The 57671-nt window shown below is 59.4% G+C and carries 45 protein-coding genes and 3 pseudogenes (2 of these 48 running past the window's edge); 15 read left to right on the top strand and 33 right to left on the bottom strand.

All coding sequences use genetic code 11. The annotated features are described in order from the left end of the window. The 4 genes from BK660_RS24780 to hemE all read left to right on the top strand — a co-directional run. Positions 1 to 1409, top strand: partial view of an SPOR domain-containing protein gene (locus tag BK660_RS24780; protein ID WP_123435505.1) — the 3' portion only. Its footprint begins 184 nt before the window's first position; the window shows 1409 of its 1593 coding nt (coding positions 185-1593); its start codon lies off the left edge, out of view; it ends in the stop codon at positions 1407 to 1409. Between the two features lie 351 nt (positions 1410 to 1760). Next, entirely contained in the window at positions 1761 to 6206 is a 4446-nt protein-coding gene (gene gltB / locus BK660_RS24790) for a glutamate synthase large subunit (protein WP_123435506.1), read from the top strand. A 33-nt stretch (positions 6207 to 6239) separates the two neighbouring features. Then, positions 6240 to 7658, top strand: a complete 1419-nt coding sequence (locus BK660_RS24795; RefSeq protein ID WP_123435507.1) for an FAD-dependent oxidoreductase — start codon at positions 6240 to 6242, stop codon at positions 7656 to 7658. Positions 7659 to 7895: 237 nt separating this feature from the next. Beyond that, positions 7896 to 8963 (top strand): uroporphyrinogen decarboxylase, encoded by a 1068-nt coding sequence (gene hemE / locus BK660_RS24805; RefSeq protein WP_123435509.1) that lies wholly within the window; start codon positions 7896 to 7898, stop codon positions 8961 to 8963. Between the two features lie 173 nt (positions 8964 to 9136). Here the strand turns inward: hemE and BK660_RS24810 are convergent, their stop codons facing one another. Further along, the gene (locus BK660_RS24810; protein ID WP_123435510.1) at positions 9137 to 10411 is read right to left on the bottom strand and encodes an MFS transporter; all 1275 of its coding nucleotides are present in this window, start codon (positions 10409 to 10411) and stop codon (positions 9137 to 9139) included. A gap of 118 nt (positions 10412 to 10529) precedes the next feature. Between BK660_RS24810 and BK660_RS24815 the strand changes: the two genes are divergently transcribed. Then, complete coding sequence (locus BK660_RS24815; protein WP_123435511.1) at positions 10530 to 11429, top strand: LysR family transcriptional regulator; 900 nt, start codon at positions 10530 to 10532, stop codon at positions 11427 to 11429. Between the two features lie 515 nt (positions 11430 to 11944). Here the strand turns inward: BK660_RS24815 and BK660_RS24825 are convergent. Then, complete coding sequence (locus BK660_RS24825) at positions 11945 to 12886, bottom strand: lipid II-degrading bacteriocin (RefSeq protein ID WP_123435513.1); 942 nt, start codon at positions 12884 to 12886, stop codon at positions 11945 to 11947. Positions 12887 to 13496: 610 nt separating this feature from the next. Here BK660_RS24825 and BK660_RS24830 point away from each other — a divergent pair. Continuing rightward, on the top strand, positions 13497 to 13940 hold the full coding sequence (locus tag BK660_RS24830; RefSeq protein ID WP_123435514.1) for a DUF2846 domain-containing protein: 444 nt from the start codon (positions 13497 to 13499) through the stop codon (positions 13938 to 13940). Between the two features lie 84 nt (positions 13941 to 14024). Here BK660_RS24830 and BK660_RS24835 read toward each other — a convergent pair whose 3' ends face one another. Together BK660_RS24835 and BK660_RS24840 are read right to left on the bottom strand one after the other, a co-directional pair. Next, entirely contained in the window at positions 14025 to 14312 is a 288-nt protein-coding gene (locus BK660_RS24835) for a hypothetical protein (protein ID WP_123435515.1), read from the bottom strand. A gap of 37 nt (positions 14313 to 14349) precedes the next feature. Then, complete coding sequence (locus BK660_RS24840) at positions 14350 to 14733, bottom strand: DUF6124 family protein (protein WP_123435516.1); 384 nt, start codon at positions 14731 to 14733, stop codon at positions 14350 to 14352. Positions 14734 to 15113: 380 nt separating this feature from the next. Between BK660_RS24840 and BK660_RS24845 the strand changes: the two genes are divergently transcribed. Both BK660_RS24845 and BK660_RS24850 read left to right on the top strand, forming a co-directional pair. Next, entirely contained in the window at positions 15114 to 15710 is a 597-nt protein-coding gene (locus tag BK660_RS24845) for a helix-turn-helix transcriptional regulator (protein ID WP_123435517.1), read from the top strand. Further along, positions 15703 to 16566 carry a queuosine precursor transporter gene (locus BK660_RS24850; protein ID WP_123435518.1) on the top strand — a complete coding sequence of 288 codons (864 nt, stop codon included), beginning with the start codon at positions 15703 to 15705 and terminating at the stop codon, positions 16564 to 16566. The genes BK660_RS24845 and BK660_RS24850 overlap by 8 nt, the downstream gene beginning before the upstream one ends. Positions 16567 to 16606: 40 nt before the next feature. Here the strand turns inward: BK660_RS24850 and queC are convergent, their stop codons facing one another. The 21 genes from queC to BK660_RS24955 form a co-directional block, all read right to left on the bottom strand. After that, positions 16607 to 17308: a 7-cyano-7-deazaguanine synthase QueC gene (gene queC, locus BK660_RS24855; protein ID WP_123435519.1), complete on the bottom strand. Its 702-nt coding sequence runs from the start codon at positions 17306 to 17308 to the stop codon at positions 16607 to 16609. Positions 17309 to 17468: 160 nt separating this feature from the next. Next, entirely contained in the window at positions 17469 to 18260 is a 792-nt protein-coding gene (locus tag BK660_RS24860; RefSeq protein ID WP_123435520.1) for a hypothetical protein, read from the bottom strand. Positions 18261 to 18286: 26 nt separating this feature from the next. Beyond that, on the bottom strand, positions 18287 to 19513 hold the full coding sequence (locus BK660_RS24865; RefSeq protein WP_123435521.1) for a beta-ketoacyl-ACP synthase: 1227 nt from the start codon (positions 19511 to 19513) through the stop codon (positions 18287 to 18289). Beyond that, a complete protein-coding gene (gene fabG / locus BK660_RS24870) occupies positions 19513 to 20241 on the bottom strand; it encodes a 3-oxoacyl-ACP reductase FabG (RefSeq protein ID WP_123435522.1) in 729 nt (242 codons plus the stop codon). Before fabG ends, BK660_RS24865 begins: the two co-directional genes overlap by 1 nt. Then, positions 20238 to 20699, bottom strand: a complete 462-nt coding sequence (locus BK660_RS24875) for a hotdog family protein (protein ID WP_123435523.1) — start codon at positions 20697 to 20699, stop codon at positions 20238 to 20240. Before BK660_RS24875 ends, fabG begins: the two co-directional genes overlap by 4 nt. Next, a complete protein-coding gene (locus BK660_RS24880) occupies positions 20696 to 21892 on the bottom strand; it encodes a beta-ketoacyl-[acyl-carrier-protein] synthase family protein (RefSeq protein ID WP_123435524.1) in 1197 nt (398 codons plus the stop codon). The genes BK660_RS24875 and BK660_RS24880 overlap by 4 nt, the downstream gene beginning before the upstream one ends. Beyond that, positions 21889 to 22371, bottom strand: coding sequence for a hypothetical protein (locus BK660_RS24885; protein WP_123435525.1), 483 nt, complete (start codon positions 22369 to 22371; stop codon positions 21889 to 21891). Before BK660_RS24885 ends, BK660_RS24880 begins: the two co-directional genes overlap by 4 nt. A gap of 49 nt (positions 22372 to 22420) precedes the next feature. Further along, positions 22421 to 23668 carry an NAD(P)/FAD-dependent oxidoreductase gene (locus BK660_RS24890; RefSeq protein ID WP_123435526.1) on the bottom strand — a complete coding sequence of 416 codons (1248 nt, stop codon included), beginning with the start codon at positions 23666 to 23668 and terminating at the stop codon, positions 22421 to 22423. Further along, a complete protein-coding gene (locus BK660_RS24895; protein ID WP_123435527.1) occupies positions 23655 to 24815 on the bottom strand; it encodes a sodium:proton antiporter in 1161 nt (386 codons plus the stop codon). The genes BK660_RS24890 and BK660_RS24895 overlap by 14 nt, the downstream gene beginning before the upstream one ends. Next, complete coding sequence (locus BK660_RS24900; protein WP_123435528.1) at positions 24812 to 27154, bottom strand: MMPL family transporter; 2343 nt, start codon at positions 27152 to 27154, stop codon at positions 24812 to 24814. Before BK660_RS24900 ends, BK660_RS24895 begins: the two co-directional genes overlap by 4 nt. Then, the gene (locus BK660_RS24905) at positions 27138 to 27740 is read right to left on the bottom strand and encodes an outer membrane lipoprotein carrier protein LolA (RefSeq protein WP_123435529.1); all 603 of its coding nucleotides are present in this window, start codon (positions 27738 to 27740) and stop codon (positions 27138 to 27140) included. The genes BK660_RS24900 and BK660_RS24905 overlap by 17 nt, the downstream gene beginning before the upstream one ends. Continuing rightward, positions 27737 to 28162 (bottom strand): acyl-CoA thioesterase, encoded by a 426-nt coding sequence (locus tag BK660_RS24910; protein ID WP_123435530.1) that lies wholly within the window; start codon positions 28160 to 28162, stop codon positions 27737 to 27739. Before BK660_RS24910 ends, BK660_RS24905 begins: the two co-directional genes overlap by 4 nt. Beyond that, positions 28155 to 29699: an HAL/PAL/TAL family ammonia-lyase gene (locus tag BK660_RS24915; RefSeq protein ID WP_123435531.1), complete on the bottom strand. Its 1545-nt coding sequence runs from the start codon at positions 29697 to 29699 to the stop codon at positions 28155 to 28157. Before BK660_RS24915 ends, BK660_RS24910 begins: the two co-directional genes overlap by 8 nt. After that, on the bottom strand, positions 29680 to 30627 hold the full coding sequence (locus BK660_RS24920; RefSeq protein ID WP_123435532.1) for an LpxL/LpxP family acyltransferase: 948 nt from the start codon (positions 30625 to 30627) through the stop codon (positions 29680 to 29682). Before BK660_RS24920 ends, BK660_RS24915 begins: the two co-directional genes overlap by 20 nt. Next, positions 30624 to 31358: a glycosyltransferase family 2 protein gene (locus BK660_RS24925; protein WP_123435533.1), complete on the bottom strand. Its 735-nt coding sequence runs from the start codon at positions 31356 to 31358 to the stop codon at positions 30624 to 30626. Before BK660_RS24925 ends, BK660_RS24920 begins: the two co-directional genes overlap by 4 nt. Before the next feature lie 170 nt (positions 31359 to 31528). Next, on the bottom strand, positions 31529 to 33211 hold the full coding sequence (locus BK660_RS24930; RefSeq protein ID WP_123435534.1) for an acyl-CoA synthetase family protein: 1683 nt from the start codon (positions 33209 to 33211) through the stop codon (positions 31529 to 31531). After that, positions 33208 to 33753 (bottom strand): COG4648 family protein, encoded by a 546-nt coding sequence (locus BK660_RS24935; RefSeq protein WP_123435535.1) that lies wholly within the window; start codon positions 33751 to 33753, stop codon positions 33208 to 33210. The genes BK660_RS24930 and BK660_RS24935 overlap by 4 nt, the downstream gene beginning before the upstream one ends. Then, complete coding sequence (locus BK660_RS24940) at positions 33750 to 34004, bottom strand: acyl carrier protein (RefSeq protein ID WP_007947135.1); 255 nt, start codon at positions 34002 to 34004, stop codon at positions 33750 to 33752. The genes BK660_RS24935 and BK660_RS24940 overlap by 4 nt, the downstream gene beginning before the upstream one ends. Positions 34005 to 34013: 9 nt before the next feature. Further along, the gene (locus tag BK660_RS24945; protein ID WP_123435536.1) at positions 34014 to 34274 is read right to left on the bottom strand and encodes a phosphopantetheine-binding protein; all 261 of its coding nucleotides are present in this window, start codon (positions 34272 to 34274) and stop codon (positions 34014 to 34016) included. Continuing rightward, positions 34255 to 35064, bottom strand: coding sequence for a lysophospholipid acyltransferase family protein (locus tag BK660_RS24950; protein ID WP_123435537.1), 810 nt, complete (start codon positions 35062 to 35064; stop codon positions 34255 to 34257). Before BK660_RS24950 ends, BK660_RS24945 begins: the two co-directional genes overlap by 20 nt. Beyond that, entirely contained in the window at positions 35040 to 35765 is a 726-nt protein-coding gene (locus tag BK660_RS24955) for a beta-ketoacyl synthase chain length factor (RefSeq protein WP_123435538.1), read from the bottom strand. The genes BK660_RS24950 and BK660_RS24955 overlap by 25 nt, the downstream gene beginning before the upstream one ends. Positions 35766 to 36120: 355 nt before the next feature. Between BK660_RS24955 and BK660_RS24960 the strand changes: the two genes are divergently transcribed. Continuing rightward, a complete protein-coding gene (locus BK660_RS24960; RefSeq protein WP_123435539.1) occupies positions 36121 to 36891 on the top strand; it encodes a ParA family protein in 771 nt (256 codons plus the stop codon). A 132-nt stretch (positions 36892 to 37023) separates the two neighbouring features. Here the strand turns inward: BK660_RS24960 and trxC are convergent, their stop codons facing one another. From trxC to BK660_RS33700, 6 genes and pseudogenes are all read right to left on the bottom strand, one after another. Beyond that, positions 37024 to 37458, bottom strand: coding sequence for a thioredoxin TrxC (trxC, locus tag BK660_RS24965; protein ID WP_123435540.1), 435 nt, complete (start codon positions 37456 to 37458; stop codon positions 37024 to 37026). Between the two features lie 122 nt (positions 37459 to 37580). Further along, positions 37581 to 39044, bottom strand: a complete 1464-nt coding sequence (gene selO, locus BK660_RS24970; RefSeq protein WP_123435541.1) for a protein adenylyltransferase SelO — start codon at positions 39042 to 39044, stop codon at positions 37581 to 37583. 48 nt (positions 39045 to 39092) lie between these two features. After that, complete coding sequence (gene mscK / locus BK660_RS24975) at positions 39093 to 42443, bottom strand: mechanosensitive channel MscK (protein ID WP_123435542.1); 3351 nt, start codon at positions 42441 to 42443, stop codon at positions 39093 to 39095. A gap of 34 nt (positions 42444 to 42477) precedes the next feature. Next, positions 42478 to 44220, bottom strand: coding sequence for a potassium/proton antiporter (locus tag BK660_RS24980; protein ID WP_123435543.1), 1743 nt, complete (start codon positions 44218 to 44220; stop codon positions 42478 to 42480). 351 nt (positions 44221 to 44571) lie between these two features. Then, the gene (locus BK660_RS33695; RefSeq protein ID WP_404942955.1) at positions 44572 to 45444 is read right to left on the bottom strand and encodes a methyl-accepting chemotaxis protein; all 873 of its coding nucleotides are present in this window, start codon (positions 45442 to 45444) and stop codon (positions 44572 to 44574) included. Beyond that, positions 45427 to 46263: pseudogene (locus tag BK660_RS33700) on the bottom strand (MCP four helix bundle domain-containing protein); the annotation flags it as partial. The gene BK660_RS33695 and the pseudogene BK660_RS33700, both read right to left, overlap by 18 nt. A 210-nt stretch (positions 46264 to 46473) precedes the next feature. Between BK660_RS33700 and BK660_RS24990 the strand changes: the two are divergent. From BK660_RS24990 to BK660_RS33710, 4 genes and pseudogenes are all read left to right on the top strand, one after another. After that, positions 46474 to 46704: a hypothetical protein gene (locus BK660_RS24990; protein ID WP_007947124.1), complete on the top strand. Its 231-nt coding sequence runs from the start codon at positions 46474 to 46476 to the stop codon at positions 46702 to 46704. Continuing rightward, positions 46701 to 47003 carry a cell division protein ZapA gene (locus BK660_RS24995; protein ID WP_123435544.1) on the top strand — a complete coding sequence of 101 codons (303 nt, stop codon included), beginning with the start codon at positions 46701 to 46703 and terminating at the stop codon, positions 47001 to 47003. Before BK660_RS24990 ends, BK660_RS24995 begins: the two co-directional genes overlap by 4 nt. A gap of 146 nt (positions 47004 to 47149) precedes the next feature. Continuing rightward, positions 47150 to 48178 (top strand): annotated as a pseudogene (locus tag BK660_RS33705) (HAMP domain-containing protein); the annotation flags it as partial. 132 nt (positions 48179 to 48310) lie between these two features. After that, on the top strand, positions 48311 to 49042 hold the full coding sequence (locus BK660_RS33710; protein WP_404942956.1) for a methyl-accepting chemotaxis protein: 732 nt from the start codon (positions 48311 to 48313) through the stop codon (positions 49040 to 49042). Positions 49043 to 49185: 143 nt separating this feature from the next. Here BK660_RS33710 and BK660_RS25005 read toward each other — a convergent pair whose 3' ends face one another. Next, on the bottom strand, positions 49186 to 50988 hold the full coding sequence (locus BK660_RS25005) for an acyl-CoA dehydrogenase (protein WP_123435546.1): 1803 nt from the start codon (positions 50986 to 50988) through the stop codon (positions 49186 to 49188). A gap of 245 nt (positions 50989 to 51233) precedes the next feature. Beyond that, complete coding sequence (putA, locus tag BK660_RS25010) at positions 51234 to 55184, bottom strand: trifunctional transcriptional regulator/proline dehydrogenase/L-glutamate gamma-semialdehyde dehydrogenase (RefSeq protein WP_123435547.1); 3951 nt, start codon at positions 55182 to 55184, stop codon at positions 51234 to 51236. A 463-nt stretch (positions 55185 to 55647) separates the two neighbouring features. On the opposite strand from putA, the gene putP reads away from it, so the two are divergent. Continuing rightward, positions 55648 to 57132: a sodium/proline symporter PutP gene (putP, locus tag BK660_RS25015; protein WP_123435548.1), complete on the top strand. Its 1485-nt coding sequence runs from the start codon at positions 55648 to 55650 to the stop codon at positions 57130 to 57132. A 408-nt stretch (positions 57133 to 57540) separates the two neighbouring features. After that, a pseudogene (locus BK660_RS25020) lies at positions 57541 to 57671 on the top strand (type VI secretion system Vgr family protein); its annotated part runs 1879 nt beyond the window's last position; the annotation flags it as partial.

Below are 57671 nucleotides of genomic sequence, written 5' to 3' on the forward strand. Positions count from 1 at the left end.
GCAAGACCCTGTTGCGCCAGGCCCTGGTAGCCAGCACCAACAAGCAGTCGGTGCAGAGCGTGGTGGTATCCGCTCGCGGCGCGGGCGATTCGGCCGGCATCTTGCGCCAGGTCGCTCAATCGCTGAACGTCGAACAGGCGGAGATCGGCGCGATTCTGGCGCAAGTGGTGCAACTCGCGTTGACCGGTCAGGAAGTCTATTTGCTGGTGGATGACGCCGAGCAGCTCGACGAGTCCGCGCTGGAAGCCCTGATGGCGCTGGCGGCTGGCGCACCGGAAGGTCGCCCGCACGTGTTCCTGTTTGGCGAGTCGTCACTGATCGCTCAGCTTGAGGCGCTGAGCCTTGAGGAAGAGCGCTTCCACGTGATCGAACTGCAGCCTTACACCGAAGAAGAAACCCGCGAATATCTGGATCAGCGCCTCGAAGGCGCCGGTCGGGGTATCGAACTTTTCACCGCGGATCAGATCTCTGATATTCACGAAAGCTCCGACGGATGGCCTGGCAACATCAATCAGGTCGCCCGCGATGCAATGATCGAAGCCATGATTGCCAGCCGCTCAGCGGTGAAGCGTCCAAGTATGGGGTTTAACATGCCGAAGAAACACGTATTGGCGATTTCCGCCGTAGTCGTGGTCGCGGTAGCCGCCGCCTGGTTGATGCCGGGTCGCAGCAAAGCACCGACCACCGGCGCACCTGCCAATGAACAGGCACAACTGCCGCTCGGCCAGGGTTCGCCACAGCCTAACGGCGGTGCACCTTCCGTCGAGTTCGCCGGTAACTCGCAGCCGATGCCATTGCCGCTGGTCGGCAACTCGCAACCGGTCATGCGCGGTCCGTTAGCTGAAGCGGCCGGTGGCATCACCGAGGGCGACGATGGCGTGCCGGTCGAGGGTTCCAGCGCGACACCGCCAACCGTGACCACTGTCGCACCGCCAGCGGGCATTCAGCCAGGTCCTGCGCCGACGCCGGCCGCTAAACCGGTTCCAGCACCGACTCAGGTCGCAACGGCCAAGCCAGCCCCGGCTGCGCCTGCCGTGAAGCCGGCTCCAGCGCCAGCCAAGCCAGCCGTTGTGGCCACCGCCAAGCCTGCCGAGAAGCCAGCACCTGCCGCCAAGGCCGCTGGTGGCACCTGGTACGCCGGTCAGCCGACCAGCAACTACGTGGTGCAGATCCTCGGCACCAGCTCTGAAACGACTGCGCAAAACTTCGTGAAAGAGCAGGGCGGCGAGTACCGTTATTTCAAGAAAGTCCTCAACGGCAAGCCGCTTTACGTCATCACCTACGGTAACTTCGCCAACCGCGATGCAGCCGTTACCGCCATCAAGGCCTTGCCAGCGAAGGTTCAGGCTGGTAAACCTTGGCCTCGCACTGTCGCCAGCGTCCAACAGGAACTGGCAACAACTCGCTGAAGATTCGGCGGCCTTACCCAGGCCGCCTCTCCCGGCACCTCAAAATTTCTACAAGCGCATGCCGTCTCCCAAGACCGCGTGCCTTGTGGTGTCTGCGTCACAGTAGTCTTTGAGTCGTTGCAGTCAAAATTAAAAAAAGTTTTGACTAGCACAGCAGATCGCTTTAAACCTTTCACAAATGCGACATAGATTTGCGACATTTCGTCGTCAAATTTGTGAGCGTAAGTGTCGGTGTGTACAATGACCTCCCTTTTGCTCCCGCAAAGCTGACGAACGTTCGGCGTGGATGGCAAGTGGTTGAATTGAAAAGAAATTTGCCTCGACAAGAGGCAGCCTGGTGAGAAAGTGTCTATGAAAGCAGGTCTGTACCAACCAGATGAATTCAAGGATAACTGCGGTTTCGGCCTGATAGCCCACATGCAGGGCGAGCCCAGTCATACCCTTTTGCAAACGGCCATTGAGGCCCTGACCTGCATGACCCACCGCGGTGGGATTAATGCCGACGGCAAGACCGGTGACGGTTGCGGTCTGCTGATTCAAAAGCCGGACGTGTTCCTGCGTGCCATCGCCCAGGAAACGTTCGGCGTCGCACTGCCCAAGCAATATGCCGTGGGCATGGTCTTCTTCAACCAGGACCCGGTGAAAGCCGAAGCTGCTCGCGAGAACATGAACCGCGAGATCCTGGCGGCCGGCCTGACCCTCGTCGGCTGGCGCAAAGTGCCGATCGACACCAGCGTGCTCGGCCGCCTGGCCCTTGAGCGCCTGCCGCAGATCGAACAAGTGTTCATCGGCGGTGAAGGCCTGAGCGACCAAGACATGGCCGTCAAACTGTTCACGTCCCGTCGTCGCTCGTCCGTGTCCAACGCCGCCGATGCCGACCACTACGTCTGCAGCTTTTCGCACAAGACCATCATTTATAAAGGCCTGATGATGCCGGCGGATTTGACCGCCTTCTATCCAGACCTGAGCGATGAGCGCCTGCAAACGTCGATTTGCGTGTTCCACCAGCGCTTCTCCACCAACACCCTGCCGAAATGGCCGCTGGCTCAACCGTTCCGCTTCCTGGCGCACAACGGCGAGATCAATACCATCACCGGCAACCGCAACTGGGCCGTGGCCCGTCGCACCAAGTTCACCAACGATCTGATGGACCTGGAAGAACTCGGCCCGCTGGTCAACCGCGTCGGTTCCGACTCCTCCAGCATGGACAACATGCTCGAGCTGATGGTCACCGGTGGCATCGACCTGTTCCGCGGCGTGCGGATGATCATTCCGCCTGCGTGGCAGAACGTCGAAACCATGGACCCGGACCTGCGTGCGTTCTACGAATACAACTCGATGCACATGGAGCCGTGGGACGGCCCGGCCGGCGTGGTAATGACCGACGGTCGCTACGCGGTGTGCCTGCTCGACCGTAACGGTCTGCGTCCGGCGCGTTGGGTCACGACCAAAAACGGTTTCATCACCCTGGCCTCGGAAATCGGTGTCTGGAACTACCAGCCTGAAGACGTGATCGCCAAGGGCCGCGTTGGCCCGGGCCAGATCTTTGCCGTGGACACCGAAACCGGCCAGATCCTCGACACCGATGCGATCGACAACCGCTTGAAGTCCCGTCATCCGTACAAGCAATGGCTGCGCAAGAATGCCCTGCGCATCCAGGCGACCATGGAAGACAACGACCACGGTTCGGCGTTCTACGACGTCGATCAGCTCAAGCAATACATGAAGATGTACCAGGTCACTTTCGAAGAACGTGATCAGGTGCTGCGTCCGCTCGGTGAGCAAGGCTACGAAGCCGTGGGCTCGATGGGCGACGATACGCCGATGGCCGTACTGTCCCAGCGCGTGCGCACGCCGTACGACTATTTCCGTCAGCAGTTCGCGCAGGTCACCAACCCGCCGATCGACCCGCTGCGTGAAGCCATCGTCATGTCGCTGGAGATCTGCCTCGGTGCCGAGCGCAACATCTTCCAGGAATCGCCGGAACACGCCTCGCGCGTGATCCTCAGCTCGCCGGTCATTTCCCCGGCCAAGTGGCGGTCGCTGATGAACCTCGATCGTCCGGGCTTCGAGCGCGCGATCATCGATCTGAACTACGACGAAAGCGTCGGCCTCGAAGCGGCGATCCGCAACGTTGCCGATCAGGCGGAAGAAGCCGTGCGCGCCGGTCGTACCCAAGTCGTGTTGAGTGACCGTCACATTGCCCCGGGCAAATTGCCGATCCACGCTTCGCTCGCCACCGGCGCGGTGCACCACCGCCTGACCGAAAAAGGCCTGCGTTGCGACTCCAACATCCTCGTGGAAACCGCGACCGCTCGCGACCCGCATCACTTTGCCGTGTTGATCGGTTTTGGCGCCTCCGCCGTTTATCCGTTCCTGGCTTACGAAGTGCTGGGCGACCTGATCCGTACCGGTGAAGTGCTGGGCGACCTCTATGAGGTGTTCAAGAACTACCGCAAAGGCATCACCAAAGGCCTGCTGAAGATTCTGTCGAAGATGGGTATTTCGACCATCACCTCCTATCGCGGAGCACAACTGTTCGAAGCGATCGGCCTGTCCGAAGAAGTGTGCGAGCTGAGCTTCCGTGGTGTGCCGAGCCGCATCAAGGGCGCGCGTTTCGTCGACATCGAAGCCGAGCAGAAAGCACTCGCCGCTGAAGCCTGGAGCCCGCGCAAGCCGATCCAGCAAGGCGGCCTGCTGAAGTTCGTCCACGGTGGCGAATATCACGCCTACAACCCGGACGTGGTCAACACCCTGCAAGCCGCTGTGCAGCAGGGCGACTACAGCAAGTTCAAGGAATACACGGCGCTGGTGGACAACCGTCCGGTGTCGATGATCCGCGACATGTTCAAGGTCAAAACCCTCGACACGCCGCTGGACATCAGCGAGATCGAACCGCTGGAATCGGTGCTCAAGCGCTTTGACTCCGCCGGTATCTCGCTGGGCGCCCTGTCGCCGGAAGCTCACGAAGCCCTGGCCGAAGCCATGAACCGCCTCGGCGCGCGTTCCAACTCCGGCGAAGGCGGCGAAGACCCGGCGCGTTACGGCACCATCAAAAGCTCAAAAATCAAGCAAGTCGCGACTGGCCGTTTCGGTGTGACCCCGGAATACCTGGTCAACGCTGAAGTGCTGCAGATCAAAGTCGCTCAGGGCGCCAAGCCCGGCGAAGGTGGTCAGCTGCCAGGTGGCAAGGTCAACGGTCTGATCGCCAAGCTGCGTTACGCAGTGCCGGGCGTGACCCTGATTTCGCCACCCCCGCACCACGACATCTATTCGATCGAAGACTTGTCGCAGCTGATTTTCGACCTGAAACAAGTCAACCCGAAGGCGCTGGTCTCGGTGAAACTCGTAGCAGAAGCGGGCGTCGGCACCATCGCCGCCGGTGTGGCCAAGGCCTATGCGGACTTGATCACCATCTCCGGCTACGACGGCGGCACCGGTGCATCGCCGCTGACCTCGATCAAATACGCGGGCGCGCCGTGGGAACTCGGCCTGGCCGAAACCCACCAGACCCTGCGCGGCAACGACCTGCGCGGCAAAGTGCGGGTACAAACCGACGGCGGCCTGAAAACCGGCCTCGACGTGATCAAGGCTGCCATTCTCGGCGCTGAGAGCTTCGGCTTCGGCACCGCGCCAATGATCGCCCTGGGCTGCAAATACCTGCGTATCTGCCACCTGAACAACTGCGCCACCGGCGTCGCGACTCAGAACGAGAAGCTGCGCAAGGATCACTACATCGGGACCGTCGACATGGTGGTGAATTTCTTCACCTACGTCGCCGAAGAAACCCGTGAGTGGCTGGCCAAGCTGGGCGTGCGCTCCCTCGAAGAGTTGATCGGTCGTACCGATCTGCTGGAAGTCCTCGAAGGCCAGACCGCCAAGCAGCAACACCTGGACCTGACGCCGTTGCTGGGCAGCGATCACATCCCGGCAGACAAGCCTCAATTCTGCCAGGTGGACCGCAACCCACCGTTCGACAAAGGCCTGCTGGCCGAGAAAATGGTCGACCTGGCCACCTCGGCCATCAACGACATGAGCGGCGCCGATTTCGCCCTGGACATCTGCAACTGCGACCGTTCGATCGGCGCACGGATCTCCGGTGAAATCGCGCGCAAGCACGGTAACCAAGGCATGGCGAACGCGCCGATCACCTTCCGCTTCAAAGGGACGGCCGGTCAGAGCTTCGGTGTGTGGAACGCCGGCGGCCTGAACATGTACCTGGAAGGCGACGCCAACGACTACGTCGGCAAAGGCATGACCGGCGGCAAGCTGGTCATCGTGCCGCCGAAGGGCAGCGTCTACAAGACTCAGGACAGTGCCATCATCGGCAACACCTGCCTGTACGGCGCCACTGGGGGCAAGTTGTTCGCCGCCGGCACCGCGGGCGAGCGTTTTGCCGTGCGTAACTCCGGTGCTCACACGGTTGTGGAAGGCACGGGCGATCACTGCTGCGAGTACATGACCGGTGGTTTCGTCTGCGTCCTGGGCAAGACCGGTTACAACTTCGGCTCAGGCATGACCGGCGGTTTCGCCTACGTGCTCGACCAGGACAACACCTTCGTTGACCGGGTCAACCACGAACTGGTGGAAATCCAGCGGATCAGCGGTGAGGCGATGGAAGCCTACCGCAGCCACTTGCAACGCGTGCTGAACGAATACGTCGAGGAAACCGACAGCGAATGGGGTCGTAATCTCGCTGAAAACCTCGACGACTACCTGCGTCGTTTCTGGCTGGTCAAGCCCAAGGCTGCCAACCTGAAATCGTTGCTTTCCAGCACCCGTGCCAACCCGCAGTGATATGCGCCTGAAGAGTTTGATGAGGTTTTAACAATGGCTGAACGTCTGAATAACGACTTCCAGTTCATCGATGTCGGGCGCAAAGATCCGAAGAAGAAACTGTTGCGTCAACGCAAGAAAGAGTTCGTGGAGATCTACGAACCCTTCAAACCCCAGCATTCGGCCGATCAGGCCCACCGCTGCCTGGGTTGCGGTAACCCGTATTGCGAATGGAAGTGCCCGGTGCACAACTTCATTCCCAACTGGCTGAAACTGGTGGCCGAGGGCAACATCCTCCAGGCCGCCGAGCTGTCGCACCAGACCAACACCCTGCCGGAAGTCTGCGGCCGGGTGTGTCCGCAGGATCGTCTGTGCGAGGGTGCCTGCACCCTCAATGATGGCTTCGGCGCGGTAACCATCGGTTCGGTCGAGAAGTACATCACCGACACCGCGTTCGCCATGGGCTGGCGCCCGGACATGTCCAAGGTCAAGCCGACCGGCAAGCGTGTCGCGATCATCGGTGCTGGCCCGGCTGGCCTGGGCTGTGCCGACGTGCTGGTACGTGGCGGCGTGACGCCGGTGGTGTTCGACAAGAACCCGGAAATCGGTGGCCTGCTGACCTTCGGCATCCCCGAGTTCAAGCTGGAAAAGACCGTGCTGAGCAATCGCCGCGAAGTCTTCACCGGCATGGGCATCGAGTTCCGCCTGAACACCGAAGTGGGCAAGGACGTGACCGTCGAGCAACTGCTCGAAGAATACGATGCCGTGTTCATGGGCATGGGCACCTACACCTACATGAAGGGCGGCTTTGCCGGTGAGGACCTGCCAGGCGTGCACGACGCGCTCGACTTCCTGATCGCCAACGTCAACCGCAACCTGGGCTTTGAAAAGTCGCCGGAAGATTTCGTCGACATGAAAGGCAAGAAGGTCGTGGTACTCGGCGGTGGCGACACGGCGATGGACTGCAACCGTACGTCGATTCGCCAGGGCGCCAAGTCGGTGACCTGTGCATACCGTCGTGACGAAGCGAACATGCCGGGCTCGCGCAAAGAAGTGAAGAACGCCAAGGAAGAAGGGGTGAAATTCCTCTACAACCGCCAGCCGATCGCCATCGTCGGTGAAGACCGCGTCGAAGGCGTAAAAGTGGTCGAGACCCGTCTCGGCGCACCGGACGCCCGTGGCCGTCGCAGCCCTGAGCCGATCCCGGGCTCCGAAGAGATCATCCCGGCTGATGCCGTGGTCATCGCCTTCGGTTTCCGCCCAAGCCCGGCGCCGTGGTTCGAACAGTTCGACATCCAGACCGACAGCCAGGGCCGCGTTGTGGCTCCGGAACAAGGCAAGTTCAAACACCAGACCAGCAACCCGAAAATCTTCGCCGGTGGCGACATGGTTCGCGGTTCTGACCTGGTGGTGACGGCGATCTTCGAAGGGCGTAATGCCGCCGAAGGGATCCTGGATTACCTGGGCGTCTGATCACTTTCCAATAGTTTGGAATGTAATACCTGTGGGAGCTGGCCTGCCGGCGATGCAGGCACCTCGGTCTACCAGACCAACCGAGGTGTCTGCATCGCCGGCAGGCCAGCTCCCACAGTGTTTTGTGGTGCTGCAAAAATGCGACAAATTGACCCGATAGACAAAAGGCTGACCTGCAACCGTGCCTTTTGCGTCGCGCTCTGAGAAAATGCCCGCACTTTTTTTCCGGATGCCGACATGACTGCCCTGAAGAACGACCGTTTCCTTCGCGCCCTGCTCAAGCAACCCGTAGACGTCACCCCTGTGTGGATGATGCGTCAGGCCGGTCGCTACCTGCCTGAATACCGCGCCAGCCGTGCCAAGGCCGGTGACTTCATGAGCCTGTGCATGAACCCGGAGTTCGCTTGCGAAGTCACGATGCAACCGCTCGACCGCTATCCGCAACTGGACGCGGCGATCCTGTTCTCCGACATCCTGACCATCCCGGATGCCATGGGCCAAGGCCTGTACTTCGAAACCGGTGAAGGTCCGCGCTTCAAGAAAGTCGTCAGCACCCTGGCCGACATCGAAGCCCTGCCGATTCCTGATCCGCACAAAGACCTCGGCTACGTCATGGATGCGGTCAGCACTATCCGCCGTGAACTGAACGGTCGTGTGCCGTTGATCGGCTTCTCCGGTAGCCCATGGACCCTGGCCACCTACATGGTTGAAGGCGGCTCGTCGAAAGACTACCGCAAGACCAAAACCATGCTGTACGACAACCCGAAAGCCCTGCACCTGCTGCTGGACAAACTCGCGCAGACGGTCACCAGCTACCTCAACGGCCAGATCATGGCCGGTGCGCAAGCCGTGCAGATTTTCGATAGCTGGGGCGGCAGCCTCTCGGCGGCGGCGTACCAGGAATTCTCCCTGGCCTACATGAAAAAGATCGTCAGCGGCCTGATCCGCGAACACGAAGGCCGCAAGGTTCCGGTGATCCTGTTCACCAAGGGCGGCGGTTTGTGGCTGGAAAGCATCGCCGACGCTGGCGCTGATGCATTGGGCCTGGACTGGACCTGCGACATCGGCAGCGCCCGTGATCGCGTCGGCAGCAAAGTCGCGCTGCAAGGCAACATGGACCCAACCGTGCTGTACGCCAAACCGGAAGCCATTCGCACCGAAGTCGGCCGCATCCTCGCCAGCTACGGCCAAGGCAGCGGCCACGTGTTCAACCTCGGGCATGGCATCACGCCGGAAGTTGATCCGGAACACGCGGGTGCGTTCCTGCGTGCGGTGCATGAGTTGTCGGCGCAGTATCACGAGTGATCCTCGCCCAATAAAAACGCCCGGCTGATGCCGGGCGTTTTTGTTTGCGAGATGCCGAACTGTGCTCGGTCAATGTGGGAGCGGGCTTGCTCGCGAAAGCGGAGTGTCAGTCAGCATTGATGTGCCTGACACACCGCTTTCGCGAGCAAGCCTGCTCCCACAGGGGAATTGCGTCAGGCGTTGATATTTTCCAGCGGCGGCAACTTCGCCAGCTTCAACGCCACCAGCAACGCAATCACCAGCAGCGCGCCAATAAACACCCCAATCCCGTTCCACCCGCCCAAGTGCCAGAACACCCCGCCCGCCGTCCCGGCAATGCTCGATCCCGCGTAATAGCTGAACAGATAAAGTGATGACGCCTGCCCCTTGGCCTTGATCGCCCGGCGGCCGATCCAGCTGCTCGCCACGGAGTGCGCGGCAAAGAAGCCAAAGGTAAAGATCAGCATGCCAATGATCACCACCGGCAGCGGTGTGAACAGGGTCAGGGCCAGGCCGGCGAGCATCAACACAATCGTCGCCCAGAGCACTTTGCGCCGACCCAGCTTGTCAGCCAGCGAACCGATCTTCGCCGAGCTGTAGATTCCCGACAGGTACACCACCGAGAGCAGTCCGACGAAGGCTTGCTCCATGTGATACGGCTCGGCCAACAAGCGGTAGCCGATGTAGTTGAACAGCGTGACGAACGCGCCCATCAACACAAAGGCTTCCAAGAACAACAGCGGCAAACCGGCATCGCGAAAGTGCATGGTGAAGCCGTCCAGCAAGCTGCGCGGGTGCAGCGAGCGGGCGCGGAAGTTGCGCGACTCGGGAAGGATTTTCCAGAACACCCCCGCCGCGATCAGGGCCAGGCCACCGATCACCAGCATCGCCGTGTGCCAGCTGACGAAGTCGATCAGCACGCCGGTGATCAAACGTCCGCTCATCCCGCCAATCGCGTTGCCGCCGATATACAACCCCATCGCCAGACCAATGTGCTGTGGGTGGATCTCTTCGCTCAGGTACGTCATGGCGACCGCTGCCAGGCCGCTCAACGACAATCCGATCAGTGCGCGCATGATCAATACGCCTTCCCAACTTGGCATCATCGCGCTGGCCATGGTGCACAGCGCGGCAGCGAACAACGCGGAGACCATCACCGGTTTGCGGCCGACACGGTCGGAGATCGGACCGGTAATCAGCAGGCCAATGGCGAGCATGCCCGTCGCCACCGACAGGATCAGGCTGCTTTGCGCCGCGTTGATCGAGTACTCGTGGGACAGCAGCGGCATCATCGGTTGCACGCAGTAGAGCAGCGCGAAGGTCGCGAAGCCGCCGGAGAACAGCGCCAGCACCGTGCGCATGAACATCGGCGTGCCTTTTTCGATGTAAATCTCCTTCAGCTCGGCGACGACATCGTCCGCTGCGGAGGGCGGAACTTCATGGGCGAGTGGAGCGACAGCAGTTTTCACATTGGACCTCGGAGGGCGCAGCCGGGCAGGCAATGAAAAAATCATATAGCTGCCTAATGATTCAATCCAATATATTGTTCGACCTGTTTGAGAGCTTTTACGACCTAATGGGGTTTTCATGGAACTGCGTCACCTGCGCTACTTCATCGCCGTCGCCGAAGAACTGCACTTCGGCCGCGCCGCTCAGGTGCTGGGCATCTCTCAGCCGCCGCTGAGCCAACAGATTCAGGCACTGGAGGCCGAGGTTGGCGCGCGTTTGTTCGAGCGAACCAATCGTCGGGTCGAGCTCAGCGAAGCCGGTCGGTTGTTTTTGCAAGAGGCGCGATTGGCGCTGGCGCAAGTCGACAAAGCTGCCGACGTGGCGCGGCGTGCGCAACTGGGGGAACTCGGTGAACTGAAGATCGGCTTCACCTCCTCGGCACCGTTCAACTCGACCATTCCCCAGGCCATTTTTTCCTTCCGCCAGCGCTTCCCGGCGGTGCACCTGAATTTGCGGGAGATGAGCAGCACCCAGGTCGCCGATGCGTTGGTCGACGAGTCAATCGAGGTCGGCATCATGCGGCCGCTGGGGTTGCCGGACTCGCTCAGCGTCGTGGAGCTGATGCGCGAGCCACTGGTGGCGGTGCTCAGCTCCAAGCATCCCTTGGTCAATGGCAGCGAAGACGGCTTGTTCCTGTCGGCACTGGCCCTCGAGCCTTTCGTGTTTTTTCCACGCAGCTACGGCAGCGGTCTCTACGCACAATTGCTCAGCCTGGCCCGCGATGCCGGCTTCAGCCCGCACTTTGCGCAAGAGGCGGGCGAGGCGATGACGATTATCGGCCTGGTCGCGGCGGGGTTGGGTGTGTCGGTACTGCCGGCGTCGTATCAGCGGATGCGCATCGATGGTGTGGTGTATCGGCCGTTACTGGATCCGGCGGCGGTGTCGGCGGTGTGGCTGGTGCAGCGCAAGGATCAGAAGTCGCCGATGGCCAAGGCGTTTGTTGAGTTGTTGACCAGAAAGGTTGAGTTCATAACATAAGAAAACTTTGGTGACGCTCCATCAAATCAAAGAACCCTTGGGCTGCTGGTTACTTTGTTCGTGAGATGAAGTTTTTGTAAAACTTGATTTGGTGGCTTAGATAGACCAAAAGTGTGATGAGATAGAGAATGGAGATGGTTAAATGATTTGGAGTAAGCCAGTAATAAGTGCATTCAAAAAGCAATGCAAATGAAAGTGCCGACGCAAGCACTGCTGGTGTGGTAGAAATAATACTCGTTTTTTTAAAATACTTTAGTCGTTTAAAGAGCGGTAGCTGGAACAGAGAAAATATAAAGAGTGTCACCAATGCCAAGGTTATAGCGATAATGGGGATCGCTATTGAATCCTGAGTAGCGGTGTAGATTCCGTTTTCAAAATTTGAAATTACAATGCAGTAACTCCAAATTGAAGTGGTGATGAGCATCATAAAATACAGTACTAGGGGTGAAATTTTGATCTTGGTCATGGTTTCCCGGATAAAGGCAGTCAGATTAATCTGGCTGCCTGGGTAGTAGTTAGAGTGGCAGGAATTGATATCCATTCCCGACTAAATGTACTTTGTGCTCGCCTGAAATATCGATGTCGTAGCTTGTTCCCGGGAGTGCCCGACCAGCAGTAGTTAACTCTTCTAGTGCGCGTGGCCTATTGCTTGCGTTGAAATCGTATCTGTCATGATAAGCCTTTATCACTCCAACGAACCGCCAGGACCCATCATCGCTCCTGGTGAAGTCACCGGACATGTTTAAAGTAATCCGTCCAAGGTAGGCTCCCGTTGCGATACTGTCGTCAAATGTATTGTATGCAACCCGTGGATCAATCAAATGATATACACCAGGCGACTTCGTATTTTCTATGGCTTGTCTTAATAGTGGTAGCTTATGCTCCAGGACGTTAAGGCCAATGGTGTTTATATCGACTTCGAGCTTTTCACCTTTTCCCCATAGATAATGCCCCAAGGCCTTGACTGGGCTGAATGTACCTCCGGAAAGCTTCGGCGTTTCCAGTGCATAAGACGTGCTGTCTACGTGTCTGGAATTCGCAACGGCGATAATGGCTTCCCTTGCACTGAAGCCACTTTTTTGAAGGGCGTCGGCCAAACTAAAACTTACGATTTTATTTTTGAATAAATCGTCGTTGATTCGCCAGTGAGGATCTACCCAGCCACGGTCGCTTTCTACGATTCGCCAAATATCTTTTATTGCGCCGTAGGCGTCATTTTTATTTAAAGCTTTGTCAAGCAGTCGCAAATTGAAGGTGAAATCGTCAAGCCCGGTCTGGCGCTTTATCATTTCAATGTTGTAGGCTTTGTTTCCTTCAGTAACTACCTCAGGTTCAGGAGGAGGAAGAACGTATGTGCCATCAATGATGATGCCGTCAGTAGACCAGTATCCTCCATTAGAACCTCTCCAAGTCCCAATGATATGCGTGGTTGGTAGATCATTTTCAGTTCGTGTCATTACCTTCATCCTTGGCGGTATTGATAAATTAAAGTCTATAAAAACTGATTTGTGAGTTTTTATTTACGAGCATCAACAATTAATCATGAGTTGGAAAGAAGCTCAATGGGCTAAATACACACTCGGAAATGTATTACACAGATTACGGAATAGTCCGGCGGATAGCATATTCAGTGTCCAACTGGCTAATGATCAATGGCAGCGAAAACGGGTTGTTTCTGTAGGCACTGGCAGTTAGGCGAATGGCCAGTCGTTGCCCTGAGTTCTGTTTCGCGCAATACTCCCCCCGTTCCCGAAAGGGGCTTGAGAGACTCTGAGGATCCTGGGCAACCAGCCATCGCAGAGCCAGACAGGTACAGGGCGATGACAAGCCGACCTGTTTGTGAAGGGGCGCCGAAAGGCGCCCTTTGTCGTTCTAGCATGTCCTGCCTCAGCCGATCTGTACCCGATCCCCACGCAACACCCCTGCGGACCCTATCGCCCTCAGCACTTCTGGCGGCGCGCGAACTCGCGCCTTGGGGCTTGCCATGTTTTTTTGATACATCCCTTCGCCTTTTTTCTGATCAGCCGATAACGGTTTCGAACTCATCACAAACAATGGAGATACAGGATGTTCAAGCAGCTAACCCTCACCGCTTTGCTGGCCGTGGCCGCGCTCACCGGTGGTTGTGCTTCGGTAAAAATGGCGGATGACACGCAGGACGCTCAAGCGAAGACCTTCCAGGTCGCCCCGGACAAAGCCAATATCTACGTTTATCGCAACGAGAGCATGGGCGCCGGCGTGAAAATGCCGGTGACGCTCAACGGTAAACCGGTCGGCCAGACCGTCGCCAAGTCGTACCTGATGTTGGCCGTCCCGGCCGGTCAGCAGACCCTGGTGTCCTCGGCGGAAAACGATTCCGAATTGAAACTCACCGCAGAAGCCGGCAAGAACTACTTTATCTGGCAGGAAGTGAAAGTGGGCTTCATCAAGGCACGCAACAGCCTGCAAGTGGTTGATGACCAGACCGGTCGTGCTGGCGTTGCTGAAAGCAAGTTGATCCAGGCTCAGTAAGCGTTTGAACGGCCTCTGCGCCAAGCGCGGGGGCCGTTTTCACATGTGTTGGAAACGCGGCTGTCCACACCGCTGACGCCGTTACTACTCGGCAGGCGCGGGTCTTGATTTGCTTTGCTGCGCCGAAACTTGCTCTTGCAATCGTCGCCCGACGACATCCAGCAAATCACAACCATCACGCAATGACGTCACCAACACCCGCGCCAGCTCACTGTAAACGCCCTCATCAAACGCAAAACTCTCAAGCAGCTGGGTCGCAGTGCGGATGCGGTAAGCCGCTGTTTCGTGCAACACGTCCAGCGGTGCTTCGGTGTCGATCACCAGCGAAGCGATGGTGCAATCGATACCTGTGATAGGCATGTATCTATCCATGACAAAAAACCTCCATTGCGTAAGAGCGCGTGATTACTTATTGCTGACTGCTGGATGGCGCCATAGACAACCCACAGGGAGGGTCAAGAATGTCCAGGGCCCGGTTGACCATCAGCTCGGCCAGCACGACCAGTTGCTGAATGGCCAATGCCTCGTTGCGGCGAGAGCCTTCGAGCTCGCAGGCGAGGTCGGTGGTCATCACATTCAGCGAGGCGAGGGTTTCAGTGGCGTGACAGAGCAAGGACTCCGTATCGATGTTCGGGTTGATGCTGAACACATGGCTGACAGGGTCGGGGCGGTTTGGATTGCGCAAGCGGGCGCTGACGGTGCGCTCGGTGGTTTCGGAGAGTTTGGATAGGTCGGCGGTGTCAGCGTCTTTCTGATCTGGCAACTGCGGAGGATCGGGATTGATTTTTTTCATTGTGGAACTCCCTTGTTTTTTAAAGAAAAGCGGCATCCTTTCCGGCTATTCATGATTGATCGTCAGCGATATATGGGTTGACGATACCGATAGATTTATAACTAAAAACGTCATACTTATTGTTCAAATAAGTGAACATTTGTGTAATTAAATGATTCTTTAGAATCTTCTGTAAGTAAGTTCATATTGTTTTGTGGGAATCTTCTACCGAATGGTGTGCTGAAGTAAACATCGAATTAAACGGTGTTTTATGAATGTATAATCTGGCTGAGTGTGTCTATTCGCACGTCAGGTAGGCGAGCCGAGCGACAAACACAAAAGCAAATCGCAATACTCGGTTTGAGTGATCACATTAATTACAGGCGATTGGCAGATATTTGATGCATAGAAAAGAAAAAACTGAACATCTAAAGAGAAATATTAAATACCTTATAAAAAGCCGAGGTGAAACGCAGATATCGTTATGTAATTCAGTCGGGTTGACCAGGACTACTATCTACAACATTTTGGAAGGAAGGGTTGTCAATGTTCAGCAGTCTACCATTCGTAAAATTTCTGATTTTTTTGGTGTGTCCTATAAAGAAATAGAAACTGTAGATTTTGAAGAGAGGGAGGTTATAGAAGGTAGCGTTTCTTTGCTGGGCAATATGAATCCTGCAGCGGTTCCTGTAATTAAAGAAAGTTTGCTTGTGCAAAGCCTCGATAAGAGAATCGGTGAGTTGGTTGTAACCCATCCTTTGACCTATTATTTCGGTACGGCCTGCAATTTAATCGCTGTGCTTCTGGAAAGCGAAATCAGCGGCGTGAATGAGTCAGGGGACTTGTTGATAGTGAAGAAAGGTTTGTCGAATAGTGATAAAGAAAAGCTTGCATACGACAAAGTAACAAAGAACCTATTTATAACCAGGGGATCTGCCTGTTGTTCTGGTGATGTTCTTGTAATAGGAGAGATAGTGAAGGAAAGGTTCAATGGATAGTGTTTCGGAAAACAGCAGATACAAATTATTAGGGTTTGACAATAGTAAAAGCCTTGCCGTTATCATGATCGTTTCAACGGGGAAGGTCATAAAAATAAAGCTGAATGATTTGATGAAAAGTGATGTGGTGGATAATTTAAATAGAGCAGAACTAAAATCTGTGTACAGGAAGTTTTATTCCGGTGGTGCGGCGTTGACAGCATACGAAATAAATGACCGGCAAGAGAAGTCATGGATGACTTATGTGGCTCTTAATTTGTTGCTTTTTGCGCTATATATCTTCACAAATGTTGCCGCAACAAAGCTGGTATACATAGAGTGGCTTGATATCGTTGTCACTCCAGGGGTTTTTATTTACCCGTTAACGTTTTTAATAGTTGATATGTTGAATGAGTTTTATGGGCTTAGGCTTGCGAGGAAAGCCATATTTTTTGCTTTTGCGAGTAATGCTTTGATTACTGTTTTGTTAAGCACTACCAGCTTTCTTCCAGGTTTGTCAGGCTGGAAACTTGATGAACCATATAGCGAGGTCATGACTCATGTATCGTCTGTGTTGGTGGCGTCTTCCATTTCCTTTATTTTTTCTGAATATGTAAATTCTTACTTGTTGAATAAAATAAAGCAGCTTACAAGCTCTAGGTTTTTATTCTTGCGGGTTTTCTTAAGTACGTTTTTTGCGGTGATAATAGACAGTTTTATTTTTTGTTTTATAGCATTTTACGGAGCAATGACTAATGCCGAAATACTTAATATCGTTTATGTCCAGATTGCTATAAAAATGTGTTTCGCTGTCTTTAATATTTTGCCAGCCTACGGAGCAAGATCTCTATTTAAAAGGTATGTGGTTAACGTCTGAGACTTGGAAAAGGGGAAGTGCCACGGCTTCCCCTGGACGTTTACCATTTAATCTTTTGTTTGTTTTCCAGGCTTTCCAAAATCTTAGCCTTGTTCTCCAAAAACTCATTCAGCCCTTTCGCTCGAAGATTGCACGCGTCGCAATTCGCGCATCCAGTGCCAATTATTCCGTTGTAGCAGGTCAGTGTCTGGTGCTGAATCAATTCAAGCTTTCCATGCTGCTCCGCGAGAGCCCATGTTTCCGCCTTGTTCAACCACATGAGCGGCGTTTCAATGCGCAGTTTGTAGTCCATGCCCAGCTCAATGGCTATATGCAGAGCCCTGACAAATTCGTCGCGGCAATCCGGGTAGCCAGAGAAATCCGTCTCGCAAACACCTGTGATGACGGCCTCGGCCCGAACTTGATAGGCATAAATAGAGGCCAAGGTTAAAAACAGAATATTTCTACCGGGTACGAAAGTGCTTGGCAGGCTATTTCCAGAACTACCCACTCCAGGTACCGGAATGTTGTCACGCGTCAAACTACTGATAGCCAGTTCATTCAACAACGTAGCGTCCAGCAACTTGTGCACGGTCACGCCAAGCTCTTTCGAAAGCTGCTGCGCGACCTCGATTTCCGCGTGGTGGCGCTGGCCATAGTCGAACGTAATGCAGTGGATTTCATCGTAGCGCGGCAACGCGTGGATCAAGCAGGTGGTGGAGTCCTGCCCACCGCTGAAAACGATAACGGCTTTTGTAGTCATGGTTCGTTCGTCCTTGTGATGCCCCGACATATCACGGGGCATTGAACCTAGCGCAAAGCCTCAATTCTGGTTGTCGGACGTTTCCGAAATGATGTATTCCGGCTTCCCTTTATTTCATTTCTATTCTCGGAATGGAGGTGTGTTGAGCCCATTCTCCACCTCACTCAACCCGCACCAACTCCCCACGCAACGCCACCCCAGACACTTCCACCTTCGGCAAACACTGATAGCTCCTGCTATCGCTGCTCAAATCGCGTTTGCCAGCCGCCGCAATATTGATCACCGCATTGGCCCCGGCTTTTTTCGCCTTGCTCTGCAACGTCGCCAGCGTTGATTGCAGTGCCCGGAAGCAGGCGTCTTCATCCGACACTTCTTCGTTCTGGGTGATTCGGCTGCTGCTCACGGTGTTCAGCTTGCTGACGTTGGCCGGCAGCGCTTCTCCCGCCAGGTAGAACTTGACGCTGCCGTCCAGCAAGCCGATTTCGGTAGCGCGTTTCACGCCTTCACGGAAGTTCTGGAAGGTGGGTTCGTAGGCGTTTTGCAGGGCGACGAGTTGGTCCCGGTCCGGGTCGGTGGCCAGTTGCTGGATCACGTCGTCACGCAGGTAGCTGATCCAGCGGTTGTAGGTGCCGTGGATCAAGCCGTCCTTGTAGTTCAGCCCGCGGCTGTCGCGGTAATCGATTTCGAACGAATTCGAGGTGTAAGGGATGTCGATTTCGGCGTGGTGATCACCGCGCACAGTGATGGCCGCTTTGATCAGGCCGGGCTGCGCCGACTGCACGGTCCATTCGCGTTCAATCAGCGAGGTGACGATGGCGCGGCTCATCCGGTCGTTGGTGAGGTCTTTGTCGGCCGTAAAGGTTTCCTTGGCGGTGTACACCGGGTTACCGGTGCAACCGCTCAGCGCTGCGGCCACGGTGAACAACGCGCCGATGCGCTGATACAGAGTCATTCCTTTTACTCCAAAGGTGTTTCAGGTCAGTGCCAGCGACGGAAGATCAACGAGGTGTTGACGCCACCAAACGCGAAATTGTTGTTCATCACGTATTCATTGCTCATTTGCCGGAACTCGCCGCGCAAGTAATCGAGCTTGCCGCAATGCGGATCGACCTCGTCGAGGTTCAACGTGTGTGCATACAAATCACGGTTCATCATTTCGATGCTGAACCAGGACTCCAGTGCACCGCAGGCGCCCAGGGTGTGGCCGAGGAAGCTTTTCTGCGAGCTGATCGGCATGTGTTCGCCGAACAACGCACTGGTTGCCAGTGTTTCGGCAATGTCGCCTTGTTCTGTAGCGGTGCCGTGACCGTTTACGTAGCCGATGTCCGACGGTTGCAGCCCGGCGTCTTCCAGGGCGAGCTCCATGGCCCGGCGCATGGTCAGTTGTTCAGGGCGCGTGGTGTGCTGGCCGTCGGCGTTGCTGCCGAAGCCGACGAGTTCGGCGTGGATGCGCGCGCCGCGAGCCAGTGCGTGTTCCAGCTCTTCAAGCACTAGCATGCCGCCGCCTTCACCAATCACCAGGCCGTCGCGGCCCTTGTCATAAGGACGAGGGGTGGATTGCGGGGCGTCGTTTTTCAGGCTGGTGGCGTACAGCGCGTCGAAGACCATGGCTTCGGTCGGGCACAGCTCTTCGGCGCCGCCCGCCAGCATCAGCGGTAGACGGCCGAACTTGATCGATTCGTAGGCGTAACCGATGCCCTGGCTGCCGCTGGTGCAGGCACTCGACGTCGGGATCAAACGGCCGGTAAGGCCGAAGAAGATGCTGATGTTCGCTGCGGTGGTGTGCGGCATCATCCGCACGTAGGAGTTGGCGTTCAGGCCTTCGGCCACAGAGTTGAGCAGCATGTTGCCGAATGCCTTGATCTCGTCGGTGCTGCCGGTGGACGAGCCACACGCGACGCCCATGCGCCCGTCCTTGATCGACTCGTCGCCCAGCAGTCCGGCATCGGCCAGCGCTTGCTCGGCCGCGCCCACGGCGAGCCGCGACACCCGGCCCATGCTGCGCAATTGCTTGCGGGTCCAGTGGCTCGGGACTTTGAAGTCATCGATCGGGCCGGCCAGGCGCGTGTTGAGTTCGGTAAAGCGATCCCACTCGTCCATCCGGCGAATGCCGCTGCGGTTGGCCGCGAAGTGGCCGGCGATGGTGTCCCAGTCGCTGCCAAGGGACGTGATGCCGGCCATGCCGGTGACGACAACGCGTTTCATCAGCACAGGCCTCCATTGACGGCCAGAACCTGCCGGGTGATGTACGACGCTTCCGCCGACATCAGGAAATTCACCGCGCCGGCCACCTCTTCCGGGGTGCCCATGCGTTGTGCGGGGATCATTTTCATCAGTTCTTCCACGGGCACGTTTTCGTCGAGCATGGCGGTGTCGATCAGGCCGGGCGCGACACAGTTGACGGTGATTTTGCGTTTGCCCAATTCAATCGCCAGCGCCTTGGCCGCGCCGATCAGACCAGCCTTTGAAGCGCTGTAGTTAACCTGGCCACGATTGCCGATCAACCCCGACACCGAGGTGATGCAGACAATTCGCCCGGCGGCGCGACGACGGATCATCGGCATCATCACCGGGTGCAGCACGTTGTAGAAACCATCGAGGTTGGTGCGCATCACCACATCCCAATCATCCTCGCTCAGCGCCGGAAAAGCACCGTCGCGGGTCAGGCCGGCGTTGAGCACGACGCCATAATAGGCGCCGTGGGCTTCAACGTCGGCTTCAAGAATGGCTTTGCAGCTGGCGCGGTCGGAGACGTCGAATTGCAGGACGCGTGCATGGCGGCCCAAGGCTTCGATTTCGCCTTTTACGGTCATGGCGTCCGCCAGACCGCTGCGGCAATGCAGCACGATGTCGTGCCCGGCCTGAGCCAGGCGCAGGGCGATGGCGCGGCCGATGCCACGGCTGGAACCGGTGACCAGTACGGATTCAGTCATGACTGGACTCCTTCGGGTTCATGAAGATATTGAGCGGCCTGAGGCGGACGAAACACGTTCAGGCGTGCGCTGGCGTGGATGCCGGGAGCGTTGATATGGCATTCGAACACGCCCATGCCGTTATCGTCTTCCAGCGAGCGAATGCCGTGGATGGTCAGTTCGGTGCCGGCCGGGAAGTGCTCGACGTTGCACTCGAATTTACGGCTGCCGAGCAGAAAGCCCAACGCCACCGCATCACCGCGCTGTCGCGCATGGCAACCAGCGTAGGCGGCGACGCTCTGGGCCATTATTTCAATGCCGACCCAGGCCGGCAGGCTGCCGTCGGGACGGTTGAACAAGCCGTCGGGTCTGACGGTGAGGCGGGTGTGAATCTGCTCGTCGTCGAACGCGAGGATCTGCTCGATCAGGATCATGTCGCCAGCGTGGGGCAGCAACTCGGCGAGCGGCCAGTCAATCATGGTGCATCTCCGATAATCAGGCTGACGTTGTTGCCACCGAAAGCAAAGGAATTGCTCATCAGGTAGCGAGGTGCAATGGACGTCAGGCGATCCGCCGGGGTCACCCAATGCAGTGCTGGCAAACTCGGGTCGGGCTGGCCGTCCCAGAGATGAGGTGCGAGTGCGTGGTCGCGATTGTCCGGGCCCAGGCTCAGCCAGCAGAACGCGGCTTCCAGCGCGCCGGCAGCGCCGAGGGTGTGACCGGTCATCGGCTTGGTCGACGAGCAGGGCACGCCTTGCGGGAACAGTGCTGCCACGGCGAGGCTTTCCATCGCGTCGTTATGCTGGGTCGCGGTGCCGTGCAGGTTCAGGTAATGGATCTGCTGCGGTTGCAGGTTGGCCCGGTTCAGGGCTTTGCTCATGGCTTGCAGGGCACCACGGCCGCTCGGTTCCGGCGCAGAGATATGGTGCGCATCGGAGCTCGCGCCGCTGCCGAGCAGGGCGATGGACTGGCCATCTCCCGCGCTTTTGGTCATTAGGAACAACACGGCCGCTTCACCGATGTTGATGCCGTTGCGGTTGACCGAAAACGGATTGCAGCGCTGCCCGGACACTGCTTCCAGGGCCGAGAAGCCGTTGAGGGTCAGTTTGCACAAGCTGTCGACGCCGCCGCATAACACCGCGTCGCACAGGCCTAGGTCGAGCAGGCGCTGGGCACTCATCAGCGCCCGGGCGCTGGAGGTGCAGGCGGTGGAGATCACATAGGCCGGGCCACTCAATTGCAGCCAGTCGGCCAGGAAGTTGGCCGGTGCACCGAGTTCCTGTTGCTGATAGTCGTACTCGGCAGGGAATTCATGTTCGCGGATGTAATGGGCCAACCCACGGCTGGCCTCATCGATGCCCGAGGTGCTGGTGCCCAGAATCACGCCGATGCGGTCACGGCCGTAGGTCTGGATCGCCTGATCAATCTCGTCGCGGATTTGCAGCGCGGCGTCCATCAGCAGTTGGTTGTTGCGAGTGTCTTGCACTTTCAACTCAAACGGAATCGACGGCAGTTCGCCGCTCACCGCCGCCACCGGCAAGGCGCGCTCTGGCACCCAGCCGGTTTCGACGCGCAGGCCTGAGCAATCGCCGGCAAACAGGTTGGCGGCGACTTCGCGTTTGCCACGACCCAATGCGCAGATCACCCCGAGGGCATTCAAATAGGCGGTCATGGTGCTTCCCCGCTCAGCGGCGTGACTTCATAGCGGGGCCCCTTGGGCAGGTTCAATTCAAAGGTCATGGGTTGTGAATAAAGAACGTCCCAGTGTGTGGGCAGGGAACGTTGCCTGCCGTGCTGCCACGCGGTGGGGTAGTTGCCCGCCAGTTCATCTTTTGGGGTCAGGGCAAACAGCAACGCGGCGAACAGCTCCCGGGCTTCCGGGTTGGGCGGCAACAGACCATCGGAATGCCACTGGCCATCGATCAGTTTCTGCCGCGCTTGTGGAATGCCCAGCAAATCCATCATCGACCAGCGAAGCCCCGTCTCTTCATGCTGGATCACCAATACCCAGTCCTGACGTTGCGCGGCCTCCAGGCGCTGGATGTGCAATTGCAGCGGCAACGTCAGCTTCGGGATGTGCTCGGGCAGCGGTGCCTGGCTGGCGCAAGCGCTCAGCAACAGCAGGCAGCCCAGGAGCAGAAAACGGGTCATCAGGCATTACCTTCAAGGGAGTTGCACCGCAAACAGGCGGTCCTGTCATTCATGTGACATCTCTGGCGCAGAGTTCTGATAACACCCGCAGCCGACGCTTGGGTTCACTGACGAACGGGTTGCGTTCGTCCCAGGCATAACCGGCGAGAATCGCGCTGATCATGCGACGAATGTCCGGCGAGCTGCCTGGATGGTAGATCACATCCTGGAAGGTCCCGGCGTACCAGCCCTCGACGTAGCAGCGGAAGGTGTCGACGCCACGCTTAAGCGGTTCGGCGAACTCGGTCTGCCAGTCGACGCTTTCCCCTTGCAGCTGACGATGCAACACGCCAGCGGCCATGCTCGCCGAGCGCATGGCGATGGTCACGCCGGAGGAGAACACCGGGTCGAGGAATTCCGCGGCGTTGCCGAGCAGCGCAAAGCCCGGGCCGTGCAAGGTTTTGACGTTGGCCGAGTAGCCGCCGATGGTGCGCGCGGGCGTGTCCCACACGGCATTTTTCAGTACGCCCGCCAGGCTTGGGGTTTCAGCGATGAACCCGCGCAGGCAGTCGTCCAGATTCTCCATGCGGCCTTCGAAATGTTCCGCGGCCGCGACCACACCCACCGAGCAACGACCGTTGCTGAACGGGATGGTCCAGAACCAGATGTCGCGATGGATCGGGTGAGTGGTAATGAGGATTTTTTCCCGCTCGAAGGACGGGCTGTCGATGTGGTCTTCGATGTGGGTAAACACGGCCTGGCGCACCGGGAAATTCGACGGCGCTTCAAGGTCCAGCAAGCGCGGCAGCACACGACCGTAGCCGCTGGCATCGAGCACGAAATCGGCTTCGATGCGGTACTGGCTGCCGTCTTCGCGTAGCACCTCGAGTTGCGGCTTCGACAAGTCGAAATCGACGCTGACGATGGCTTCGCCGTAACGCACTTCTACGCCTTGCAGCGCCGCCTGATCGGCCAGCAACTTGTCGAAATCGGCGCGCTGCACCTGGAATGTGGTCGGCTTGCCATGGCTGAACGTGTCGCCAAAATCGAAGGCGCTGTACTGCTCGCCCCAGGCGAACGCGGCGCCGTTTTTAAGCTGGAAACCGGCAGCGTTCACGGCCTCGAGCATGCCGGCTTCTTCAACGAAGTCCAGGCAATGCGACAACAGGCTCTCGCCGATGGAAAACCGCGGGAAGTGCTGGCGCTCGATCATCAGCACGTCGTGACCGTTACGCTTGAGCAGCGCGGCAGCGATGGCGCCCGAGGGCCCCGCGCCGATGACGACGACCTGGCGACGTTGCAATTCAACTGTTGGCACGGGGGCTCCTTGCCGGGGCGGCGATGGTCAAAGGGGGGCTGTGCATCCCGGCGAGTGCCGGCAGCAGCGTCGCGATCAGGCCCATCACCATCAGCGCAAAGTACAGCGCCGGGCTGATGAGCTGTTGTTGCAGCAGCAGGTTGAGAAAAACGATCTCGCTCAAGCCACGAATATTCAGCAGCAGGCTTTCCCGCCAGCGGCTGGCGCCTTCAAAGGAGGCGCCGGCCCAACCAAGACCCAGCCAGTTGCCCAGCAGTTTGCTGGCAATCGGCAACAGCAGCAGTGCCGCCAGTTGCAGCCAGCTCAAGCTGCTCATGGCGGCGTGAACGTTGATCTGCACAATGCCGAACGTGAGGATCAGCGGGATGGCGATCCAGGTTTGCAGACGGGTCATCGACACTGCGGATATTGGCCATACCAACGGCACTTTCAGCGCGGCCATGCACAGCAGATAACCGATGCCGAAAATCAGCGCGTTGAGCTTGAAGTGCTCGGCGACCACCAGCAGCGCGAAGAAGCAGCCGCTGTGCAGCAAAGGCTGACGCAAACCGAGCAGGCGCAGCAGCACCGGCAGGCAAGCGCCGGCCAGCGGCAACAGCAGACTGCTCAGGTGCAGGCTGCCCTGGGCGAAGCCGAACAGCGTCCAGCATGCCAGGTCGATGAGGATCGCGGTCTGCACCAGGCGCCGGGTGGCGTCGGGCGGGTAATTGATGTGGCGCAGGTACAAATACAGCACCGGAATCGCGGTGATGGCGAATACCAGGCCCACCGCCAATGAACTGATCCACGATTGCGCGGGCAGCAGCCACACCGCCGTCGCCAGCCCGCCCGCGAACGGAATGCAAAAACTCGGCAGGGCGATTTTCAGGCTCTGGCGATCCAGCCGCAGGTCGATCACGTCACTCAGAATGTGCCCCAGCAGCAAGGCGAAGCTCAGGCTGTAGAGGTTTTTCAGCCACGTCGGCGAGATCAGTTCAGCGCCGCTGAGCTGCCAACCGGGTTCGATCCAGAAGTACATCAGCAGTGGCAGGCCGAAGGTTGCCAGCAGCAACTGGCTGACGATGGGGATCAGGCCGAAATGACGACCGACACGGGTGGCCACGGCGAACAACGCGAGGGCCATCAGCCAGAACAGGACAATCATCATGCGGTTGACTCCGCGACCGCAGCGGTGTGCGGATGTCGTCCGGCCCATGGCGCCAGGATGAAACTGAAGGCCAGCCCCAGGCTCACTGACAGACCAAAATTGCTCACCGCCGGCGTGCTCGATACCGCGAGCAAACCGAACGACAGCCAAGTGGTCAGCGCTGCCAGCAAGGTACCCAGCAGGCTCACAGCGGCGCCGCCGACCTGTTCGCGCATGAGGATCGCGTAATCGACGCTGATCGCCGTCACCAGCAGCAGACCGAACAGACTGAACAGTGTGAGCGGTTGCCCGAGCCAGCCAAGACTGGCCAGGCTGCACAACGCGGCGAGCAGTGGCAGGGCAACGATGCGCAAGGCGCCGCCGAGACCGAATGGCAGCATCAACACCAGCACGATCAGCGCGCAGGAGGCGAGTTTGAGCTCCGCTGCGCTGATCTGTGTCGCGGCGAAAACGTTGTTCAATTCACCGAGGCGGTCGACCAGTTTTACACCGGGCAAGTCCAACGCTTGGACGCGTAACAGGGTGGGGTCGTTCAGGCCCTGCAGGCTGACCATCGCCGCCACGCCACCGTCATCGGTCGGCCCCAGCCACAGTGGGCGGTAGGGTTCCGCCAACGGGCCGAGCAGTGCGGCATCGATGTCTTCGGTGGGCAACGCCTGCAATTTCGTCAGCTCGGCGTGCAGCGCTTCGGCCGGTACGCCGACGTCGAGCAGCGGTTGCCAGAACTGCGGCAGCTTGCCCAGTGCTTCACGCGCTTGCTGCTGTTCGCTTGGCTGGCTGACCAGCTGATTCAGCGACAGGTAACCCTGGAGTTTTTCCAGGTTCACCAACTGATCCAGCCGTTCGCTCAACGCGGTCTGACGCTCCAGCAGTTCTTGCTGATTGGCGCCGCGCACCAGGAAGAACTGGCTGGTCGGTTGAAAGCCGGTGATGCGCGCAATGGTCTTGGCTTCATCAGTCAATTGCTGCGGTGCGCCGATCCACTGGCGGATGTCATTTTTGCTGTCGAGTTTCAGCAGGCCACCCACGCAGAAGGCGATCAGCAGGGCCAGCAACACCGGCGTGCTGGCCTGCTTGAGCAGCGCTTCACGCAGGCTAACCAGGTTTTCGCAGAGGCGCAGTGGCCACTGCGCGGGTCGTATGTCCGCACCCTTGAGCAACGCCGGCAGCAGGCAAACGGCGGACAGGTAGGCACCGAGCAAACCGGCGGCGGAGAATACGGCGATCTGGGTCAGGGCCGGGAACGGTGTCCACGCCAGCGCCAGGTAACCGATGCAACTGGTGATCAGGCTCAGCGTCAGGCCCGGCAGCGTCAGGCGTAATGCCGGCCAACTGTGCCAGGGTTTCAGGCTCCAGCTTTTCGACAGGTAATGCAGCGGATAGTCGACGGCCACACCGATCAGGCTGGAGCCGAGCACCAGCGTCATCACATGCATATGGCCGAACAGCGCCACGCAGGCCACCGCACCAAACAGCATGCCCACCAGCACCGGAATGAACGCGAGCAATACCCGCCAGCGGCGGAAGGCCAGCAACAGCAACGCGAGAATCCCCAGAGTGGCGCCGCCACCGACCCACGTGATCTCGCGGGTGGCTTGTTGCTGACCGCTCGCGGCGTAGAGCAATCCGCTGGCTGCCAGCAATTGCACGTCAGACTGCGCCGCTTGTTCGCGGCTGTGTTTCAGCAGGTCGGCCACTTGCAGCGGCAGGCTCATGTCGAAGGCGTTGCCGGTGGTTTTTGCCCGCAGCATCACCCAGCTCTTGCCATCGGCATCGGCGATCAACGCGCCGCTGCCGATATCCAGTTGCACGTCGCCGTGTTGCGGCTGGCTGTTCTGGATGCGTCCGGTCAGGCCCAGCCAGTCATCCTGGCTTGGCACCAGGCTGAAGCCGGTGAAGGGATCGAATAGCGCTTGCACCCGTTGCTGGATGAAGGCGTCGGGATGCTCGATCAGTTGTTGTCGATCCGTCTCGGACAGCATCGCCAATCGGCCTTGCAGCAGTTGCGTGCGCAATGCGGGCAAGTCGGCTTGCAGAGTCCACTGGACCTTCTCGAACAGACCGCTGGCCTGCCATTGCTCGCCGAGCTTCTGCGCCATGGCGGTGGCTTGCTCGCGATCCGTGTGGCCGACCAACACCAGCATTTCGCGGTTCAGCGGTTCCTGCATGCGTTGTTCGGCGCGCAGTTCCAACGCGTCCGGCGCCGTACCCGGCACCAGTTCCATCAAGTTGGCCGACAGCGGTGCGCCGTCGCGCCATTGCCAACCGGCGAGCGCGAGCACTGCCAGCAGCAGGATCAGAAATAGCCATGGCAGCCTGCGTTCACTCGGCAAAGTCATGTTGCTCCGCAGTGCTCAACGGTTGGAAGCGGGTGCTGTCCTGCATGCGCAACAGGGTGCTGTCGCCCTGGGTTTCCAGCAGTTCGATGGTGCTGACCAATTCGCCGCCGGTGATGTTGATCTGTTTGAACACCTGCTTGAGCAGCAGAGAGCGCGGGATCAACGTCAGCTTCCAGTTCTGCGCGTCGCCACTCAATGACAGCTCGAAGTCACGCTGCAAACCGCTGCTGTCGCCTTGCAGCACGGCGAGGAACAAGCGGTTCTGCTCGGCGCCGGCGCTCTTGCCTGGCAGCATTTGCCACCCGCTGGCGTCACGTCGGGCAATGCCCTTGGCGGTGATGCGGTAATCCTGTTGCAGCGGCGTTTTCAGCAGCCACAGCAGGCCATTATTTTTCGCGAGAACAAATGTGCCCTTGCTGGTCAGCGGCTGGGGCAGGGCGCGCAGGTGTTTTTCCTGGATGAAGTTGCCGTGGATCACCTCGGGCTTGGCCAGTTGATCGCTTAGTTGTTGCAGATCGAAAGCGTGGGCGAGCGATGACAAACCGAGCAGTACCAGCGCACCGAGGCCTTTGAAGATCGGGTTCATGCCAGCATCCTGTCGACAGCGTCGGTAAACACCTTCGGTGAGGCCAGCTGCATTTCGCGGCTGGCCATGTCGACGGCGACTTGCACGGAGCTGGCGCGGGTCAGGCGTTCACCGGTTTCCAGGTCACTGATCAGGTAGTTGATCTTCAACCGGTTCTCCCACTCCACCAGATTCGCCCGCACGTTCAGCTTCTGGCCGAACACGGCGCCGCGCACGTAGCGAAGCTGCAAGTCGATGACGGGCCAGGCGTAACCCGAGTCGGACATCGCCGTGTAGTTGTGGCCGATCTTGTCCAGCAGCGCACAGCGGGCAACTTCCAGATACTTGACGTAATGGCCGTGCCAGACCACGTGCATGGTGTCGACGTCAAAGAACGGCACCTGGATTTCCGTATCGGTGTGAAGCACTCCCTTGCTACGCATGCAGCCTCCAGTGTTGCTCGGCAATTTGTTTCAGGCACAGGCGCAATTCGCCTTCCAGGGCACGGTCTTCGATGACCGGCGGGAAATCCTTGGCCAGCTCGTCGTGCATGGCGGCCAGCGCTGGCGGCAACGGGCGAGCATCCTCGGCCTTGCTGCGCAGCCACACACCCTGGTTAGCGGCGAGCAGGGTCGCGGCGGCGACCTGTTCGGTCAGCTCCAGTACGCGAATCGCATCGCGGGCGGCGATGGTGCCCATGCTCACTTTGTCCTGGTTGTGGCACTCGGTAGAGCGCGAGAAAACGCTGGCCGGCATGGTGTTTTTCAGGGCTTCGGCGGTCCATGCGCTGGTGCCGATCTGCACGGCCTTGAAGCCGTGGTTGAGCATCGCCCGGTCAGCGCTGGCGCCGGACAGATTGCTCGGCAAGCCATGGTTGTAACGCTCGTCCACCAGCAACGCGAGTTGACGGTCGAGCAAGTCAGCCACGTTGGCCACCAGGTTCTTCAGGCTGTCCATGGCGAACGCGATGTGACCGCCGTAGAAATGCCCGCCGTGCAACACACGCTCGGCTTCAGCGTCGATGATCGGATTGTCGTTGGCGCTGTTGAGTTCAATTTCGATGAACGAGCGCAGCCAGTTCAGGCTGTCCGCCAACACGCCGAGGACATGGGGCGCGCAACGCAGGGAATAACGGTCTTGCAGGCGGTGCAATGGCGCGGTCGGCGCGTCGATCGCCAGATCCTTGCGCAGCCACGCGGCGACTTGCATCTGCCCCGGATGCGGTTTGGCGGCGAACAGGCGCTCGTCGAAGTGTTCCGGGTTGCCCTGCAACGCCACCACGTTCAATGCGGTGATGCGGGTGGCCAGTTGCAGCAGGTAATCGGCGCGGGCGAAGGCCAGGCAGGCGAGGCCGGTCATCACCGCGGTGCCGTTCATCAAGGCCAGCGCTTCTTTCGGACGCAGTACCAACGGCTGCCATCCCAGTTCACGGTGCACGTCGGCGGCTTGTCGACGTTCACCGCGGAACATCACTTCGCGTTCACCGGACAGGGTCGCGGCAACGTAGGACAACGGCGTCAGATCACCGCTGGCACCCACCGAACCTTCTTCCGGGATCAGCGGCAGGATGTCGTGTTCGAGGAACGCTTGCAGGCGTTCCAGCAGTTCCACGCGCACACCGGACACGCCATGGCACAGCGACTGCAAACGCGCGGCGAGCACCGCGCGGGTGGCCTGTGCGTCGAGCAGTTTGCCCAGGCCGCAGCCGTGAAAGGTATACAGATGACGGGGCAGCGCCTCGACGTGATGCAGCGGTACCGCGACCACGCAGGAGTCGCCATAACCGGTGGTCACGCCATAGATCACGCCTTCCTTGTCCAGCAGGGAATCGAGGAATCGCGCGCCCTTGGCGATGCGCTCGCGGTACGCGGAGTCGCCCTGCAATTGCGTCGGCACCTGACGGTTGGCCAGGGCCAGCACGTCTTCGATGCGCAAAGGGAGTTCGCCGAAGGTTACCGGCTCATGCGTTGGCGTCGTCATCGGTCTTCCAGAAAGGGTAAAAGTTGAACCATTGTTGGGGCGCTTCGAGGCAATAGTGACCCAGGCGCTCGGCATAGCGGGACGCCCACTGATGAATGACCTGTTCGCGGTCGCTGCGTTTCCACACCACGGCCTCGGCAAACGGTTCGAGGGTCACGCGGTATTGGCCCGATGGTTTTTTCAGGCACATCAGCAGATTGATCGGGCATTTCAGCAAACCGGCGAGCAACCACGGCCCCTGAGGGAACGCCGCCGGATGGCCGAGAAAATCCACGGTCACACTGCGTCCGCCGTGCAGTGGCACGCGATCGCCGGCAATCGCCAGCCATTCGCCGCGCTCAAGGCGTTCATGCAATTGCAGCATGATCACCGGGTCCAGCTCGCTGACCTGGATCAACCGCAGATTGGTTGCACCGGCCTCGCCGAGCAAGCGGTTGAACTGTTCGGCGTGCTTGGTGTGGACCAGCACGTTCATCGTGACTCTTTCGCCGATTTCCGCGAGTGCGCGGCAGACCTCGAGATTGCCCAGGTGCGCGCCCACCAGCATCTGCCCGCGGGTGCCGCGCAGTTGATTGCGCAGCAGCGCCGGGTCGATGATTTCGATCTGGTCGATGCTCAGCTTGCCGTTCCACACGTCGAGCTTGTCGAGCATGGAGTCGGCGAATGCCATGAACTGGCCGAACACCCGCCAATGGGAGGGACGCAGTTCCGTGCGACCGCTCCAGTCGACGAGACGTTGCTGGTACTGCCAGGCGCTGTGGCGCGCACTGCGGCCGAACAGGAAAAAGTACAGGACGATGCCATACAAAATCGGGCTCAACAGCCGACGTCCCAATACTTTGGCGCCGAACGCGGTGAGCTTCATCAGCCAGAAACTGCCTCGCTCCTGGCGGTCGGCCCAGTGCTTTTTATCTACGTCACTGCTCATGCCCGCCACCGTCGCCAGAGGATCACCGGTGCCCGCAGCAACATGCCGAAAAACAGCCGTGTGTGCATGCTGGAAATCAGCACATTGTCGTGGAACAGGCGGAAATGCGAGACGCCGTCCAGCGGGTAATGAACCCGGGTCGGCAGCCACTGCATCGGCAGGTTGCGCCAGGCCAGGCGCACGAGAATGTCGGAATCAAAGTCCATGCGTTTGCCGATCTTCGCCGAGTCGATCAGCGCCAGCGTCGGCGGTAATGGATAGACGCGAAAGCCGCACATGGAGTCGCGAATCTGCAAGGACAACGTGTTGATCCACACCATGACGTGCGTCAGGTAGCGGGCGTACAAACGACCTTTCGGCACGCTGGCGTCGTATTGCGGGTAACCGCAGATGACTGCGCCGGGGTGGGCGCGTGATTGTGCGATGAACAGCGGCACATCTTGCAGGTCGTGCTGTCCGTCGGCGTCGACTTGCAGCGCGTGGCTGAAACCCAGGCGTGAAGCTTCGCGCAGGCCGGTCATGACGGCGCCGCCCTTGCCCTGGTTGGCCGTGAGGCGGATCAGGTTGACCATCTCGCGCTGGGCCAATCGGTCGAGCACCCTGGCGCAGGCTTGATCGCTGGCATCGTCCACCAGAATGCACGGCAGGCCACTGGCGATCAGCGCATCGACCACAGCGGTGATTGCGGTTTCGTGGTTGTAGACCGGGATCACGGCGCAGGGGCTATGCACGATCTGAAACCTCCACAGAACCCCTGTGGCGAGGGAGCTTGCTCCCGTTGGGATGCGAAGCAGCCCCAAAACCATTCAATGCCGATTTCATGACGAGTGCTGCGCACTCGAACGGGACGGTGCGGCGATCCGACAAGCTCCCTCGCCACAACAAGCGGCCACTCCACAGGTTATGCATTGCTTGGCGCCTCCAGCAAAATCCGCCCACTGGAGCAGGTGGCGGTTTCATTTCGATAGGCGAAATACAATTTGCTGCGCTCCGGGTCAAAGCGCAGGTGCAACTGGATTTCGTCACCGGGGCGCACCAGTTGCTGGAATTTCAGCACTTCCATGCCCGCGAATTTTGCCGGCAGGTCCATCAATTGCTGGCCGAGGCTCATCGCCCATTCCACCTGCACCACGCCGGGCAGTACCGGGGTTTGCGGGAAGTGGCCGCTGAAGTAAGCGAGGTCCGGCGGGACCGCCAGCTGAAGGCTCCACTCGCCGCCGACTTCAACCTGTTCGAGCACTTCCGGTGCTTTGACTCGGGGCGCCAGCAATAAGGCTTCGACATCGGCCTGAGGCAGTTTGCCCTGCGCGTTCAGAGGCATTTGCCGCAGCAATCGCCAGCGTCGTGGCAGGGCGAGGGTTTCGCAGTGCTGGGTCAGGTGCTGACGCAGTTCCTGCGTGAGGGTGCGTCGACCCTGATTGCGCAAGGCATGCAAGCCCGATTCGCTCAACACCAACAGCGCACCCAGCGAGGCGCGGTTTTCCTGGACCACGCCGAGGCGCGCTTCCGCGACCCAGTTGTGGTCCATCAGGGCCTTTTCCAGCATGGGCAGCGAGATACGTTTTTCTTCCAGTTTGACGATCCGGTCCAGCCGTCCGAGCAATTCAAAACGGCCGTTGGCCGTAATGCGTGCGGCGTCAGCGGTGTGTTCGGTGTGGCCGGCCGGCAAATAGGGCGACTGGATCAGCAGCGCGCCGTCACTGTCCTGGCTCAGTTCGACCTCCGCAAACGGCTGCCAGAGATCGTCCCTCTGACGCCAGGCGATGCCGCCGGTTTCCGAGCTGCCGAGGATTTCCGTTGGCCATTGTTGCAGACGCTGGTGCAGGCTTTGCGCGGCCTCGGCGGGCAACGCGCCACCCGAGGAAAACACTCGTCGCACGGCGCTCAAGGCGGGCCAGTCGAGGTTGTCACCCATGCGCTTGAGCAGCGCCGGGCTGGCGACCCAGGCGAAGGCCGGGTGTTCACGGCTGGCACGCTGCAAGTCTTCGGGAAACGCCAGTTGCTTGCGTACGAATGTCCGCCCGGCGCACAACGGCCACAGCACCCGAAACAGCAAGCCATAGATGTGTTGAGTGGCGACGCTGCCGATAATGCACGCCTCGCCCAGGTCTGCGCCCCAGAGTTGTTCCAGCGCCTGAACTTCATTGGCCAGTTGGCGCAGGGTTTTATCGATGCGTTTGGGTTCGCCACTGGAGCCGGAAGTGCAAAGGCTCAGCTGGCAGGTGTCCAAATTCAGTGCGGCACCCGCGAGAGGCGGGTGACGGTAATCGCTCAGGGGCGCGTCATCGGCCAGATCGGTCAGCCACAGATCGACTTCGCCGGACCAGCGCTGGCGCGTCTGCGGTTGCAGGTCGGCGGGCAGCAGCACGCTGACGCCGGCGCGCCAGGCGCCGAGCAGGGCAATGGCCAGCTCTGCGGCGTCTTCCAGGTGCACGGCAATGCGCTGCACACCCTGGGCTTGCAGGCCGGCTGCCAAACGCAGGGCCTGTTCGCACAGTTGTGCATGATTCAACGCCGGTTCGGCCGTGACGGCACGCTCCGGCTGAGCCTTGAGCAACAGCTGCTCAAGCTTTATCCAATTCATGAGTGGCCTCGTACCCGTTGTCGTATCAGCCATTCAATGGCAAACAGCAGGCCCATCAATCCGTAGGAAATCAGACCGGTGTACAACATCCACCAGCTCAGCGGTGCCCAAAGGGTCAGGGCGGCGGCGAGCAAGCCGTTAAAGATGAAAAACACACACCAGGCAATCGTCACCTGACGCGTATAAATAATGGCCTTGGCCGGCAGGTGCGGTTCACGCAGGCGCGCCAGGCGTTCGACCATCGGCGGGCCGAATTTTAGGCTCAGGCCAAACAGCCCGAGCATGAACGCGCTGATCAGCACCGGGTACCAGCGCAGCAAGCGCGGGCTGTCGAACAGCGCCAGCAACAGGCAAAAAGCGATGGCGATGGTCGACATCCACAGGCTGCCGGGACGCCGCGCCCCGAGCAACGCCCGCGCCAGCCACAGGCTGCCCAAGAGCAGGCCGAACTGCCACGGAGCAAAATGTTCCATGCCGAAATACACCGCAAAGGGGTACATCAGGCCCGCGAGCAGCAGGCCAAGGCCGACCAGTCGGCTCATGCTGCCGGTTGAACCAGTCGATAGACCGCCTCGACCACGTCGCTGACAGTCCGCACCGATTTGAATTCTTCGGCGGCGATTTTCTTGCCGGTCTGACGCTTGATGTGATCGATCAGGTCGACGGCGTCGATGCTGTCGATTTCCAGATCCTGATACAGGTTCGATTCGAGGCTTACGCGCGCCGGGTCCAGCTCGAAGAGTTCGACCAAGGCATCGCGCAGGGTGTTGAAAATGTCGTCACGAGTTTGCATGGTCCGGTCTCAAGCTGCCTGTTTTGCAGTGACGAACGCCGCAAGGCTCGCCACGTTGGTGAAGTGATTACGGGTGTCCTTGGCGTCGGCGTCGATTTTGATGCCGTATTTTTTCTGAATCGCCAGGCCGAGCTCCAGAGCGTCCACCGAATCCAGGCCCAGGCCTTCGCCGAACAATGTCTGGTCGTTGTCGATGTCGTCGGCGCTGATGTCTTCGAGGCCGAGGGCGTCGATGATCAGTTCTTTGATTTCACGGTGTAGTTCGCTCATCTTCGGCGAGCTCCTTAATAAAGTAAGTATGCAGATATTCGTTGAGCTTGCGCGAAGCCTGCGGGGGCGGGCCTAGCGTTGCGAAAGACTGTGGGTCTATATCGGCCCCAACGCGAAAACTGAAGTGCACGCGGCGTTTCGGGATCCGATACCAGGGTTCGGCCTTGGTCAATGTCGTCGGGCTGACCTTGATGATCACCGGGGTGAGGATTTTCGCACCGCGCAGGGCGATTGCCGCGCCCCCCCGATGAAAGGCTGGCGCCTCACCGGGCTGGGTGCGCGTGCCTTCGGGAAAGATGATCAAGGTCTGGCCGTCTTTCAGTGCATCGGCAGCCGCGTCCAGCATGTCCATGCTGCCGTCGTTGCTGATGTATTCGGTGCGACGCAGCGGGGCGCGGGTAAAAGGGTTGTCCCAGAGACTTTGTTTCACCACGCAATTGGCATGACGCACCAGGCCAATCAGAAACACGACATCGATCAGCGAGGGGTGATTGGCGAGGATCATTTGCCCGGGGCGACCGAGTTTTTCCGCCCCCTGGATGTCGTAGGTCAGGACGCCGGTACGGGCCATGAACCGGACAAAAAACCAGAAGCAACGACTGACGGTTTTTCGGGCGCGCAGCCGGTGGGTCCTGGCATCACCGGGCAGGCAACCCAGCAACGGAAAAACCACCAGCCGCAGGCACAGGCCGCCCAACCCGAACAGGGTGAAGCTTGCGGCAGTGGCCAGCAGGCGCCAGTAATAGGCGTCGCGGTTTTTTCCGGTTACGGGGTGCGATGCCAAGTCCATACACGATTCTTCCAGGCATGTTGGCAAGTGGTTTGCTGGCCGAGCAGGGTACGCAACAGATTCAGGGCATGGGGCCAGTGGGCTTTGGACAAGCATTGCGTCGAGCTGTTCAGGGACAACTGCCAGTCGGTACCGGGGGTTAGCAACAACGCCACGGCATACGGAAACGGCACATCGTCGATCCAGGTCTCGTAGGCGTCGGGCGGTTGTTCTTCGGTGACAATCAACAGGACGGCAGGCGCGCCTTCGTCCAGCATCGCCGCGGCCTCTAGCATGCCGTGTTCAAGCCCGTCACCGGCGGCGGCGAGCGCGGTCATTTCGCTGGTTTCGCCACGCATGATCGACCAAAGACCAATAACGGCGTTGTGGACGGACAAGCTGAATTGAGTCGGCGACAACGGCTGGTCGGCCGCCAGATCCCTGAGGATTTCGAACGTGCGCGGCGTTTCGCCGTGGCGGGAAATAAAGACCAACGGTAGGTCCTTGCGACTGTCGGCCAAGGGCCAGCCGACGCTGAAGGCCATTCGCGCCAGGCGGCTGAGTCGCCGGCGCTGCATGGCGGGCAGAAACGACACGTCGGGGGCGGCATCGCTGCTCGCAAGCACGACCGGTTGTCGGCTCCATGCCTGCCAGTCGTCCACGCTTTCGAGCCCGGGAGCCCACGCGCGCCATTGGGCGATGTTGAAGTTGATCACAGACATACATCCCGCCCCAGCAGGGCTAACGTGACGCGGTGAGTCGCAAAAACAGCGACAGACCTTACGTGGCGCGTAACGCCGAGTGGCGCGCATTATCCCGGTGCTACAGGTGCGTAGCAAATGCTGGTTACATTTTGCGCAAGGAAATGTACCGTCCGGTTCGCGAAAATTTATCGTTTGGCCATTATCCACATCGGGATGCTCGCGTCTGTCGGCGCAACGCCAAATTCAATGGATGAGATTGCCTCTTATTCATAGGGAAACAGGCGCTGACCGTGTAGTCCCTATCCCAAGGAGGTAGCTAAGCGATGCCGTGGACTACTACACTCGGTCATTCTTTGATACACGGAGGTCTGACATGCGGCGCGTGGTGTTTAATCAAAAAGGTGGCGTGGGCAAATCCAGTATTGCCTGCAATCTGGCGGCGGTCAGTGCCAGCGAGGGCTATCGCACCCTATTGGTGGATCTCGATGCCCAGGCCAACTCCACTCAATACCTGACGGGCCTCACCGGCAGTGACATCCCGATGGGCATCGCCGACTTCTTCAAGCAAACCCTGTCCTCCGGCCCGTTCTCAAAGAAAAACCAGGTCGACATCTACGAAACGCCCTTCGAGAATCTGCATGTGGTCACTGCCACGGCTGAGTTGGCGGATTTGCAGCCCAAGCTTGAGGCGAAACACAAGATCAACAAGCTGCGTAAGTTGCTTGAGGAGTTGGGGGAAGATTACGACCGGATCTATCTGGATACACCGCCCGCGCTGAACTTCTACGCGGTGTCTGCGTTGATTGCCGCTGATCGCGTGCTGATCCCCTTCGACTGCGACAGCTTCTCGCGTCAGGCGTTGTACGGCCTGCTGGCTGAAATCGAGGAATTGAAGGAAGACCACAACGAAGGCCTGGAAGTCGAAGGCATCGTGGTCAACCAGTTCCAGGCCCGCGCCAGCCTGCCGCAGCAGATCCTCGACGAGTTGATCGCCGAAGGGTTGCCGGTGTTGCCGGTGTACCTGGCCAGTTCAGTGCGTATGCGCGAATCCCACCAGGCGAACACGCCGCTGATCCACCTCGACCCACGGCACAAGCTGACCCAGCAATTCGTCGAGCTGCACAACCTGCTGGAAAATGCCTGATCCCGGCTAACACCAGCAATCAAAATGTGGGAGCGGGCTTGCTCGCGAATGCGGTGTGACAGTCGACATCTACATTAACTGACACGCCGCATTCGCGAGCAAGCCCGCTCCCACATTGATTCGGTGGTGGTTTTAGATCCCCTGGCTACGCAGCCAACTCATCAACTGCGGCAGCGGAAACGCCCCGCTCTGGCGCGCCACTTCCCGGCCGTTCTTGAACAGAATCAAACTCGGAATCGAGCGAATCCCCAACTGCGCCGACAACTGCTGGTTCGCCTCGCTGTCCAGTTTCGCCAACCGGCACTTGCCCGCCAGCTGACCGGCCGCCTGCTCGAACACCGGCGCAAACGACTTGCACGGCCCGCACCAATCGGCCCACACATCCACCAGCAACGGCAGATCGCCTTTGATCTGGCTGGCGTAATCGCCTTGCTTCAATTCGAACGGCTTGCTCAGCAAGACCTCGGCTTTGCAGCGCCCGCATTTTGGATGGTCGCTGAGGCGCTCGGCGGGGATGCGGTTGAGGCCGTTGCAGTGGGGGCAGGGGATGAGGAGTGGGTCGGTCATGGTCGGCTCTTCGAAAATTAGCAATCAGTGCCAGGGATCTGGAGGCAAAGATCCCGATTATCAATAGGTCGAGGCCTATGACCGTGAGCACCGATCGATGCCAATCTGAAATTTCGGTGGGCTCAAGACGAACAACTAATCTCTAAATGCTTGCCCCACTCCGGCGGCCGCTCGGCGTAACTCTCCATCCCCGGCTGTTCCTCGAACGGATTGCTCAGCACCGCGTGCAGCCGTCGAACCTCTGAATAGTCGCCGCTCTCAGCGGCATCGATAGCCTTTTGCGCCAGGTAATTACGCAGGATGTACAGCGGATTGACCGCGTGCATCCGTTGCCGGCGCTGTTCCTGGTCATCCGCGCCTTCGCGGGCAACCCGGGCGATATAGCGCTCGCCCCAGGCATCGAAGCCCTTGATGTCGACGAAGTCATCGCGCAAGCGGGAAACGGCCAGCTCCGGGGCGTCCTCACCCAATCGACGGAAGAACAGGCTGTAATCGACGCCACTGTTCTGCATCAGTTGCAGCAGGTGTTCCAGCAGTTTCTGGTCATCGTCTTCCGCGGTGGTGAAGCCGAGGCGGCGGCGCATCAGGTCCAGGTAGTGGGCCTGGTACAGCGGCAGGTAGAGCCCGAGTGTTTCGCGCAGGGCTTCGACGCTGATGAACGGCGTCAGGGCCTGGGCCAGGGCGCTGAGGTTCCACTGGCCGATCGGCACCTGATTGCTGAAGGAATAGCGGCCCTGATCGTCGGAGTGGTTGCAGATGAAGTTGGCATCGAAATCGTCAAGGAAGGCGAACGGGCCGAAGTCGAAAGTGATGCCGAGGATCGACATGTTGTCGGTGTTCATCACCCCGTGGCAGAAGCCATAGGCTTGCCACTTGGCGATCAGCCCGGCGTTGCGTTCGACGATTTCGCGAAACATTGCCAGATACGGTTCCGGCTGTTCCAGGCATTCGGGGAAGTGCATGGCCAGCACGTGTTCGCCGAGTTCTTTCTGCTTTTCAGGACGTTTGGTGTAGTAGAAGTATTCGAAATGCCCGAAGCGCACATGGCTCGGTGCCAGGCGCAGGACCATGGCGGCGCGTTCCTGCTTCTCGCGCCAGACTGGCGTATCGGAGCCGATCACGCACAGCGCGCGGGTGGTCGGGATGTTCAGCGCATGCAGCGCCTCAGAGGCGAGAAATTCGCGGATCGAGGAGCGCAACACCGCGCGACCATCGCCCATGCGTGAAAAAGGCGTCTGGCCGGCGCCCTTGAGGTGTAAGTCCCAGTGTTCGCCGGCCTCGTTGTAGACCTCGCCCAGCAACAAGCCGCGTCCATCACCCAGCTGCGGGTTGTAGGAACCGAACTGATGCCCGGAATAGACCATCGCCCTCGGCACCGCGTCGGCCCAGAGTTTGTGGCCGCTGAACAGCTCGGCGAACTCCGGGGTTTCAGCCACGGCCGGGTCCAGGTCCAGCAGTGCCATCGCCGCAGGGCTGGCCACCACCAGGCGCGGGTTATCGATGGGCTCGGGCAGCACGTGGGCGGAAAACGTATCGCCCAGGCGGGCAAAACGGTTATCGAAGGTCAGTTCGTCGAGGGCTTTCACCGGCCATCTCCAGCAGAATGTCCAAGCATTCTGCTGGGGATAGGTCGGTTAGTCGAGCTTGGCGGGTGGCGGCTCTTGCAGCGGTTTGCCTTCGGCCAGTGGCACGATGGTTTTGGTTTCCGGTTCGATCGGCACCATTTTGTATTCCTGGCCATGAAGGTTCTTGAGGTAGACCTCCATTTGCCGGAACGAGATGTTGATGTGCTGCTTCTTGAACTCGCGGTTGATGAAGCGGTTGACTTCATCGAGTACCGGGTTGCGGTCGCCGAGGTCACGCACGTGCATGCGCAACTCGTGGTCGAGGGTGCTTTCGCCGAAGTTCAGGAAGTACACGTGCGGTTCCGGGTCCTTCAGCACGCGCGGGTTATCCCGGGCAGCCTTGAGCAGCAGCTCTTTCACCAGGTCCAGGTCCGAGCCGTAATCGACGCCGAGCTTGAGGGTCACCCGGGTGATGGTGTCGGTCAGGGACCAGTTGATCAGTTGCCCGGTGATGAACGTCTTGTTCGGGACGATGATGTCCTTGCGGTCGAAGTCGGTGATAGTCGTGGCGCGAATGCGGATCTTGCTCACCGTACCCGACAGGTTGCCGATGGTGATGGTGTCGCCGATCCGTACCGGGCGTTCGAACAGAATCATGATGCCGGAGATGAAGTTCGCAAAGATCTCCTGCATCCCGAAACCGAGACCGACCGACAGCGCGGCCACCAGCCATTGCAACTTGTCCCAGCTCACGCCGAGGGTCGACAGGGTCGAGACAAAACCGACGCCGGCGATCACGTAGGACAGCAGCGTGGTCGTGGCATAGGCGCTGCCCTGCGCCAGGTTGAGCTTGGACAGCACCAAGACTTCCAGCAGGCCGGGCAAGTTGCGGGCGAGGGCGAAGGTGATACCGATGATGATCAGCGCGCCGAGCATGTCGCCGATGCTGATCGGCACCATGCTCATGGTGGCGCCGGTGCCGCTGGTGTATTCGTAGAGGGTGATGTTGTCCAGGTACGAGAACACCGAAATCAGGTCGGACCAGGCCCAGTACAGTGCAGCCATGAAACCGCCAAGCAGCGCCAGACGAATCAGGCGCAAGGACTGTTCGTTGACCTTCTCGATGTCCAGCGTCGGCTCTTCAATCACCGCTTCGCCATCACCGGCCTCTTTCGCGGCCTGGCGTTTGGTCAGCGCTCGCTGGTAAGCCAGTCGACGCGCCGCAACACTGAGGCCACGGACAAAAGTAGCTTCAATCACCAACCAGAACATCAGCAGATACAGGGTGTTGATCAGTCGATCACTGAGCTTGAGCGCGGTGTAGTAGTAGCCGAAGCACACGGCCACGAACAGCGCGATCGGCAGGGCGGTAAACAGGATCCCTACGATTTTGCGGAATAGCGAAGTGTTCTCGTGCGTCGGGCTGCGCATCAGCAAGCGGCTGAGCAGCCAGGCCATCAAGGCGTAGCAGGTCAACACCACCGGCATGCCCAGCACGTCATCGGCAAGCGTCGCCGGTTGTAGCTCGGCGACCGCCACCACGGCCACCAGCGCCATGACCACCAGGCCGAGTCGACGGATCCAGCCCTGAAGGAATTCGACCTGAGGCTTTTCCCAACGGAAATGCAGTTCCGCCACGCCGCCCGGCGCGAGGATCCGGTAGGCGGTGTAGAACACCAGCCACGCCTGGCCCATTTGCAGCAGCGCGGCACCCATGTTGGCGTTCTGTCCGCGGGCGTCGATCTGCAAGGCGAGGCCACACAAGGCCAGGCCGAGCGCGACCGGCATCGCCAGCAAGATATTGATCAGAATGGCCTGAGGCGTGTGCCACTGGCTGTCGCGCTTGAAGTGGCCGATGTCCTTGTGAACCTTGTTCAGGCGGGCATACAGGCTTTTTCGGCGCCACAGCAGGGCGCCGATCAGCAGCACCAGCGGCAGGAACAGCAGCGGCCGTTGAATCAGGCCATCGCTCAGCTCACTCAGGCTGGAAAACCACGGCAAGGTGGTGACCTGGCGCTGCAAACGTTCCGGTACGGCGCGAATCCATTCCAGGTCCAGCGGCTTGTTGCTGGGGATCCAGAACATTTGCTCGTCGAGAGTCGCGCGCAGGCTCTGCGCGGTACTCAGCAATTGCTTCTGATTGAGTTGCAGGGTGATGGATTCGTTGAGCACGGCGCTCAATTCGCGGTTCAGTCGCTCCAGCAGATCGGCACGGGTCGTGGCCAGTTCCAGCAGGCTCTTGCGCAGTTGCGGGGTGACTTGATCCGGCGGCTGGGTCGACAGCAGATTGTCGACGTAAGTGGCCGGATTGCTCAGCAGTTCGCGTTGCTGGCTGACTTCAAATTGATAGAGACGAATGTCGGCAATCTGGTCGGCCAGGTTGCGGTCGAGCCTCAAGCGCGGCAGGGACTGCTTCTGTTTGTAGAGAATCTTGGAGAGCAGCAGGCTGCCCTTGAGCACGTTGATTTGCTCGTCGAGCGCCGAATCGCTCTGGGTGACGTTGTCCAGTTGCTGTTTGGTCTGCAGGTTTTGCTGAGTGACTTCGTTGAGGCGGTCGGTGCTTTTGAGCAGGTAGTCGGAGAGCTTCAGGTTGGCCGCGCTTTCGGTGGCCAACAGGGCGCTGCCACCGGATTTCTGTGCCTCGATGGATTGCTGGGTCACCGTTTCCTGGGATTGGGCGAGGCGTTTCTGGTTGATCAGCGTTTGCAGCTCCTGGATCTCCTGATCCAGGCGATCGGATTTCTCCGAGAGCAAATCGTGCTGGCCGCTGCCCAGGTCCTGCAACTGACTGTTGCCGGCCAGTTCCTGACGGCGCAACGGGATCAGTGCATTCAGGGCGGCGAGTTCGGCATTGAGCAAGTCGCGCTGTTCGCCACTCAAGGTTTTGCCGGCATCTTTACCGGTCTTGAGGGTGTTGTTGATTTGTTGAATGCGCGTCTGGCTGGCCGAAATTTCCGCCTGGGCGCGCTCTGGTCGGGTCTGGGCGGTAATCACCAGACTGTTGGCGTCTGCCAGGGCCTTTTGCAGATCGCTTTGCTGGGTCGAACGCTCGGTGAGCATTTGTTCGAGCTGCGGGATCGACAGGTTGGCGTAGCGTTGCCCGACGGGCTGCGCCTTGGTTGCTTTCAGGCGCGCCAGCTCACGCTGGTTCTCGATGTTCTGCTTGGGCGCGGTGGCCAGTTGCTGTTTGAGGTCGGCGAGTTTCTGCTCGTAGTCACGCTCATTGTTGAGCTGGGTCAGCGTGTTCTGCAGGATCGCTTGCAGCGCTTTCTGATCGGCTTCCGGCAGCTTGCGGTCGGCGATCTTGTCCAGGCTTGCCTGCACGGCTTCGCTGGATGGCGGTTCGGCCGCTTGCAGCGTGCCGATGGAGAGGCTCAGACCCAGCAGGGCCATGACGAAAAAGGTGCGCAGGGTTGACATAGAGACCGATCGAAAACGAGACGAAGAGTGGAGTTTAGAGGAACAAGCCCGGACCCGGGCGACTTCCTTCGGGGAATCTGACGCCCACTTTGCCGATCTTGTTCCCTTCCATGACTGCCACGGTCCAAATGGTGTTGTTCCACTCCACTTGGTCACCGACCACGGGTGCACCCCCGACTTTCTGGGCGATGAAGTGACCGAGCGCCATGTCCGGATCGATGCCTTCGACTTTCAACCCGTACAGCGAAGCAACCGCGCCCAGCTGGGCGTCTCCTTCGAGCACGAAGTCGCCGAAGAAGCGCAAATCCAGACCCCGTTGCGGTGCCTGGCTGAAGAGTTTTCCAAGGGCCGGAAGGTTGTGTTCATGGCCGATAACACACAGTAAATCATCGACTTCCAGCACCGTACTACCCGACGGATGGAGCAATTGCTGGCCACGAAACAGCGCCGCGATGCGCGTGCCTTCGGGCATTTTCAGCTCGCGAAGGGGCGAGCCGATGCACCATTTCTCAGCACCGAGGCGATAAATGAACAGCTCCCACTCACTGGTGACATGCACTTCCAGGGCGGACCGCGAGATCGGTGCGGGCTCTGGTGGCACCGTCACTTTCAGCAGTTTGGCCACCCACGGCAGGCTCGTGCCCTGCACCAGCAGCGACACCAGCACGATAAAGAACGCGAGGTTGAAATAGAGCTGGGCGTGCGGCAAACCGGCCATCAGCGGGAACACCGCCAAAATGATCGGGACCGCGCCGCGCAGGCCTACCCAGGAAATGAACGCTTTTTCGCGGCCATGGAACGCCTTGAATGGCAGCAATCCGGCCACCACCGACAGCGGCCGCGCGACCAGAATCATCCACAGCGCCAAGCCCAGCGCGGGCAGGGCAATCGGCAGCAAGTCATGCGGCGTAACCAGCAAGCCCAGCACCAGGAACATCCCGATCTGCGCCAGCCAGGCCATGCCGTCGAGCATGTGCAAAATGCCGTGCCGACTGCGCACCGGACGGTTGCCGATGACCAGGCCGCACAGATACACCGCGAGGAAGCCGCTGCCGTGCAGGGCGTTGGTCAGGGCAAACACGACCAGACCGCCGGCAATCACCAGAATCGGATAAAGGCCGTTGGCCAGGTTGATGCGGTTGACCAGTTGCAGCATCAGCCAGCCGCCGCTGAGGCCGACGACGGCACCGATACCGAACTCGCGCACGAAGTGCCCGAGCAAGCTCCAGTGCAAGCCAGTCTCGCCGCTGGCGAGCATGTCGATCAGGGTCACGGTGAGGAACACCGCCATCGGGTCGTTGCTGCCGGATTCGATTTCGAGGCTGGCGGTGACCCGTTCGTTCAGGCCTTTGCCGCCCAGCAGTGAGAACACCGCTGCGGCGTCGGTAGAGCCGACAATCGCGCCGATCAGCAGACCCTGAATGATGCTCAGGTTAAATAGCCAGGCCGCCACCATGCCGGTCAACGCCGTGGTAATCAGTACTCCGACCGTGGCCAGCGACAGCGCCGGCCACAGCGCAACGCGGAAACTGGCGACCCGGGTGCGCAAGCCACCGTCGAGCAGGATCACCGCCAATGCAAGGTTGCCGACCAGATAAGCCGTGGGGTAGTTATCGAAAATAATGCCGCCACCGTCGACGCCGGCAGCCATGCCCACGGCCAGGATAATCACCAGAATCGGGATGCCGAGGCGGGACGAAAGTGAGCTCACCAGAATGCTCGCACCTACCAGCAACGCGCCGATCAGAAACAGGCTGTTGATGGTGATTGCATTCAAAGGCAGTACTCCAGAAAACGAAAGGCGGGCACAAACTGACCATGCAGTCTGCGTGCCAGCGATTCTAACCTGTTGAAATGTGATGCTGTCAAAAAGGTTTTTGCAGCAAGGGGAAATGAATGGACCGCAGCGCAGGTGTGCGCAATGACTGTGGCGAGGGAGCTTCTGTGGCGAGGGGGCTTGTCGGAACGCCGCACCGCCCCGTTCGGCTGCGCAGCAGTCGCAGAATCGGCATACCTGATTTAACCAGGTAAACGCGGTCGTAGTTTTTGGGGCCGCTACGCGACCCAACGGGGCGGTGCGGCGTTCCGACAAGCCCCCTCGCCACAGAAAGCCTTCAAGCCACTTCTGTCAGAGGCTAAACCGCCCAACCATGTTGTTCAGGTCCAGTGCCAATCGCGACAGTTCATTGCTCGCCGCACTGGTCTGATTCGCCCCGGTCGCCGATTGCACCGACAAATCACGAATGTTCACCAGGTTGCGATCCACTTCACGGGCCACTTGCGCCTGTTCTTCCGCGGCGCTGGCGATCACCAGGTTGCGTTCGTTGATTTCGACGATGGCGCTGTTGATGGTGTCCAGCGACAGGCCGGCGCCACGCGCAATGTTCAGCGTCGACTCGGCGCGCTCGGTGCTGTTGCGCATCGAATCCACGGCGTGCTCGGTGCCGCTCTGGATGCTGCCGATCATGCGTTCGATCTCGCTGGTCGACTGCTGGGTGCGATGCGCCAAGGCACGCACCTCATCCGCCACCACCGCAAAACCACGACCGGCTTCACCGGCGCGAGCCGCTTCGATGGCCGCGTTCAGGGCCAGCAGGTTGGTCTGGTCGGCCAGGCCGCGAATCACGTCCAGCACCTTGCCGATGTCGCGGGATTCGTTGGCCAGGTCGCCGATCAGCGTCGCAGTGCTCTGCACATCAGCGCTCATGCGTTCGATGGCGCTGACGGTTTCCTGCACCAGATCACGGCCATCACCGGCCGACGTCGTGGCATTTTTAGAGGCTTCGGAAGTGCTCACGGCGTTACGTGCGACTTCTTCCACGGCGCTGGTCATTTCGTTGACCGCAGTGGCCGCCTGTTCGATTTCGTTGTTCTGTTGAGTCAGGCCGCGGGCGCTTTCGTCGGTGACGCTGTTGAGCTCTTCAGCAGCGGACGCCAGTTGTGTGGCCGAGCCGGAAATCCGTTGCAGGGTGTCGCGTAGCTTGTCCTGCATCTTCGACATCGCCAGCAACAAGCGGCCCGCTTCGTCTTCGCCATCGACGGTGATCGGGCGCGTCAGGTTGCCTTCGGCAATTTCCTCGGCAGCGCTCAGGGCGTTGGCGATGGGCTTGGTGATGCTGTTGGTCAGCAACCAGGCGAACAGCAAGGTCAGGCCGGTGGCGATGACCAGCAGGGTGATCACCAGGTTGAACGCCGAGGAATACTGGTCGGCCGCTTGCTGATTGGTGTCGACGGTCTGCTGTGTGTTGATCTCCAGTAAACGGTTGAGCACGGTGTTGACCGCTTCGGAGTTGGTCAGCAAATCGGTGTTGAGCAAGGTGCGCAGTTCATCGACCTGATTGTTGCGCGACAGGCTCTTCATGCGGTCTTCGATCTGGTGGTACTGACCCAGCAACTGCACGTATTGATCATAGGCCGCACGTTCCTGGGGGCTGCTGATCAGTTTTTCGTAGGTCGTCTGGGCGCTGCGAATCTGCTGATTGCGGGTTTCCAGCAGGTCCATGGTTTTCTGCTGCACGTCCGGCTCGCGGTTGACCAGCAAGCGATAAGACAGCACGCGCAGGCGCAGGGTCAGCTGTGTGAATTCGTCGAGGCTCTTGATACTCGGCACGCTGCTCAAGGTGATCTCCTGGGCGGCACCGCGAATCTTGCTCATCTGGTTCAAGGCGAACACGCCCAGGATCAGCATCAAGCTGCCAATCAGGGCAAAACCGAGGAACGCTCGTGGAGCGATATTCATATTACGAAGGGACATGGTGTTTACCGAAGTGAGCGCACCCGTGCGGCGCTGAAGCTGACGTATGAGTGACTTATCGGTCATGCGACTAAAGTCTTGAGTACCTGCGCGTTTTTGTCGCACAAGGGCCCCCGGCGACGAAGTGCAGGAACCGGATCCGCCAATCACAGTCTCTACTGCTCGCGAGAAAGGTCGCCCGCCAGGAAAATCAAGGCTTTAGGCCCCAATAACCCTGGCATCCGTGGTGACTTTTCTTTATCGTACGCGCCCTTTGAAAATGCTCGGAAAATCAAAATGTTGGAAGCATCCCTAAGCCAATTGGAACAGCTGGTAAATGACCTGGTGCAACAGAACCAGGCACTGCTCGGCAGCAACCAGACCCTGAGCGCAGAACTGGCTCAGGCCAAGGATGAAAACGAAAGCCTGCAACTGAGCCTGATGGAGCAGGAAGAGAAACAAGGCGCTACCGCCGCCCGCATCCAGGCCCTGGTTGAGCGCGTCAGCGCCGGTCCGGTCAGCGCATGAATCAAGGCGCCGCAGGGGTAAAAGTCGTCTCGATCCTGGGGGAGGACTATTCGATCAAGGCGCCGGCCGGGGAAGAGCAAACCCTGCTGGACGCCGCGATGATGTTGAAAGCTGCTTTGGCCGACACCAAACGGAAGTACCCGACCCTGATCGGTGACCGCCTTTTGGTATTGGCTGCGATGAATCTGTGCTCGCAGCAAATCGAAATGAAAAAGCAGCACAAGCAGGAACTCGACCGTTACCAAGAGCAAGTCAGCGCCACGGTTGAAGTGATCTCCAAGACGATCAATCAGGCCTGATCGGCTTTGCGCACAACCAAAGAATAAATTGTCGATAAGCGCTGTATACAATCGGCACGGCTGTTGCAGTGTTTCAGCCTCTTATTCTTTGGGGGTGCACCATGCAGTTCTGGCGACGCAGTATTCAGTGGCAGTTGATCCTGAGCATGGGTACCGCCCTGCTGGTCAGTATCCTGATCGTGGTAGGCATTTATACCCTCGTGGTTAACCGTCTCGCCCAGAGCTATCTGGTCGAACAAGCCCTGCCGTCGAGCATCGAAGCGATGCGCAACGACATCGAACGAATCCTCGTTCAACCCCTTACCGCCGCCAAGGACATTGCCAGCAATAGCATGGTGCGCGACTGGTTGGCTGCCGGTGAAGACAGCGGCCGCACCGCTGAATTCTCGCAATATCTGGAAGGCATTCGCGCCGAGCACAAAGCCTTTACCGCGCTGATTATCGGCACCGCTTCCAATCATTATCTGACCGAAAAAGGCCTGGACCGGACCCTCAGCCGTTCCAACCCCAAAGACGCCTGGTTCTACTCCTTCCTCGACAGCAACCAGCCACGCACCCTCAATATCGACAATGACACCGCGACCGGAGAATTGGCGCTGTTCATCGACCTCAAGGTCCAGGCCGCCGGTAAAGTCGTGGGTGTTGCCGGGCTCGGGTTGAGCATGAAAGAGCTGTCGGAGCTGATCCACAACTTCAGCTTCGGGGCGCGCGGCAAGGTCTATCTCGTGCGTTCCGACGGTTTGATCCAGGTGCATCCCGAGGCGCAATTCAGCGGTAAACGCACCTTGGCCGAGCAAATCGGTGCCCCGGCGGCCCAAGCCGTCATGGGTCAAAAAACTGCCACAAACAGTAGCTTTGTACGCGAGGGCGAAGACTTCCTCGCCTTGAGTCTGCCGCTGCGGGACCTCGGCTGGACGCTGGTGGCCGAAGTGCCGCAATCGCAGATCTACGCCGAAGCCCGCCGCGCCATGTGGATGAGTAGCGGCATCGGCCTGGCCGTGGCGCTGGTGTGCCTGTTGCTGGTGGTGTTGCTGGCCCGTGGTTTGGTGCGCCCGATCCGTCAGGTAACAGCGGCACTGGTAGCCATCGGTAGCGGCGGGGGAGATTTGACCCACAGGTTAGATTCCAGCCGCGCCGATGAACTGGGTGATCTGGCGCGGGGCTTCAATCGGTTCCTCGACAGCCAGCGCGAAATGATCGGCGAAGTGCTGACCACCAGCGAACGCTTGCGCACCGCCGTCGGCCAAGTGGCGAAAGTGGTGGATAACACCGCCCAGCGCTCTGGTCGGCAGCAGGAAATGACCGACATGGTCGCCACCGCCGTTCATGAGATGGGTTTGACCGTACAAGAAATCGCCCAGAACGCTGGCAACGCGGCAGTCGCTTCGCAAAATGCTCGCGATGAAGCGATGCAGGCGCGGGAAGTGGTCGGCGGATCGATTCGGCATATAGAAAGCATGTCCGATGAAATCGGCCTCGCGGCGACGGCGGTGGGCGAGTTGGCCCATCAAGTGGCGTCTATCGATCAGGTGTTGGCGGTAATTCGCGGGATTTCCGAACAGACCAACTTGCTGGCGCTCAACGCCGCCATCGAAGCAGCGCGAGCCGGGGACATGGGACGCGGATTTGCGGTGGTGGCGGATGAAGTGCGCACCTTGGCGCGGCGGACTCAGTCGTCGACTGATGAGATTCAGCAGATGATCGGCAGCCTCAAGCAGGGGGCGGAGAATGCGGTGTCGTCCATGCATTCAGGGCAAGCGGCGACGGGCACCGGTGTTGAATCGAGTCAGCGCACTGGCGCGTCGTTGACCGCGATTACCGGGCAGGTGGAACGGATCAGCGACATGAACCATCAGGTGGCGACGGCGACGGAAGAGCAGTCGGCGGTGACCGAAGAGATCAACCGCAACGTGCAGGGGATTTCGGATTTGGCGCGGGCGACGGCCGGGGAAGTCAGGGCTTGTCGCGACGACTGCCAGACGTTGCAGCGGTTGGCGGATGATTTGGCGCGGCAGATGGGCAGTTTCAAGCTGAGTTGATGTGTTGCCTTTGCGGGCCTCTTCGCGAGCAAGCCCGCTCCCACATTTGATCGCTGGCGTTCACAAATTATGTGTTCACTGGAGATCAAGTGTGGGAGCGGGCTTGCTCGCGAATGGATTTCAGCAGCACCACTAAGCTCTGATCAGAACCACTCATCCTGCATGTTCAAACACACATCATCCCTCGCCTCAAGAATTGCCAATTCATGGTGGCAACCCGGCACTTCCCACGTCAGGAAATACCGCGCCGCCTGCAGCTTGCCCTTATAAAAGCTCACATCCGCCGCATTCCCCTTGGCCAACCCTTCCTCGGCCCGAATCGCCTGTTCCAGCCAGCGCCAGCCAATCACCGTGTGCCCGAACACTTTCAGGTACAGCGCCGAGTTCGCCAGGCTGCTGTTGACCTTGCCCTGCGCCAGATCCGTCAGCAGGCCGATGGTCACCGTTTGCAGGCGCGCCACCAGTTTCTCCAGCGGTTCACGCAGCGCGGTCAGGGATTCGTACGCGTGTGCCCGCGCGCCTGTGTCGGCGATCAACCGGATCAACTGCTTGAGCCCCGCGCCGCCATTCTGCGCCAGTTTGCGCCCGAGCAAGTCCAGCGACTGAATCCCGTGCGTCCCTTCATGAATCGGGTTCAGACGGTTGTCGCGGTAGTACTGCTCCACCGGGTATTCGCGGGTGTAGCCGTGGCCGCCGAGAATCTGGATCGCCAGTTCGTTGGCCTTGAGGCAAAACTCCGACGGCCAGGATTTGACGATGGGCGTCAGCAAATCCAGCAACTCATGCGCCTGTTTTCGCTCGGCTTCGGTTTCCAGCGTGGTGGTGTCATCGAACAGTCGCGCTGCGTACAGGCCGAGGTCGAACGAGCCTTCGACATAGGCTTTCTGCGTCAGCAGCATGCGTTTGACGTCGGCGTGCTGAATGATCGCCACCGGCGCGGTGTTCGGGTCCTTGCTGTCCGGCACGCGACCTTGCGGACGTTCGCGGGCGTATTCCAGCGAGTACAAATAGCCGGCGTAACCGAGCATCACCGCGCCCATGCCGACACCGATCCGCGCTTCGTTCATCATCTGGAACATGTAGCTCAAACCGTGATGCGGCTTGCCCACCAGGTAGCCGACACACTCGCCGTTGTCGCCGAAGTTCAGCGCGGTGGACGTGGTGCCGCGCCAGCCCATCTTGTGGAACAACCCGGCCAGCAACACATCGTTGCGCTTGCCGAGGCTGCCGTCATCGTTGACCAGGAACTTGGGTACGATGAACAGCGAAATCCCCTTCACCCCGGCCGGTGCGTCCGGCAGCTTGGCCAATACCATGTGCACGATGTTTTCCGACAGCGGGTGATCGCCGCCGGAGATGAAGATCTTGTTGCCCTTCAGGCGATAAGTGCCGTCAGACGCAGGCTCGGCGCGGGTACGAATATCCGACAGCGACGAGCCGGCATGCGGTTCGGTCAGGGCCATGGTGCCGAAAAAGCGGCCGTCGATCATCGGCTGCAGGAAGCGCTGTTTCTGCTCTTCGGTACCGAAGCTTTCAATCAGGTTCGCTGCGCCCATGGTCAAGAACGGGTACGACGTGGAGGCCGCGTTGGCCGATTGAAAATGCGCGAAGCACGCCTGGGACAACAGCGTCGGCAGTTGCATGCCGCCCGCGTCGAAACTGCGCGCGGCGTTGAGGAAGCCGGCTTCGAGGAACGCATCCACCGCCGGTTTCACTTCCGGAATCAGAATCGCCTGACCGTTCTCATAGCGCGGCTCGTTCTCGTCGCCCTTGCGGTTGTGCGGAGCGAAGAACTTCTCGGCGATGTTGCGGGCGGTGCCGATGGCGGCATCGAAGGTCTCGCGATTGTGCTCGGCGAAACGCTCACGCTGGGTCAGGCCCTCGGCATCGAGGACTTCATACAGCTCGAAAGCCAGATTGCGGGAACTGAGCAACGTCTCGGACATGGCGGCCTACCTTTTTTTGGAATGGACCGAGTCTAGGCGTGGGAATAAAGGCTGAACAGGATGATTGATGAGCGTGATGGTGCAGCGAGAGCACCGCTGATCAAATGTGGGAGCGGGCTTGCTCGCGAATGCGGTGTGTCATTCAAATCAGATGCTGAGTGACACATCGCATTCGCGAGCAAGCCCGCTCCCACAAGGGTGTTGCATACCGGGCGACCATTGCGGGCGCCCGGTCTTGTTGCGGTTTACCCGATAGTCATCAAGCTCGCATTACCACCCGCCGCCGCAGTGTTAACGCTCAACGCCCGCTCAATCACCAGACGCTCCAGCGCAATGTTGGTCTCGCCTTGCGACAAGCCATGAACACCGACAATGGCGCCCGCACGTTTGGCCACTTGCTGGCACACCGCACGCAACTGGTCGGAATGGCCATGATGCAGAACCGCATCAAACACCACTTCGTCCTTGTTCCAGTCGGACACCAGCTTGATGCGAGCCTGAACTTCCTTCGGCAGACGTGCGAACAACGCCTTGCTTACGTCAGATTCCGGCCACACCGCCGAACCACCGACAGCCAACACCGCCGCCAGTTGAGTCAACAGATCGCCTTCAACCTCCGCCAGACACAGCACGTGTTCACGCGGCAGGATGGCGTAGCTGTTGCGCTCGCCGGTCGGGCCCGCCAGCACACGGGTGATCCCGCTTTGCGATTGCGCCGTGAACTGCACGCACAGGGCGCTCAGGTCGGCAAACTTATTGCTGTCGGCCCAGGCTTTCAGTGCGGTCAGCGGTTTGCTCATGGCATCACGCAGACGAACGTCCGGCGCGGCGATAGCGTCACCGCGAGCGAAGGATTGTTCGATCGCATCGGTAGGACGTGTCGACAGCAGGCGGTACAGGTACAGCGGACCACCCGCCTTCGGACCCGTACCCGACAAACCTTCGCCGCCGAACGGCTGCACACCCACCACAGCACCGACGATGTTGCGGTTCACGTAGACGTTACCGGCGTTGACGTTGTCGATCACCTTGGCGATGGTCTCGTCGATACGCGTGTGCACGCCCAGCGTCAGGCCATAACCGGAAGCGTTGATCTGACCAATCAGTTGATCGATGTCTTTACGCTTGTAGCGAACCACGTGCAGCACCGGGCCGAAGATCTCCCGTTGCAGCTCGTCGAAGCTTTCCAGTTCGATCAGCGTCGGCATCACGAAGGTGCCGCGTTTGACTTCTTCGCTGTTGGCGATAGCCACCTGGTACACGTTGCGACCTTTGTCGCGCATGGCCTGGATGTGCTTCTCGATGCCAGCCTTGGCTTCGGCGTCGATCACCGGGCCGATGTCCACGGACAGGCGCTCCGGGTTGCCGAGGCGGCATTCAGCCATGGCGCCCTTGAGCATTTCGATGACACGGTCAGCGGAATCTTCCTGCAAGCACAGCACGCGCAGTGCCGAGCAACGTTGGCCGGCGCTGTCGAAGGCCGACGACACCACGTCGATCACGACCTGTTCGGTCAGTGCCGAGGAGTCGACGATCATCGCGTTCTGGCCACCGGTTTCGGCGATCAGCGGGATCGGACGGCCCTGGGCATCCAGGCGGCCGGCGATGTTGCGTTGCAGCAAACGAGCGACTTCGGTGGAACCGGTGAACATCACGCCTTTGACGCGTTCGTCACCAACCAGCCCGGCACCCACGGTTTCGCCACGGCCCGGCAGCAGTTGCAGCACGCCTTCGGGAATCCCGGCTTCGAGCAGCAAGCGAACGGCTTGAGCGGCGACCAGCGGGGTTTGTTCCGCAGGCTTGGCCAACACCGGGTTACCGGCCGCCAGCGCTGCGGCGACTTGACCACTGAAAATGGCCAGCGGGAAGTTCCAAGGGCTGATGCACACCACCGGACCCAGTGGGCGGTGGGCGTCGTTGGTGAAATCGTTGCGCGCCTGCACCGCGTAATAACGCAGGAAGTCCACGGCTTCACGCACTTCGGCGATGGCGTTGGCGAAGGTCTTGCCGGCTTCGCGAGCCAGCAGGCCCATCAGCGGCTGGATCTCGCCTTCCATCAAATCGGCGGCACGTTCCAGAATCGCGGCACGTTCGGCGGGCGGGGTGGCCTGCCAGATTGGGGCGGCGTTCAAGGCGCATTGGATCGCGTTATCGACGTCTTCGACGGTGGCTTCCTGTACATGGCCGACCACGTCACGCAGATCGGACGGGTTCAGCACAGGCACAGGGGTTTCAGTGCTGGAGGCGCAACCGAGCATCGGCGCGGCTTTCCAGTGGTTGTGAGCAGTGGCCAGCAGGGCGCAGGACAGGGAAGCCAAACGATGTTCGTTGGCCATGTCGATGCCGCTGGAGTTGGCGCGCTCGGCACCATAAAGATCACGCGGCAGCGGGATACGCGGGTGCGGCAGGCCGAAGCCGCCTTCCAGCGTCGCCATCTGCTCGATGCTGGCCACTGGATCGGCCACCAGCTCCTGGATCGAAATGGATTGGTCGGCGATGCGGTTGACGAACGAAGTGTTCGCGCCGTTTTCCAGCAGACGACGTACCAGGTAAGCCAGCAACGTTTCGTGCGTACCGACCGGAGCGTACACGCGGCACGGACGGTTCAGCTTGCCTTCGGACACTTTGCCTACAACCTGTTCGTACAGCGGTTCACCCATGCCGTGCAGGCACTGGAACTCGTACTGACCCGGGTAATAGTTCTGACCGGCGATGTGGTAAATGGCCGACAGGGTGTGGGCGTTGTGCGTGGCGAATTGCGGGTAGATGACTTCCGGCACCGACAACAGTTTGCGTGCGCAAGCGATGTAGGAAACGTCGGTGTACACCTTGCGGGTGTAGACCGGATAGCCTTCCAGGCCTTCGACCTGGGCGCGCTTGATTTCGCTGTCCCAGTACGCGCCTTTCACCAGGCGGATCATCAGGCGATGACGGCTGCGGCGAGCCAGGTCGATCACGTAATCGATCACGTATGGGCAACGCTTCTGATACGCCTGGATCACGAAACCGATGCCGTTCCAGCCAGTCAGTTGCGGCTCGAAGCACAGGCGTTCGAGCAGATCCAGCGACAGCTCGAGGCGGTCGGCTTCTTCGGCGTCGATGTTCAAACCGATGTCGTACTGCTTGGCCAGCAAGGTCAGCGACAACAGGCGCGGGTACAACTCGTCCATCACACGTTCGTACTGTGCGCGGCTGTAACGCGGGTGCAGTGCCGACAGCTTGATCGAAATGCCCGGGCCTTCATAAATCCCACGACCGTGGGACGCTTTGCCGATCGAGTGAATGGCTTGTTCGTACGAGGCCAGGTACTTCTGCGCATCGTGCTCGGTGAGTGCGGCTTCACCCAGCATGTCGTAGGAATAGCGGAAACCCTTGGCTTCGAACTTGCTCGCGTTGGCCAGGGCTTCGGCAATGGTTTCGCCGGTAACGAACTGCTCGCCCATCAGGCGCATGGCCATGTCGACGCCCTTGCGGATCATCGGCTCGCCGCTTTTGCCGATGATGCGGCTCAGGGACGAGGTCAAACCCGCTTCGTTATGCGTGGCGACCAGTTTGCCGGTCAACAACAGGCCCCAAGTAGCGGCGTTGACGAACAGCGACGGGCTGTTGCCCAGGTGCGGGTGCCAGTTACCGGTGCTGATTTTGTCGCGGATCAGCGCGTCACGGGTGCCTTTGTCCGGGATGCGCAGCAGCGCCTCGGCCAGGCACATCAGCGCTACGCCTTCCTGGGACGACAGGGAAAATTCCTGCAACAGGCCCTGAACAATCCCGGCACGGCCACCGGCACTTTTCTGATTGCGCAGCTTCTCGGCAATCGAGGAGGCCAGCTTGTTGGTGGCTTCAGCCATCGCTGCCGGCAGACGCGCCTGCTCGATCAGCATCGGCACCACTTCCGGCTCCGGGCGACGGTAGGCGGCGGTGATGGATGCGCGCAGCACCGATTGCGGCAGGATGCTTTCGGCGAATTCGAGGAAGCACTGGTGAGCGTGATCCAGAGGCGCATCGACGGCGTCGTCGGAATCCTTGGTCAAACCGCTCAGCTCGGTCAGGGTTGCACCACCCTCGAGTTTTTCCAGGTAATTGAAAATTGCCTGCTTGATCAGCCAGTGCGGCGTGCGATCAATCGAGGTCGCGGCAGCCTTGAGGCGCTCGCGGGTCGGGTCGTCAAGTTTGACCCCAAGGGTGGTGGTAGCCATTTTTTTATCCTCATGTTTGCCACGACCGCGTGGCATCAGCTGGCGGCAAGATTAGCTGTGCAACCGTTGAGGTGCAACCGGGTGCAACCCTTTTTTTGTCGGAATAATAAGCAGCTCGTCAGGAATTAAATTCCGGTACGAACGTACTGCTTCTGCTTGGTGCTTTTACTTCTAGAAACATCTCATGACTGCGCTAAAAGGGAGCAAAAACCGCCCGGTTTCATGGAAAACGCTGTGGGTGCAACTAATTCTTGAGAAATGGGTTGCACCTTATTTGGGTTGTTGAATAGGATTCGCGCCCCAAGGTGCAACCGGATGAAAAATCGGTGCGCCGGCTGATGGCTTTCCTGGGGAAACATCAGTCTTAAATGCGCGGGCTTTGAAATCGTCTGAACAAACGTGGTCGTTTGTCGGCGCTTTCACACGCTGGCGCTACATAAAAACAAAGCCAGGGCATCACAGAATGAGCGTAAGCAATCCAACCCTGATCACGTTCGTGATCTACATCGCAGCAATGGTGCTGATCGGCTTGATGGCCTATCGCTCCACCAACAACCTTTCTGACTACATTCTGGGCGGTCGCAGCCTGGGCAGCGTCGTCACGGCCTTGTCCGCCGGCGCCTCCGACATGAGTGGCTGGTTGTTGATGGGCCTGCCGGGCGCCATCTACATGTCCGGCCTGTCCGAAAGCTGGATCGCCATCGGCCTGATCATCGGTGCTTACCTGAACTGGCTGTTCGTTGCTGGCCGTCTGCGCGTGCAGACCGAGCACAACGGCGATGCCCTGACCCTGCCGGATTACTTCGCCAGCCGTTTTGAAGACAAAAGCGGCCTGCTGCGGATCATTTCTGCGGTGGTGATCCTGGTGTTCTTCACCATTTACTGCGCTTCCGGCATCGTCGCCGGCGCCCGTCTGTTTGAAAGCACCTTCGGCATGTCCTACGAGACTGCGCTGTGGGCCGGTGCTGCGGCGACGATTGCCTACACCTTCGTCGGCGGTTTCCTCGCCGTAAGCTGGACCGATACTGTACAAGCCACGCTGATGATCTTCGCGCTGTTGCTGACGCCGATCATCGTGCTGCTGGCCACCGGTGGCGTTGACACCACGTTCCTGGCCATCGAAGCGCAAGACGCCAGCAACTTCGACATGCTGAAAAACACCACCTTCATCGGCATCATTTCGCTGATGGGCTGGGGCCTGGGCTACTTCGGCCAACCGCACATCCTCGCGCGTTTCATGGCGGCGGATTCGGTCAAGTCGATCGCCAACGCCCGTCGCATCTCCATGACCTGGATGATCCTGTGCCTGGGCGGCACCGTGGCGGTGGGCTTCTTCGGTATCGCTTACTTCTCGGCGCACCCTGATGTAGCCGCTCCAGTGACCGAAAACCACGAACGTGTGTTCATCGAACTGGCGAAAATCCTCTTCAACCCATGGATTGCCGGTGTATTGCTGTCGGCCATCCTGGCTGCCGTGATGAGCACCCTGAGCTGCCAATTGCTGGTGTGCTCGAGCGCCCTGACCGAAGACTTCTACAAAACCTTCCTGCGTAAATCCGCTTCCCAGGTGGAACTGGTCTGGGTCGGCCGCGCCATGGTGCTGTTGGTTGCCCTGATCGCCATCGCGTTGGCCGCCAACCCGGAAAACCGCGTACTGGGTCTGGTCAGCTACGCCTGGGCCGGTTTCGGTGCTGCGTTCGGTCCGGTTGTGCTGATCTCCGTGATCTGGAAAGACATGACCCGCAACGGCGCACTGGCCGGCATCCTGGTCGGCGCGATCACCGTGATCGTGTGGAAACACTTCGAACTGCTGGGCCTGTACGAAATCATCCCTGGTTTCATCTTCGCCAGCCTGGCGATCTACATCGTCAGCAAACTGGGCTCGCCGACTCACGGCATGCTTCAGCGCTTTGCTGCGGCCGAGGCAGATTTCCGCCTGAACAAGTGATGGGGAAGAGCTGAGGCTCTGACCTTTTGCTGAACATGAAAAAACGGCCCGCTTCCAGTAGGAAACGGGCCTTTTTTTTTATGGCGCAGATCTTGTGGTATCGAAGTTTCAATGTGGGAGCGGGCTTGCTCGCGAATGCGGTGGGTCATTCGGCATTAATGTTGGCTTGCTCGCGAATGCGGTGGGTCATTCGGCATTAATGTTGACTGACCCACCGCATTCGCGAGCAAGCCCGCTCCCACATGTGATTGGTGGTGGTTTTGAGGGAGATGTCTGTAGCCAAACACACCGATTCTTGAAGGATAAATCTCTATAAAAGTAGGGAAAATCTGATTTCCTTGTCCCTCCCGCAACACCCCTTGTCGCTCATGCAGAATCGCCCGCCTTCATTCTGCAGAGACACATCGGATGTTCGCGCCTGCCAATCAACCGCGTTTCACGTTGACCCTCGACGGCGTCCAGAATGAGCTCAAAGTCCTTGAGTTCACGGGCACGGAAGCCATCAGCCAACCCTACCGTTTTGACCTGGAACTGGTCAG

Origin of the sequence: Pseudomonas brassicacearum (genome assembly GCF_003732265.1) — a bacterium.
In the GTDB taxonomy this organism is placed as follows: Bacteria; Pseudomonadota; Gammaproteobacteria; order Pseudomonadales; family Pseudomonadaceae; genus Aquipseudomonas; species Aquipseudomonas brassicacearum_D.

Coding starts and splice junctions, on each gene's coding strand:
- BK660_RS24830 (WP_123435514.1), top strand. CDS start 13,497: ATGTTCAAGCAGCTAACCCTCACCGCTTTGCTGGCCGTGGCCGCGCTC.
- hemE (WP_123435509.1), top strand. CDS start 7,896: ATGACTGCCCTGAAGAACGACCGTTTCCTTCGCGCCCTGCTCAAGCAA.
- BK660_RS24900 (WP_123435528.1), bottom strand. CDS start 27,154: ATGACTTTGCCGAGTGAACGCAGGCTGCCATGGCTATTTCTGATCCTG.
- BK660_RS24930 (WP_123435534.1), bottom strand. CDS start 33,211: ATGAATTGGATAAAGCTTGAGCAGCTGTTGCTCAAGGCTCAGCCGGAG.
- BK660_RS33695 (WP_404942955.1), bottom strand. CDS start 45,444: ATGTCGAAGATGCAGGACAAGCTACGCGACACCCTGCAACGGATTTCC.
- BK660_RS24840 (WP_123435516.1), bottom strand. CDS start 14,733: ATGAAAAAAATCAATCCCGATCCTCCGCAGTTGCCAGATCAGAAAGAC.
- BK660_RS24950 (WP_123435537.1), bottom strand. CDS start 35,064: ATGGACTTGGCATCGCACCCCGTAACCGGAAAAAACCGCGACGCCTAT.
- BK660_RS24955 (WP_123435538.1), bottom strand. CDS start 35,765: ATGTCTGTGATCAACTTCAACATCGCCCAATGGCGCGCGTGGGCTCCC.
- BK660_RS25005 (WP_123435546.1), bottom strand. CDS start 50,988: ATGTCCGAGACGTTGCTCAGTTCCCGCAATCTGGCTTTCGAGCTGTAT.
- BK660_RS24825 (WP_123435513.1), bottom strand. CDS start 12,886: ATGACACGAACTGAAAATGATCTACCAACCACGCATATCATTGGGACT.
- BK660_RS24885 (WP_123435525.1), bottom strand. CDS start 22,371: ATGACCCGTTTTCTGCTCCTGGGCTGCCTGCTGTTGCTGAGCGCTTGC.
- BK660_RS24920 (WP_123435532.1), bottom strand. CDS start 30,627: ATGAGCAGTGACGTAGATAAAAAGCACTGGGCCGACCGCCAGGAGCGA.
- BK660_RS24945 (WP_123435536.1), bottom strand. CDS start 34,274: ATGAGCGAACTACACCGTGAAATCAAAGAACTGATCATCGACGCCCTC.
- BK660_RS24990 (WP_007947124.1), top strand. CDS start 46,474: ATGTTGGAAGCATCCCTAAGCCAATTGGAACAGCTGGTAAATGACCTG.
- BK660_RS24875 (WP_123435523.1), bottom strand. CDS start 20,699: ATGATTGACTGGCCGCTCGCCGAGTTGCTGCCCCACGCTGGCGACATG.
- BK660_RS24910 (WP_123435530.1), bottom strand. CDS start 28,162: ATGCGTAGCAAGGGAGTGCTTCACACCGATACGGAAATCCAGGTGCCG.
- BK660_RS24995 (WP_123435544.1), top strand. CDS start 46,701: ATGAATCAAGGCGCCGCAGGGGTAAAAGTCGTCTCGATCCTGGGGGAG.
- trxC (WP_123435540.1), bottom strand. CDS start 37,458: ATGACCGACCCACTCCTCATCCCCTGCCCCCACTGCAACGGCCTCAAC.
- putP (WP_123435548.1), top strand. CDS start 55,648: ATGAGCGTAAGCAATCCAACCCTGATCACGTTCGTGATCTACATCGCA.
- BK660_RS24845 (WP_123435517.1), top strand. CDS start 15,114: ATGCATAGAAAAGAAAAAACTGAACATCTAAAGAGAAATATTAAATAC.
- queC (WP_123435519.1), bottom strand. CDS start 17,308: ATGACTACAAAAGCCGTTATCGTTTTCAGCGGTGGGCAGGACTCCACC.
- BK660_RS24865 (WP_123435521.1), bottom strand. CDS start 19,513: ATGAAACGCGTTGTCGTCACCGGCATGGCCGGCATCACGTCCCTTGGC.
- fabG (WP_123435522.1), bottom strand. CDS start 20,241: ATGACTGAATCCGTACTGGTCACCGGTTCCAGCCGTGGCATCGGCCGC.
- BK660_RS24850 (WP_123435518.1), top strand. CDS start 15,703: ATGGATAGTGTTTCGGAAAACAGCAGATACAAATTATTAGGGTTTGAC.
- BK660_RS24795 (WP_123435507.1), top strand. CDS start 6,240: ATGGCTGAACGTCTGAATAACGACTTCCAGTTCATCGATGTCGGGCGC.
- BK660_RS24905 (WP_123435529.1), bottom strand. CDS start 27,740: ATGAACCCGATCTTCAAAGGCCTCGGTGCGCTGGTACTGCTCGGTTTG.
- BK660_RS24835 (WP_123435515.1), bottom strand. CDS start 14,312: ATGGATAGATACATGCCTATCACAGGTATCGATTGCACCATCGCTTCG.
- BK660_RS24860 (WP_123435520.1), bottom strand. CDS start 18,260: ATGACTCTGTATCAGCGCATCGGCGCGTTGTTCACCGTGGCCGCAGCG.
- BK660_RS24940 (WP_007947135.1), bottom strand. CDS start 34,004: ATGCAAACTCGTGACGACATTTTCAACACCCTGCGCGATGCCTTGGTC.
- gltB (WP_123435506.1), top strand. CDS start 1,761: ATGAAAGCAGGTCTGTACCAACCAGATGAATTCAAGGATAACTGCGGT.
- BK660_RS24880 (WP_123435524.1), bottom strand. CDS start 21,892: ATGACCGCCTATTTGAATGCCCTCGGGGTGATCTGCGCATTGGGTCGT.
- BK660_RS24935 (WP_123435535.1), bottom strand. CDS start 33,753: ATGAGCCGACTGGTCGGCCTTGGCCTGCTGCTCGCGGGCCTGATGTAC.
- BK660_RS24815 (WP_123435511.1), top strand. CDS start 10,530: ATGGAACTGCGTCACCTGCGCTACTTCATCGCCGTCGCCGAAGAACTG.
- BK660_RS24960 (WP_123435539.1), top strand. CDS start 36,121: ATGCGGCGCGTGGTGTTTAATCAAAAAGGTGGCGTGGGCAAATCCAGT.
- BK660_RS24915 (WP_123435531.1), bottom strand. CDS start 29,699: ATGACGACGCCAACGCATGAGCCGGTAACCTTCGGCGAACTCCCTTTG.
- putA (WP_123435547.1), bottom strand. CDS start 55,184: ATGGCTACCACCACCCTTGGGGTCAAACTTGACGACCCGACCCGCGAG.
- BK660_RS24895 (WP_123435527.1), bottom strand. CDS start 24,815: ATGATGATTGTCCTGTTCTGGCTGATGGCCCTCGCGTTGTTCGCCGTG.
- mscK (WP_123435542.1), bottom strand. CDS start 42,443: ATGTCAACCCTGCGCACCTTTTTCGTCATGGCCCTGCTGGGTCTGAGC.
- BK660_RS33710 (WP_404942956.1), top strand. CDS start 48,311: ATGGTCGCCACCGCCGTTCATGAGATGGGTTTGACCGTACAAGAAATC.